This is a genomic window from Thermosynechococcus sp. (assembly GCF_046299635.1).
In the GTDB taxonomy this organism is placed as follows: Bacteria; Cyanobacteriota; Cyanobacteriia; order Thermosynechococcales; family Thermosynechococcaceae; genus Thermosynechococcus.
In genome coordinates, this window is sequence record NZ_JBKBHV010000010.1 from 1 (window position 1) to 56,981 (window position 56,981).

Genomic DNA, 56,981 nt, shown 5'->3' on the forward strand with positions numbered 1-56,981 from the left:
TAGTTGGGAGTTCAACACAGGAGAGTCGCAAGGGCTGAGACCCTTGAGGATAGACTTGACAATCGCTGCAAAAGATGCCATAATAAGCTAACAATTTTTCTATTCTTTAAGGAAAGAATACGATATTTCTTCCCTTTTTTCTACCCCTTCAAACTGTCGTTCAACACTGCTGCATCTATTCCTCTTGACGTTTTAGATTTCGGTGCAATTGCTACTGATCGTGATGTTGACAATGTTGACTACTTTGCAGATCGCTTATATAATCTTATATTATCTCCCAACTGGCATAGGTAAATTCATTAGAAGGAGAGACTGAGTAAATCTATGATGAATAGAATAATTTATTATCTGAATCGTCTCAAGCAAGAAGAATTTAGGTTTTATCTTGCATCAAGAATTTTTCGTTCTCTAGTGCCAAGTTATTATCTTACGTGGCCAGAACTGGAGTGGTTTCATCAAGAGGATATAAAGGAAGTCCTTGAGCGCTTTGAAGAGCTAAAAGATTTCAATGCTCATCGAAGATTTGCCTTACAACAATTACTGCGTTTAACAAAGAATGTTCCAGGTGATACGGCAGAATGTGGTGTTTACAAAGGATTAAGTAGCTATATTATCTTAAAGCAAAACCAGTATTCAAGCTATCAGCGTGTTCATCACATCTTTGATTCATTTGAAGGATTGAGTCAGCCAGCTCAAGTTGATGGAACCCATTGGAAGAAAGGCGATCTAGCGTGCAGTTTAGATATTGTAAAGCAGAATTTGCAAGACTTTTCTTCTGTTGTTTATCACAAAGGCTGGATTCCAGAGAAATTCCATGAAGTAAAAGAGAATACATTTGCCTTTGTTCACATAGATGTTGATTTGTATGAGCCAACCTATTGCAGCATATCCTTTTTTTATGAACGCTTAAATCCGGGCGGGATTTTAGTATGTGATGATTATGGATTCTTAACTTGTCCTGGCGCAACAAAAGCAATAGATGATTATCTTAAAGATAAACAAGAGAAGATGGTTTACTTACCAGGCGGAGGGGGCTTCTTTATCAAAGATGTTCCTACTAACTAATTAATTTTGAATAAGGGAAATTTTTATGAATGAGCCACAGTGTTTCTCTCCTTTCAGCGGAAACTCAAATGTGATTTGCCTAAGAAAAATTTCTACCGAAGTAATAGCCGATAGATGGCTAAAGGAGATGGGTATCTCTTTATCTTCTTCCTTTCGGAAGATTGGTACTATTTATCACTGGCGCTGTCTAGAAACTAGTTTTGAGTGGTATACTCCAAGAACTGCTGCAGGAGATGCTGCTTTCTATGAGCAACTAAGCCAGCGACCCGAAGGCTATTACAGTCAAGAGGATAAGTGGGAGTTTAGAGTTGCCTTGGATTACATCCAAAAAGAGGACAAGGTACTAGAGGTAGGGATAGGTAATGCCAGATTTCTGTCATTGGCTAGAAAGTATTGCATTCAAGTAGAGGGAGTAGAAATTAATCCCTTTGCTGCGAGGAGAGCCCGAGAGCTTGGGTTTGTAGTGTACCAGATAGATGTTAGTAGCCTAGTAGAAAATCTGGCTGAAAAGTATGATGTTGTTTGTTCTTTTCATGTTTTAGAGCACGTGCCAAATCCAGTTGAGCATATCAGTACTCTGTTGAAGCTTCTTAGGCATGGCGGAAAACTCATCCTAAGCGTTCCTAACCGAGATGTTCTGCATTCATTTCTTATTGATCCAAGATATGAGTTATTACTTGATCAGCCGCCTCACCATATGTCTCACTGGAATGAGAAAACATTTAGATGTCTTCCCAACTTGTTCTCTATAAGTATAGAGTCTATTGCTTTTGAGCCTCTTATAGGACATCATATTAATTGGCCTACAGTAACCTATGTTAGGAATCAACTGAAAAAATATCTAGGCATAAGTGAGTCATTATCAATATTCATTGCTAACCGTTATACTCTTGGATTAGTCTCAAAGCTTCTTAAACTCAAATATAAAACCCTCTTTCGCGGTCAGTCCATTCTCGTAGTGCTAAGGAAAACAGAGTTAATCAAATGATACGTTTGGCTTTTTTTATACACTCTATGGCTTTTGGTGGCGCCCAGCGAGCTGTAGCCAACCTCAGCAACTACTGGGCAAAAAAGGGATGGGATATTACGATTATCACTTTAGCTTCTCCAGATGAACCATCGTATGAATTGAATCCGTCTATCAAGTGCATTAATCTAAATCTTGCAGGGAAAAGTCATAATATACTGGCTGGTTTATTGAAAAATTTACATCGCTTAATCTCTCTGAGAAAGATGCTTTATGAAATCAAGCCAGACATAGCAGTAGGAATTATGGACACTGCTAACATTTTACTTTCTTTAGCCAGTTTTGGTATGAATATTGTCCTGATAGGATCTGAGCGTACTCATCCTCCTCAGAATGCTCTCAAGCCGGTATGGCAAAAACTTCGCTGCTACACCTACTATTTGCTAGATTCAGTAGTAGTCTTGACACAGGAAACTAAGTTCTGGGTTAAAGAAAATACAAAGGCTCGACAGGTAATAGTTATTCCTAACCCTGTTCTATTTCCCTTACCACTGCAAAGTCCTATAGTTTCGCCTAAGGATTATTTTGGTGAAGGAAAAGTGGTTTTGGCAGTTGGACGTCTGACACATGAAAAAGGATTTGATCTACTGATAGAAGCATTTTCTTTACTTGCTGATAAGCATTCTGATTGGAATCTTCTAGTTATTGGTGAAGGCTTCCTACGTGATTATTTAGAGCAAAAGATAAGAGCTTTAGATTTATCTGAACGTATTTTTTTAGTTGGTCGTGTAGGTAATATAGGTGAATTTTACACTCAAGCGAATTTGTATGTGATGACTTCACGTTTTGAAGGTTTTCCTAACAGCTTGGTCGAGGCTTTGGCACACGGCTTACCGGCAGTTAGCTTTGACTGTGATACAGGTCCAAGAGATATTATTCGACAGGGGGTAGATGGTCTATTAGTTCCCGAAGGAAATGTAGAAGCTCTTGTAGAGGCTTTAGATCGACTAATGAGTGATTCTGAGTTACGACAAGCTTTTGCTAAGCGTGCTGTAGAAGCTCGGGAACGATTTGGTATAGAAAGGATTGCACTTATGTGGGAACAGTTATTTACCGATATACTAAAGTCTAAAAATAAGGAAATACTTGAATTCTGATTGTAAACATTTACATCACTTATCTGCAATTTACCGAGGAATTTTGCTGAAGGAGTTCAAAGAGGGCAGTATCCAGCTCGTAGCCGAAGATGGTAGCCATGCCTTTGATTTTTTCAGCCGCAGGATACCCCTGTGCCTGCAGCCACTGCCAAAGGACAAATACTTTGGACATCACAAAAATATCAAGGGCTTGGGGATTGAAGATAATGCCCTGCTGGGGATGAAATTCGTGGGGCACCAGCATTGCCCCATACCGTACTAGCTCGCCTGCTGACCAATCCAGTAAGTAGGGGAGCCACGGATAGCAGATATCGGCACGAATAAACCAAAGGCGAACCGACGGTAATTCCGAAAGCTCTAGGTTAGGCTCATCCGCCGGCCGAGGATAGTCAATTGTAAAACGCAGCGCTTGATGGTAATCCAACAGTCGCCGCTCAGTAATCAGGGGTTCTAGGAACTGTTGCAGGGGAGAGAGGTCTAAACGATCGATCTCCTCCGGGGTTAACTTGATCGCGATCGCCACTCTCTATCTCTCCCCGGCAGCCAGCTATATTAAAGAACCTGCTGGACTTCAGCAATTTCGGGAATGGATTCCTTCAATTTGCGCTCAATACCCATGCGCAGCGTCATCGTCGAACTAGGGCAGGAACCACAGGCTCCCTGTAACCGCAGCCGTACCACAGGTCCTTCAATTTCTACAAGTTCGACGTTACCGCCATCAGCCATCAAATAAGGGCGGAGTTCATCAAGGACTTTTTCGACGTTTTCTTGACTCAATTCAAGGGTTGCAGCCATTGTTACTGTCCTTGGCGTAGCGTTGTTCACTTTCATCTTCAGTCTAGCATTTACAGGAGCGATCGCCCTTTGGGAATTCTAGGGGGTGCCAATGGATCCAGCTCTAGGGAAATCTGCTCAACAGTGTTAGGAACGGCAACGCTCAAGGCTACAATAATAGCTTGGTGAACTGCACGGTAGGACATGATTTCCAGTAATGATTTTCGCCCCGGTGTAAGTATTGAGCTGGATGGTGCCGTCTGGCGAGTCGTCGAATTCTTGCACGTCAAACCCGGTAAAGGCTCAGCCTTTGTGCGCACCAAACTTAAAAATGTGCAAACGGGCAACGTGATTGAGCGCACCTTCCGCGCTGGCGAGACCGTCCCCCAAGCTACCCTTGAAAAACGCACCATGCAGCATACCTACAAAGATGGCGAAGACTATGTCTTTATGGACATGGAGAGTTATGAGGAGGCTCGCCTCACAGCTGCACAAATTGGCGATCGCGCCAAGTATCTCAAAGAAGGCATGGAAGTCAATATTGTTAAATGGGGTGAGCAAGTTCTTGAGGTGGAGCTACCCAACTCCGTTGTTTTAGAAGTGGTGCAAACTGATCCAGGCGTTAAAGGGGATACCGCCACGGGTGGATCGAAACCCGCCATTGTCGAAACCGGTGCCCAAGTCATGGTACCGTTATTTATCTCCGTAGGCGAGCGCATTCGCATTGATACTCGCTCAGATACGTATCTTGGCCGCGAATAGGAGTAATGGGTGTGGAGCTTGACCTCAACCAAGTACGCGAACTGCTACTAATGTTCGACCAAACCAGCGTCACCGAACTGAATCTAAAGAGTGGCGAACTGGAACTTCAACTCCGCAAGCGTGAGCAAATCAGTGGCAGCGCCCCCGTGGTTGTGGCTCCAGCTCCTGCATCAACCGTCACACCCATACCTCCTCCGGCCGTTTCCCCCGATCCGGAACCGCCGCCCCCCCCTGCCAACCGTAAAACCGTAGATATTGTGGCACCTATGGTAGGCACTTTTTATCGTGCCCCTGCTCCTGATGAACCCCCTTTTGTAGAGGTGGGAGATACAGTCAGAAAAGGCCAAGTGGTTTGCATCATTGAAGCTATGAAGCTAATGAATGAAATCGAGTCCGAAGTCAACGGCCAAGTGGTGGAAATTTTGGTGCAAAATGCCGAACCAATTGAGTATGGCCAAACCTTAATGCGCATTTTGCCTAACTAAGTAAATATTGTTTTTTTCAGCAAAGAGAGGCAGGTACTAATTGCAAAGATATGTTAAGCATTGAGGAGTTCAAGGTCAATAATTCAATGCTTTCAAGCCTTTGCGCTCTTGCCGAGACCCTAATTGAAAAATTACAATTTAGAAACATCTACCACCACTGCCTGACGAGGTTGGCCTGTGCAAGCAACTGGAGCATACATTCTTATTGATACCCTTTGCCGTCACGGCGTTCAGCATATTTTTGGCTATCCTGGTGGAGCAATTTTACCGATTTACGATGAACTTTACCGTGCTGAGTCCAAGGGGATCATTCAGCACATTCTAGTGCGCCACGAACAGGGGGCAGCCCATGCCGCGGATGGTTATGCTCGTGCCACAGGTCAAGTGGGAGTCTGTTTTGGCACTTCAGGGCCAGGGGCGACGAATTTAGTTACAGGCATTGCCACCGCCCACATGGATTCCATTCCACTGCTGGTGATCACCGGTCAGGTGCCTCGTTCCGCCATTGGTACCGATGCCTTTCAGGAAACAGATATTTTTGGCATTACGCTCCCCATTGTTAAGCACTCCTACGTGGTGCGCGCCGCCAAAGACATGGCACGCATTATTGCCGAGGCAATCTACATTGCCACCACCGGTCGCCCAGGACCTGTGCTTGTAGATATTCCCAAGGATGTGGGGCTGGAGGTCTGTGAGTACGAACCCATCGAACCGGGTCAGGTCAAGCTGCGGGGTTATCGTCCCACGATTCGCGGCAATGCAAGGCAAATTGCCCAAGCGGTTCAACTAATTCGTGAAGCCAAGCGACCCTTGCTCTATGTGGGGGGCGGCGCGATTACGGCAGGAGCCCATGAAGAAGTGCTCAAGTTAGCAGAGTTGTTTCAGATTCCGGTGACAACCACCCTCATGGGTAAGGGAGCATTTCCCGAATCCCATCCTCTCTCCGTGGGAATGTTGGGGATGCATGGCACCGCCTATGCCAACTTTGCCGTTAGTGAATGTGATCTACTGATTGCTGTGGGGGCACGGTTTGACGATCGCGTGACGGGGAAACTGGATGAATTTGCCGCCCGCGCCAAGGTGATCCACATTGACATTGATCCTGCTGAGGTGGGCAAAAACCGAGTACCCGATGTGCCGATTGTGGGCAGTGTCAAACCGGTGCTTCAGCAGCTCCTCAAGCACATTGAAGAGAGTGGTGAAGCCGTTGCACCCGCCACCCAAGCTTGGCTAGAGCGGATCAAAGTCTGGAAAGAGGACTATCCCCTTGTGGTGCCGCAGCCCAGTGGTGAACTCTCGCCCCAAGAGGTGATTGTTGCCTTTGGTCGTCATGCTCCCGATGCCTACTACACGACAGATGTGGGTCAGCACCAAATGTGGGCGGCACAGTTCCTGAAAAATGGCCCTCGGCGTTGGATTTCCAGTGCGGGTCTAGGCACGATGGGCTTTGGCATGCCGGCAGCCATGGGGGTGAAGGTGGCTTTCCCGGATCAACAGGTGATCTGTATTAGCGGCGATGCCAGTTTCCAGATGAATTCCCAAGAGTTGGCCACTTTGGCGCAGTACGGCATTGCCGTCAAGACCGTAATTATTAACAATTTCTGGCAGGGAATGGTGCGGCAGTGGCAGCAGGCCTTTTACGAGGAGCGCTACTCCCACTCCAATATGGCCAAGGGGATGCCCGATTTTGTCAAATTGGCGGAGGCCTACGGGGTGAAGGGATTGCGGGTGAGCGATCGCCACGATTTGGATGCCATTGTCCAAGAGGTTCTAGCCCATGATGGGCCGGTGCTCCTAGATGCCCATGTGACCCGTGATGAGAATTGCTATCCCATGGTTGCGCCGGGCAAGCCCAACTCACAAATGCTCGGTCTGCCGGAACGCAAAGTTCTGGAGAAAGCAGCCGAAGTGATTTATTGTGCCAACTGTGGGGCAAAAACTATCTCTAGCCACCGCTTTTGTCCGGAGTGTGGCAGTAAACTCTAAGCCTTTGGGCAAGCCTGGGCAAACAATCGTCTTGGTAGGGGCTGGCGAAAATGAAAGAGAATCGTATTTTGGCGGCGATCGCGGGGATCCGGTGCCCGTTCCCACAGGGTCTCAAAGGAAAAAAAGGACACGCCTAACCCCGATCGCAGGGCAACTTCTACCTTGGCATCCACCAGTTCAATGGGCACAGGGTTGGTACGTAGCCCCGTGAGGACACCAACAGCGGTGGGAATTTTCGCTTGGGCATGCAGAATTTCCGGTTGGCCTAACTGCTGGACAAAGCTAGGCAGATTGTAGCGATAGACTTGCACAATCACTTCATCGAGGAGGCCAAGGGTCACCCACTGCGGCCAATCTTGAAGAAAGCTCTGATAGGCCGTCGGCAATGTGGTTGGTGCTAAAGAGAAAATGGCCTGCGGAAATTCTTGTTTTACCCGCTGCCGCAACCTTTGCACAAAGGCGGTGAGTTTGTCGGCACGCCAGCGCATCCAGTGCGGATCGCGGGGATTTGGGGGAACGGGCTTTTTCGTTTCCTGCTCGTAGAGGGCACGTGTGTAGTCATCGTAGCCAAACTCCACCGGTAGACTCAGGTGGTCGTCAAACTGCACACCATCTACCGGGTACTGCCGCAGGACTTCAAGGACAATATCGGTAAGAAATTCCTGCACTTGGGGATGAAAGGGATTCATCCACGCCACTTCCCCGGCAGCGGTTAAGCGAGTCGCTTGGCCATTGATCCCATGGGTGAGCCAGTCGGGATGGGCAAGGGCGAGTTCTGAGGTTTGCGGCACCATGAAGCCGAATTCAAACCACGGAATGACCAACAGATTACGGCAGTGCGCTTGCCGGATAAGTTCTGCGAGAATATCGTAGTCTTGGATTCCCCGCAGCACAAAAGGCTGGATGCCTAGATTTCTGGCTGTGGCGCTGGGGAAACTGACATAGCCCGAGTTCCAGACAACGGGGTAGAGGGTGTTAAAGTTCAGCCGTTGTAAATCATTGAGGGTTGCCTCCAGCCGAGGGCGATCGCGCAGGATCGGTAAATCGTTGGTTGTGAGCCAAACGCCGCGAATCAGTGTTGAGTTTTGTGCCTGCACCGGCCAAATTGTCCAGCAAAGACTCCACCAAAAGAGAAGGAAAAACAGCCAAACGCGACGACGCCACATAGGTTACAACGCCAGTGGATGGAGATGTCCTGACTTGAGGCAAAAAGTCTTGCCAGAACCATTTTCACCAATGATGCCAAGGCGATCGCCCCCCTTCACCGTCAGATCAATCCTTTGGAGAAGTGAAGGAGTTGCCCCATACCCAAAATGGAGATCCCTGATTTCCAGCAGGGCAGTCACAGCTTAGAGGGTCAATGCTTGGGGATTGGTTTCAATGAGTTTCGCTAGATCCTGAAGGAAGGCCGCTGCATCGGCGCCATAGATGACGCGGTGATCACAGGTGATATTCACCTTCATCTGCCGCTTCACCCCCAGTAAGCCCTCCTCGGTGGCAACTACCGTTGGACGAGACGCCCCCACCGCCATAATGGCTCCTTGACCAGGCGTGAGAATCGCATCAAAGGCGTCCACCCCAAACATCCCTAGGTTCGAGAGGCTAAAGGTGCCCGTGCTGTACTCTTCGGGTTGTAGTTGCTTGGCACGTGCCCGCTCCACCAAGTCCTTCCAAGTACGTGAGAGGCTGTAGATGTCAATTTGATCGGCGTTCTTCAGCACCGGTGTAATCAGACCACCCCCCGGCATCGCTACAGCAACAGCAATGTGAATGTCGCGGCGGTATTGAATCCCCTGCTCTGTGTAATAGGCATTCATAATGGGGTGTTTTTGCAGCGTTAGGGCGATCGCCTTCGCCAGAAGGGCTGTCATTGTTACCCCTTTCGATTTGATTTGCTGGTACAGCCGATCTAGGGCATCCGTGGTAATTGTGTAGGCCACATGAAAGTCGGGAATGCCAAGGCTGGCTACCATATTCCGCACAACGGCATTTTGTAGCGTTGTCAAGGGCACCAGATCCTCTTTCGCCACAACTGGGGCGGTGGCAGGGGGTGTCGCCCCCGGTGTAACAGGAGTTGCAGGCACACCAATCAAGGCTTCCACATCGGCAGCGGTAATCCGACCATTGGGACCCGTTCCCTTGAGCGTCTTCAAATCAATGTTGTGTTCCTTGGCCAATTTGCGAGCGCGCGGCGAAGCAATCACTCGCCCGGTTGGTACAGCGGGAGCAGCCACTGCAACAGAGGTTGTTCCTGAGCCATTACTCGTGGCCGCAGCGGGGGTGGAGGCCGGCGCCGCAGAAGAACTTGTGGCTGCCCCAAGGGACTTGGCCTTTGCCTCTGCTTCAGCAATTTCTGCTTCTGTTTCTGCCACAAGGCCAATGGTGGAACCGACGGGTGCCACTTCACCCGCAGGTACGGTAATCACCGCCAAGTAGCCGTCGTAGAAGGACTCCACATCCATATCGGCCTTGTCGGATTCCACAATTAGCACAGTTTCCCCTTTGGTCACCTTATCGCCGGGAGATTTCACCCAAGAAACAATTTTCCCTTCGGTCATGGTGGAGCTAAGGGCGGGCATGAACAGTTCACGAATCATACAGGTTGCTATCCTTGGTTGGCAATCGAGAGGGAGTCAAATTCACTAAAAATGAAAGGTAAAAGTTAGAGCGTGCCGCGAATTTCTTCGATGACACCGTTGCGCAGGAGAATCTCCACCTGCATTTTTTGGATCAGGTTGTCTCCTTTAGTGACATAGAAGAAATTATCTACCTGACCTTGATCCACTTCCTGACCCATTTCTAGGCGCTGCACCTGATCCAGTTGCTGAAGAATCAGATTTTTTTGCTGCAAGAGTTGTGCCTTTTGGTTGTTGGCTTGCCCTTGCACCTCTTGAATACGGGCATTGACCACATCCGCTGCTTCACGACTTTTGCGTAGCTCATCAATCACTTGCTGTAACTGAAAATCCAACTGCTGAATCTGGCCATCCACCTGATTCAGTTGAGCCTGAAGCTGCCTTTGGGCATCGTCTTTCCACTCGGGTGTCACGATGGCTTTCACCATAATTTGGCGCCGCAGGAGCAGTTTAGTATCCATAGGGTCTGTCATGGAGATTACTCAAACATGGCGTTAATCATATCGCGGTAGCGATCGCTCACGACATGACGGCGAATTTTTAGGGTTTGGGTCAAAAGACCATTCTCTATCGTAAAGGGTTCGAGGACAAAGCGAAATGTGGCAATGCGATCATCTGGGCGATAGCCGGGGCGATTTTGCACTTCCCGCAGGAGTTCTTGACGGTAGAGATCAATAATCACTTTGCTCTCGAGGGTCACCCGTTCACCAGTGCCCGCCGGTGCCGCTCGGTTCGGCAACTCCAGTCGGTATCCCTTGGCAATGACCCACTGCTCCAGAGCCTCTAAATTGGGCACAATCAGCGCCCCCAGCGCCTTTTGATCCTGTCCTACCAGCATGATTTGGTCAATATAGGCACTGCGGGCACAGGCATCTTCAATGGGTTGCGGTTCAATATTCTCACCGTTGCTGAGCACAATGGTGTCCTTCTGCCGTCCCGTCAGCACGAGGTCGCCATTAGGCGTGAGGTAGCCCAAGTCCCCCGTATCAAACCAGCCCTCAGGATCTAAGACTTTGGCAGTGGCCTCGGCTTTATTGTAGTAGCCGCGCATCACCTGCGGCCCTTTGGCCATTACCAGTCCCTTTTGACCAAACTCAAGCGGCGCTTTTGTTTCCGGATCCACAATCTTAATGGCGGTATCGGGAATGGGACGGCCGGCAGATCCGCGCAGATTGGCCCAAGAGCGGCGAGCAGTCAGCACCACGGCAGTTTCCGTAAGACCATAGCCGACCAGCACTTCTAGGTTGATCACTTCATAGAATGTGTCCAAATGGGGAGCGAGGGCACCGCCACCGCTAATGACTTGTTTAATCTCACCGCCGGTAGCTTCACGAATTTTGCTATAGACGCGCTTTTCCCCCAGTTCGTAGAGGGGCTTGAGGAAGAAGGTTTGCAGGCGGGCAAGAAATTTTTGCCAACCACTGGGATGGGGGTTGGTTAGGCTCAGCCCTGTGAGCAGTCGCCGTTGCAGGACATATTGCTGACCCACACTGAGGAAAAATTGGGCGAGGCGTCGTTTCACCGCTGGGGCATCCCGCAGTTGCTTTTGCACCCCTTCGTAAAAGCCTTCCCAGATCCGGGGGACGGCAATCATGTAGTGGGGCTTGTAGCGTTTCAAGTCATTCTTGAAGTGACGCAGGTTGGTGTAGGTTTGGCTACAGCCACAGGCAAAGAGAAAGTACTCGGCCACCCGTTCGTAGGCATGCCAAATAGGCAAGATACTGAGGACGCGATCGCCCACCTGCGGTTGCACAATTGGCCAAAGGTTGACAATTTGACTCAGTAGCCCCCCATGGGTAACCATCACTCCCTTGGGTTGGCCGGTGGTGCCGGAGGTGTACATCAGGGTGGCCAAATCATCGGGGGTAACGGCCACCGCCCGCACGGTGCTGTACTGTCCTTCGGTAAAGACTTGGCCAAAGTTCAACAGCCGCAGGGGAAAATGTTCAAGTTCTGGGGGTTCGGCACTCAGGAGGACAACGGTTTTCACCTCTGTCTCTGCTAAACCCTCTTGCAGTTTACGCAGGGTAGCCAAGTTTTCAATCAGCAGGAGGGTTGAACCACTGTCGCGCAAAATGTAGAGAAGTTCTTGGGCGTCGGCGGTACCACTGCGCACGACGTTAACGGCTCCGGCCATCATGCTGCCTTGATCGGCAATCAGCCAGCGGGGACTATTGTCGGCAAACAAAGCCACGCGATCGCCCGCAGCCACCCCCAAAGCTTGAAGGCCGGCGGCAAAACGTTGGATGCGCTGATAAAGCTCGCCGTAGGTAATACGAGTGGGCGGGTCTTCGTAGGGGGCATCCAGCGCCACCACCTCCCCATGACGTTGCGCCAATAGCGGCCACATTTCCGGCAGGGATTGGAGCGTTTTGTAGGGCAAAAAGTGAGGGGGCAACGATGCATCTTCGGGCAAGCCACCGGGAGGGGTGTAGGTGTAGGCTGCACTCATGGGTTGTCTGACTCCAGACGCAACACCTAGATAATAAGCCTTCAATGGGATACCCCATGCAGGTTTAATAATTTCAATATGAGTATGAGATGATGGAAACGGCTGACTTCGCAAACGGTGCTATGGTGCCCTTTGTCCTTGCCTCGGCTTCGCCGGCACGACGCCAGTTGCTGCAACAGATTGGCATTGATCCCATTGTTGAACCCAGTCACTTCGATGAGTCGGTAATTCAGGCCACAACGCCAACAGAACTGGTGCGATTGCTGGCGCGGTGTAAAGCAGAAACGGTTGCCCAACGCCACAATCCCCCTGCCTTAGTGTTGGGCTGTGACTCAGTATTGGTGCTAGGAGGAGAAATCTATGGCAAACCGGTCTCGGCGGAGGTGGCGATCGCTCGCTGGCAACAAATGCGCGGTCAAACGGGAGAGCTACTCACCGGCCATGCCTTGATTGATTTGACCCAGGGGTACACCTGTGTTGAGGTGGAGTCCACCCAAGTGGTCTTTGCCGAGATTAGCGATGCTGAAATTGCGGCCTATGTGGCCTCTGGTGAACCGCTTGCCTGTGCGGGTTGTTTTGCCCTCGATGGCCAAGGCGGCGCCTTTGTGGAGAAAATTGTCGGTACCCCCAGCAATGTGGTTGGCTTGAGCTTGCCCCTGCTGCGACGGATGCTCTTGAGCTTGGGATATACCCTTAGCGATGTGCAAGACAAGAAATAAAAAATTGGCCTAGACAAGGCTAAAGGCTTAGGGTATGCTAGGAGATTGCGAGTTAAGGAACTGTCATGAACGCCCAAGACATTATTCGCTCGATTGAAGCGGAGCAAATGAAGACTGACTTGCCCGTGATTCATGTGGGCGATCGCGTTCGGGTCGGAGTCAAAATTCAAGAAGGCGGCAAAGAGCGTGTCCAGCCATACGAAGGGGACGTGATTGCTATGCGCGGTACAGGGATTAACCGCACGATCACGGTGCGTCGTGTCTTTCAAGGGGTGGGCGTTGAGCGCGTCTTTTTGCTACATTCGCCACGAATTGATAGTATAAAAGTAATCCAGCGGGGTAAAGTCCGCCGTGCCAAACTCTACTACCTGCGTAACCTCGTGGGTAAAGCTTCGCGCATCAAAGCACGGTTTGACCGTCCTCTGTAAACAGCCTTGCGTCCTTAGTTCAGTTGGTAGAACGTCGGTCTCCAAAACCGGATGTCGGGGGTTCGAGTCCTCCAGGGCGCGTCGCCAAAACCAAAAGTGTAACCTAGCGGAGCTGAGAAACAAGCGGCACTTCGCGATCGCTTCCTTGAAATTGCAGCACAGTTTTTGCCAGTTCCAACAATTGCAGTTCAGGAGGGTAGTGCTTTTCCTGTTTGAGGCGTTGAATCTCCTGTTTCCCCAGTTGCCAGTGCAACTGTTTAGCCAAGGCCACTAGGACATCGCCACGATCTATAACGCCAGCGACAGCATCCGCAGGGGTTAAAACGGTGACAAAGCGTTGTTGTTGCTCCTCTAGGATGCAAACAGTTTTGGCGAGGGAATCGGCTTCTTTGACGGTGGCGATCGCCCTTAGGGGCACCGCTAACTCTTCTACAGGTCTTACGTCCCAGCGGCTGCGCTCCACATGGTTCAGGGCGTGGGGATCCAAATAGCCGCGGTAGCGACCCTCGCTGGCCACAAAGTAGGCCGTGGGCTGGCGATCGGCCAACAGCAGATAGCGATCGGCAAACTCCCGCAGGGATAGGGTTCCCTCGATGACGCGAAAGTCCCGACTCATGGCATCAGCCGCCGTCAAGGTAACCAATGCTTCTTGAAGTTGACTCAGACGATTGTAGAGCGTGGCATTTTGCAGGGCAAACCACCCCAACAGACCCAACCACAGCCCATTGCCACTGCCAAGGAGCGTGACAAATAGCCCAAAACTAATGGCCAACCAGCCCAACAGTTGTCCCGATCGCGCCGCCCAGCGCATCCCCTGAAAGCGATTGCCGGTCCATTTCCAAACGGCTGCCTTAAGCACTTGGCCACCATCAAGGGGCAGTCCCGGCAAGAGGTTAAAAACCCCCAAGACAAAGTTGATATGGGCCAGATAGCGCAACAGTTCATGGAGGGGATGATCCGCCGGCAGTAGGACAGCTGCTCCTTGCAACAGGGCAAAAAGGGCAAAACTTACCAAAGGACCGGCGATCGCCACCTGAAATGCTTGACCAGGGGTATTAGATTCCCGCTCAATGGCTGCCATGCCACCAAAGAGAAAGAGGGTAATCGAGCGCACTGTAATCCCTTGGGAGCGTGCCACTAGACTATGCCCCAACTCGTGGAGGAGCACCGAGGCAAACAATAGCAGCGAGACTACAAACCCCATCACCCATACTCCCACCCCCCACTGCGGGTACGTGGCCTGCCAGTCACTACCATTGAGAAATGTAAACAGCAGAATCACCAAAAACCACGACCGATCAATATACAGGGGAATGCCAAAGACACGCCCCACCAGCCAACCTTGTCCCATGTTTACCTCAGTGCATCGCGCTCTTTATCTATTATCCCTTTAGATTCTGAACACACATGATTTACAAAAATTTATGTCTCAAGATGTTATCTTCTCACCTCTGCCCTAAAATAAAGGCAAGGCTGCTCGAGGATCTTGTGATGTCCCAAGCTGCCCTACTGCTGTCCGCCAATAGCCATATACTAGACGTGACCTTTGACTCCCTGTGGCAAGGGGTGCAGGAGTTTACGTCCCATTTATTGTGGTCACTGTGTCTCTCGCTGCTCCTGAGTCTTTTCCTCAGTCTGATCAGCTACTGGTTCAGTGGGACCTTTGGAATACCAGTACTGCCCTTCTTTTTGATTGTTGTCTGATGTTGTGAGGAGCTGCACATGTGGGGTTTACTCATTACTTGGATTGTCACCAGTATTAGCTTGTTTATTGTGTCGCGCCTTTCGTTTTTGGGCGTGGAAATTGATAAATTTACAACCGCTCTGTGGTCAGCCATTGTCTTTGGCTTGCTGAATGCCACGTTGGGAGCGGTTTTGAAATTCTTTGCCTTTCCTTTTATTTTTCTCACGTTTGGCTTGGTTGCGCTGATTATCAATGCGGCTATTTTTGCCCTTGCAGCAGCCTTTGTGGATGGATTTAGACTACGCAATGGCTTTTGGAGTGCTTTCTTTGGCTCGATCGCCCTCAGTATTGTCAACTGGGCTTGCTTTAGCTTACTCGCTCAGGCAGGCTTGCTCTAGAGTTACCAAATAGCCGCGAGGGGTAATCAGCCAATCGTGGAAGCGGCGGGTAGCGGCATTGCCGATTAGAACCAAGCTGAACATGTCCACCGCCTCCGGTTCCAATGCCCCAAGGGTGGTTAGGGTGATGTGCTCCTCAGGTCGGTAGGCGGCACGGACGATCGCCACCGCTGTTTGTGGTGAACGATATTCCAGAAAAATAGCCTTGGCCTCCACTAACTGCTGCCGGCGATCGCGCGAACGTGGATTGTAGAGGGCAGTTACAAAATCTGCTTCTGCCGCTGCCCGTAAGCGTTTCTGAATCACCGGCCAAGGGGTCAGGCGATCGCTGAGGCTAATCGCACAAAAATCGTGCATCAGGGGTGCCCCCACCCGCGCCGCAGCAGCATTTACAGCACTCACGCCGGGAAACACCTCCACCGGTAAATCACTGATACCCGCTTCTGCCAATAGCTCTAACACCAAACCCGCCATGCCGTAGATGCCGCAATCCCCCGAAGAGACCACGGCAACCTGCAGTCCCCAGCGGGCCAGATCAATTGCCGCTTGGGCGCGCTGTCGCTCTTGGGTAATCCCATAGGCTGCCACCATCTGTCCGGGACGCCGCAGGGGAGCCAGCAATTGGAGGTAAAGCTCATAGCCCACCAAAATATCGGCCGCCAAGAGAGCAGAGCGGGCTGCTAAAGTGAGCTGGTCCAAAGCCCCCGGACCGGTGCCAATGAGGCTCAGGGAACCTTGGCGGGGAATATACTCCCGCTCGGACTGGGCAATGGCGATCGTGACTGCACCGGCTTCCCCCTTTTGGTGGTAGATCTGCTTAGGGACGATTAAATTGCCCCCATTACTGGCTAGGACTGCGGCGGCTTCTGCCACACTGGGGGTGCCCATTTCTGCGGCCACAACCGCCGAGGGGGTAGGTACGGCAACGCGGGCCAATTCTTGAGCAGCAAACCAACGGGTTGGCCAATCGTGGTGCTTGGCCACTTGGCATAAACCTGCCTCATCGGATTTGCGATCAATACTGGCAAGGCCGGCGATCGCCAGGGGGCTGAGACCCGCTGCGGCAAGGGTTTGATCAATCGCCTGCCGGATCAGGGCTGCCGAGGTTCCCCGTTCACAGCCAATGCCGAGCCACAGTACCCGTGGATGCCAAGCCACAGCGGAGGTTACCCTCAGGGGCAGTACCTTTTCACTAATCCAGACAGCATTTTCCAGCGGTGGAGTAGTGACAAACTCAACGGGTTGATCTGCACTGAGGCCAGTGCGCCACCAAGAACTCCCACAGGTTTGATAGACGTACAGTCGTTTTCCCTGAGCCTGTTGACCGGCGATCGCATTCCAGTTTCCTGCGCCGCGTTGCCACCCCAAGGCCATCCCCCATGTATCCACGGCGAAGTAGCGCTGAGCATGACTTGCCCCCGTCAGCACAGGGGTTGCGCCAATAGCGGCAGCGAGGATTTGACACAGGCGATCGCCCCCCGCCCCATGACCGCCCAGCAAACTCACCAGCCATTGCCCATCCTCAGACAGGACGCAAACCGCCGGATCCTGCCTTTTATGACTCAACAGGGGTGAGATCAGGCGGACAACAGCACCGCAGGCCAAGGCAAAAATCCAAGCCCGGTAGTGGCACCAGTGGTTTTCGAGATGCGCTGCAAGGGGGCGATCGTAGGTTTGGACGCTGCGATGAGCAGATTTTAAATGGGAGGGAACCCAAATCGTTATGGGAATTCCGGTATCAACAAGGCGCTGAAGTTGAGCCAACCCTTGAACCGTGGTGGCGATCGCCCCCAGGGGTTGAAAATCGTCTAACCTTGGCATCCCCTAGACATCAAAGCGATAGCGCACGGCGCCCGTTTCTGGGTCATTAAACACGGTGGCATAGCCCAGCCGCTGAGCCTCAAACAGCAGCTCTTCAACTTGTTTGGCATTAAAACCGGTATAGAGGGCAACCTGTGCCTCAGAGAGAACTCCCCCCTGCTCTTTGGCCGCTTGGAGTAAACGCTGCATGGGTGTGGTAGAGCTTGAGTTAAGCTCGGCTTCCTCCTGTGCCGCCAGATAACGTATCTGTAGATTCGTCAAATAACGTCTCTCCAAGTAGGTGTTGCGCTGCTCCACTAGGCTTGGAATCAAAAAGAGATCAATAAATTGACCAATGCCACAAAAGCCAAATGTAATCAGATACAGCAAGCCCGTTATCGGCTGGCTCACATAAAAGCGCTGTAGGCCACAGAAACCCACTAAGCCGGCACACCAGAGAAGGTAGGCTATCCCCACGTTCAAGAGGCTTTGCTGTGGCTTTCCGCCGAGGTAATGGCTTCGACGGTGAAGTGATTGTCCCATGACTTTAAGACAATGCTGCTATTCCTTATCCTAATCCAAGTTGTTTGAGACGCACTAAGGGGAGCGATCGCCCCCCAAGGATGTCCCTAAAAATTCGGCTGATGGCGAATCAGATTGAGAAACTCCTCACGGGTCTTTTGATCCTCCCGGAAGACTCCCAACATTGAGCTAGTCACCGTCCAAGAGCCGGGTTTTTGGACACCGCGCATCACCATGCACATGTGGCTGGCTTCCATGACCACGGCCACGCCTTTTGGATCAAGAACGGCTTCAATGGCCTCGGCCACCTGACGGGTCAGCCGCTCCTGCACTTGTAGCCGCCGCGCATACATTTCCACAATGCGTGCCAATTTGCTGAGGCCAATCACCCGCTGGTTAGGAATATAGGCCACATGGGCTTTGCCAATAAAGGGCAACATGTGATGCTCGCAGAGGCTAAAGAAGTTAATGTCGCGTACCAAGACCATTTCATCGTGGCCTTCGTCAAAGATTGCCCCGTTGACCAGCGTTTCTAGGGATTGACTATAGCCACTGGTGAGAAATTGCATCGCTTCAGCGACCCGTTTGGGGGTTTTGAGCAATCCCTCGCGATCGGGATCCTCACCCACATTGAGCAAAATCGTGCGCACTGCAGCCATCATTTCTTCCTTGGCGACATCTGGAGGGGGTGGGTGGGGAATCGCTTCTTTGCCTTGATGCGTGTTGCGATCGGGCAGGATTGCCGGTGTGGCCGCTTTACCGTTAATGATCGAATCGGGCATATTGAACGTTGTCATAGAAAGAGTGACAAGTGAAGGACAAAGGGAGGCTAGAGGGTTCCGCCAAGGGGCATGACCACTAGCTCTTCAACAAAGGCCGTTTGCGGCAGTTGAGTCGTGTACAAAATCGTGTTGGCAACTTGTTCGGGGGTGAGCATCCCCCTGCGGTCAAAGTCTCCAGCTACGTCTTCCCAAAGGGGGGTATCAACGGCGCCAGGACAGATGGCAATCACGCGGATACCGTGGGCGCGTTCTTCAGCCGCCATCGTTTTGGTCAAGGCCATGAGGGCAAACTTTGAGACACAGTAGGCGCCCCAGTCGGGAAAAACTTGGCGTCCAGCAATTGAAACAACGTTTACTATCGTACCGCACTGGCGGGATCGCAGCTGCGGCAGTACCGCTTGGGAACAAATAAGGGCACTGGTGAGGTTGACGTTGAGGATCTGCTGCCAGTCCGCCAAGGGTTGATCAATAAGGGGCACGGTTCTGGCTATGCCGGCATTATTCACCAGCACATGGACTTCCCCAACGCTGGCGAGAATCTCATCGAGGCGCGATCGCAGGGGTTCTGGATCGCTAAAGTCCACACTAAAGGTATGGGCCGTAACCCCACAGGCCACCACTTGGGCATGAACGGCGGCCAGTTTAGCCGGCGATCGCCCCAAGAGCACCACATTAAAGCCCGCTTGAGCAAAGGCAAGGGCCGTGGCTGCCCCAATGCCACTACTGGCGCCGGTGATTAGAACTTGTTGGGTCATACCGCTTCACTAAAGACGCCCATACGCCGGAACTTCTGATAGCGCAACTCCCGCCGTTCACTATTGCTGAGAGCCTGCACTTCTGCTAAATTTCGCAGGAGAGCCGCTTTGAGGTTTTCTGCTGCTTCTACGGGGTTGCTATGGGCAGCGCCGACAGGTTCCGGCACAATTTCATCAATAATTCCCAACTTCAGCAGATCGCGGGCAGTGATTTTCAGCGCTTCTGCCGCTTGGGGTGCTTTTTGGGCATCGCGCCAGAGAATGGCAGCACAGGCTTCCGGGGGCGCCACACTATAGACGGCGTGCTCAAACATCAGCAGGCGATCGCCCACCCCAATGGCCAAAGCACCTCCTGAGCCACCTTCGCCGATCACGGTGCAGATGATCGGCACCTCAAAGCGAAACATCTCCCGCAAATTACGCGCAATTGCTTCCCCTTGGCCGAATTTTTCGGCATCTACCCCCGCCCACGCCGCCGGCGTATCAATGAAGGTGAGGATGGGCATCTGAAAGCGATTGGCGTGCTCCATCAGACGCAGGGCTTTGCGATACCCTCCGGGCGATGCCATACCGAAATTGCGCGCCACATTATCTTTGGTGTCGCGACCCTTTTGCTGCCCCAGCATCACCACCGGCTGACCGTTGAGGCGACCGATACCGCCGACAATGGCCGGATCATCACTGCCACAGCGATCGCCATGGAGTTCAATCCACTCTTCACTAATGGCTTGAATGTAATCCAACGTACTGGGACGGCGCGGATGGCGAGCCACTTGGAGGGTTTGCCCCGGCGTCAGCTTACTGAAAATTTCATAGCGCAGTTGCTTGGCGCGCTCCTCCAATTCCCGGATTTGCTCCGAGACATCAACGCCAAACTCCGAGGACTTATCCCGCACCTGCTGAATTTGGGCTTCTAGCTCCACAAGGGGCTTCTCAAACTCCAACAGAAGCGTGCGACGTTCGTTTGCCATAGGCGATTGGGTTCCTTTTGGTTTTACTGAGGGTTTAACAGTAGGGGCTTAAATCCATGTTTGCGGGAGACCTCGCCAATTTGCAGCATCTTTTCGACGGTGATTTGATTGCGCCCCCAAGAAAAATTGGTATGCCAGCCCTCAAAGTCTAGAAGCATGGCCTCGGCAAAACAGGCAAACATCTGTCGCGAGGGCACATCCATATTCACAATTTCCATAATCTTCCAGTCAATATCGAGGGCGTGCTCGACAATGCCACCATTGAGGACATGGATCTGCGGGTGCTGAATTTTAGTGCCCATATTTTTGGGGTAACCGCCATCAATCATCAGCGAGGGGCGTTTTAACTGCTCAACGTTCAGCTCGACTCCCTTGGGCATACTGGCCACCCAAACCACAATATCGGCAAGGGGCAGTGCGTCCATAAGGTCGAGGATTTTCCCGCGTCCTAATTCCGCCTGTAAGTCTAGCAGGCGATCGCGATTTCGTGCCACCAGTAAGAGATCCTGCACGTCCAAGCGACTGTTGAGCCAGCGGCATACGGCACTGCCAATATCCCCCGTAGCCCCACAGACAGCCACAGTTGCCTGACGCAAATCAATCCCCACCTGCGGCGCCGCCTGCTCAATTTGTTGGCAGATGATATAGGCGGTGTGGGTATTCCCCGTAGTAAAGCGGCGAAAGTCCAGCTCAATGTTGCGCACGTGGGACATTTTCTCCAGATCAAAGTTCTCAAAGATGATCGAGGAGAAGCCCCCCAAGGCCGTAATGTCAATATCGTGCTTTTGGGCATGGGCCATGGCGTTAATGATTTTGCGGGTTGCTGCCTTTACCCGCTGGTTGGCCAGCATTTCCGGCAAGAAGCAGGACTCAACGTATTTGCCATAGATGGTTTTGCCCGTGATGCTTGTCACCGTAATTTCATCAACGATCTGTGGCGGTGCCATACACCAAAATTCCAAGCCTTGATCGGCATATTCGGGATAACCCAACTGATGGGCAACGGCTTGGGCGTGCTCCAGATTCGTCAGATGACCAATTAATCCAAACATACAAGCGTGCGGTGACTAAGATGTAGCGATAGATGAAGCCACCATTATGCCGCAGTTAGGCCATACACCGACATCTTCATAATTTCGCGGGTGGTAAAGCCAATATTCTCTAGGGCACCGCTGTACTGAATCATGAAGTCTTCTACGAGGGCATCTTTTTCCATGCCGAGCACTTTGGCATCGGCTTCCACTTGGTTGAGCATTTTCCAGACCAAGGGCAAATTGGCGCGATTGGCTTCTTCGATTTCTGCTTTGACGCTCTCAAAGTTTTCCTTCAGCCAGATTTCGCCAAAGTTAAGGTGGCTGTACTCATCCTTGACCACACCCTCGGTAATTTTGCGGGCAAAAGGATCTGCCATCGGAATGTAGATGTTATAGGCGGCGATCGCGAAGCACTCGATGATCAAAGCTTGAATCAGGAGGCAAGTGGCAATTTTTCCCTCTGCAAGTGCTGCTTGAAAGTTTCCATGCAGTTGAGCAAAGAATTCTTGAGCAAAGGCCATATCTGGCGTCACGTTGAGGTTGCGACCACAGGCTTCAAACCCCTTTTTGTGACGGGCTTCCATTTTAGCTAAGCGGGTGAGTTCCTCTTGGTGTTGCGGCAGCAGCTTGGCAAGATCAATATAGTTATCGTGGGCTTCCTGCTCGCCTTCAATGACAATGGCGTTAATGCGGCTGTAGGCATCCTTGTAGCGATCGCTATGGTAGTCCAACTCAGGGGTAGCGGTAGCCGTTGTCATTGCGAACTCTCCTAAACACAAATTTATTTAGAGATGATGAGGTAGCAGGGCTTCCGTTATCATACCGCAGCAGCGATCCCCTGACGAGGGGCAGCGTGCCAGAGATTTTCGAGTCCCTGAATAGGTGAATCTCTATGCACCGATAGCCCTAAAAGCTCCTCATATTGCTGGGGGGTGGCGTTTCTGGCAACGGTTGAGCTGGAGGAGGTGCCGACTGAATCGAGCCATTGTAGTCAATACGAATTATTGGATTGTTCGGATCGGGGGTGACCATCACAATACTTTCAATGGTTGGCGGTTCGGCAGGAGCACCCCCTCGAAAGCGAAAGGTAAACGTGCCATCACCGTTATCTACAAAAGGGGATTGACTTGCAGATCCGAACATAGAGACTTCAGCGCGATAACGACTCAACCCACCATTGACTCGCTCTGCTGCCTGTCGTGCCCAATTTCGTGCCCGCTGTAGGACGGGATTATCCACCCCACAGGGATTAAAGTTTTCCCGGGGTGATGCGGCTGTCTGAGCCACTACGGGATTCACATCTAATCAAAGTACAGGCTAGAATCAGACCGAATGTAATGTGGCGAGAGAACATCCACTGACACTCCTACTCCTAGTTTTTCCTTGAAAGACTGTATCCCTCAAGGACGAGCAACTACATCTTTCGGTTCCAAGGCCGATAACCTAGCCATTGCATTCTTTCTTTTGGAGGGAAGTCTGTAATAGACGGATGCCTCGCCCCTATTGATAGAATGGAGAAAGTGATAGGCTAAAACGATTGAACGCACAGCAGTGTGCAATCTACAGTCTAAAGGGCATAATCTGAGTCAACCTATGAGTGATGAAACTGTAACCAATCCTGCTGCTGAAGCCCAAGAAGGCCAAGTTACCGTTGAGGGCGTTGAGAATCATGCCGAAGCCACCCCAACGGCGGAGAATCAAGCACCTGAGGCCACCTCTACGACAGACGCTCCTGCGGATGCAGCGGACTTGCAAGAGAAAATTGTTGCCCTTGAAGCTGCCAACGCTAGCCTTTCCCAGGTCGTAGAGGAGCGCAATAGCCAATACATGCGCCTTGCCGCTGACTTTGAGAACTTCCGCAAGCGTACTCAGCGCGAAAAAGAGGAGCTAGAGCTACAGATCAAGTGCAGTGTCATCGCTGATTTGCTGCCTGTGGTGGACAGCTTTGAACTAGCCCGCACCCACATTCAAACGGAAACGGAGGCGGAAGAAAAGATTCACCGCAGCTATCAGGGGGTTTACAAGCAACTGGTAGAGTGCCTCAAGCGCATTGGGGTATCGGCAATGCAGGCCAAGGGCAAACCCTTTGATCCCAATCTCCATGAGGCGGTGCTGCGGGAAGCCACTAATGAGCACCCTGAAGGTACGGTGATTGAAGAACTGAAGCGGGGATATATGCTGGGCGATCGCGTGTTGCGCCATGCCATGGTCAAAGTAGCCGCGCCTGCTGAAGAAGGGGGTGCCGGTGACACCAATCCCACCAACGATGTGATGGACGTATAGGGGCACTTCACGGGAATGCCACGCCGCTACTACATCACCACCTTTGGCTGCCAAATGAATAAAGCAGACTCCGAGCGGATGGCCGGCGTCTTGGAGGCTATGGGCTTAGAACCGGTCACCGAACCGGATGAGGCCGATGTCTTGCTCTACAACACCTGTACGATTCGTGATAATGCCGAGCAAAAGCTCTACTCTTATCTAGGGCGGCAGGCCAAGCGCAAGCATCAAGACCCCAACCTAACGCTGATCGTGGCCGGCTGTGTGGCTCAACAGGAGGGAGAACAACTGCTGCGGCGGGTGCCCGAAGTGGATCTGGTCATGGGGCCACAGTATGCCAATCGCCTAGGCGAGCTGCTGGAGCAAGTGTGGCAAGGGCAGCAAGTGGTGGCAACGGAGCCACTGCACATTGTGGAGGACATTACTAAACCTCGCCGCGATAGCACGGTCACCGCTTGGGTCAACGTAATCTATGGTTGTAATGAACGCTGTACCTACTGCGTGGTGCCGGCCGTACGAGGGCAGGAGCAATCCCGCCGCCCTGAGGCAATCCGCGCTGAAATTGAGGAACTGGCGGCTCAAGGCTACAAAGAAGTGACGCTCTTGGGGCAAAACATTGATGCCTATGGTCGCGATTTGCCTGGCATTACACCAGAGGGGCGGCGCAAGCATACGTTTACGGATCTGCTTTACTACCTCCACGATGTGGAGGGGATCGAGCGGATTCGTTTTGCCACCAGCCATCCTCGCTATTTTACGGAGCGTTTGATCCGCGCCTGTGCTGAACTCCCCAAGGTATGCAAGCATTTCCATATTCCCTTTCAGTCGGGAGATAACGAGATTCTCAAGGCAATGGGGCGGGGCTACACCCGGGAGCGGTATCTGCAAATCATTGAAACCATTCGCCGCTATATGCCCGATGCGGCCATTAGTGCCGATGCCATTGTCGGTTTCCCCGGCGAAACGGAAGAACAATTCCAGTGCACCTTGGATTTGGTGGCGGCGGTGGGGTTTGACCAACTGAATACAGCAGCCTATTCTCCGCGCCCGAATACACCGGCGGCCACGTGGAAAAATCAAGTGCCGGAAGAGATTAAAGAAGATCGCCTGCAACGGCTGAATCGTCTGGTGGCCGCGATCGCCGCCGATCGCTCCCGCCGCTATCTCGGACGGGAAGAGGTGATCCTTGTCGAGGATGTGAATCCCAAGAATCCCGAGCAAGTATATGGCCGCACCGACAGCAACCGCCTTACCTACCTTCCCGGGGATATTGAAACCCTGCGGGGGCAACTGGTGCGTGTCCGCATTACTGAGGCGCGAGCCTTTAGCCTAAGTGGCGTGCCTGTGGTGGACTGATTCCTAAAGGGCGCAAAGAACCTCGCGACGGCAGAGGGTGGGATCGACGTAGGGCAGCATCGGCTGATCGCCGACATAGATCCCCAGTCCTTGGGCGGTACGAATCAAAAAGCTGTTGGGATCCACATGGCGGGGGGATTGAGCAACCACATCGGCAATGGGCACGGTGGCGACTTGTCCTGCTTGCCATACCACCATTCGATCAAACGTCCCTTGGGCTGCCAGATCCACAGCCGTATGACCCATCCCTGCCGCCAGCAGCCGATCCATGGCCATGGGGGCACCTCCCCGTTGAATGTGACCCAAAACCGATACCCGAAGCTCAATCGGGATGGGACTCTGCCGGGCAATTTGATCGGCAATATAGTGGGCCATACTGGAATAAGGGTGCCCGGTGGCCTCCTGCTCAAGCGGTTTAATCCCCTCGGCAACCACAATGAGGGCAAATTTGCGTCCCCAGCGATCGCGCAACTTTTGGAGATGCTGGCAAATGCCTTCAATGGAGTAGGGAATCTCTGGAATCAGAATAATATCAGCACCCCCGGCAATCCCGGAATAGAGCGCCAAATGACCGGCAGTCCGCCCCATCACTTCCACCACAAACACGCGGTCATGGCTGGCGGCGGTGGAGGTAATCCGACTCAGGGCTTCGACAACGGTGTTTACAGCGGTATCAAAGCCGATGGCGCGATCGGTCAGGGCAACATCGTTATCAATGGTCTTCGGAATCGCAAGGAAATTCCAGTTGCCTTTTTGGGCCAATTGATGCAGAATTTTTAGGCTGCCGTCGCCGCAGATGGCAATGAGGGCGTCTAGGCCCAGCTCATTGTACCCGGCAAGGACTTCATCGGTATGGCCAAGGGTATCGCCCTTGTTGATTGCCCCTAGAATCGTGCCCCCCATGTGGAGTAGAACGTCCATTCCCCCCAATCCTTCGGCATTCAGGGGGATTGCCTTACGCTCCATTAGCCCTTGGGTGGCATGGAGAATACCCAGAACCTCCCAACCGTAACTCAAGGTAGCATGGGCAACAATGGCCCGGATGGCCGTATTCAGCCCTGGGCAATCTCCGCCACTGGTGAACACCCCCAATCGTTTGCGCTGGGTACTCATGCCTGCTCCCTGTGGAATGGTTGTTGCGTTAAGACCAACCTCACGAACATCCTAGCGAAGGAAAATCGTCCCTGACTGTTGGCCTTAATAGGTTGCAACATTCCGTGGCTTTGCCGAATTGTGCCCTCGAGGGGGATCGGTTAAGCTGGTGATCTATGGACATTCCTCGTCTACACCCCGATACGATTGAGGCGGTGCGCCAAGCGGTCAACATTGTGGATGTGGTGGCCGAACACGTTGTTCTGCGCAAGCGCGGGCGAGAATACGTCGGCTGTTGTCCGTTTCATGAGGAGAAGACCCCCAGTTTTACGGTCAGCCCCCTCAAGGGTTTTTACTACTGTTTTGGCTGCGGCGCCGGGGGCAATGCCATCACGTTCCTAATGGAGCTGCAAAAGCGCTCCTTTGCCGAGGTGGTGCTCGACCTTGCCCAACGCTATCAGATTCCGGTGCGCACCCTCGATAATGAGCAAAAACAAGTACTGCAAGCGCGGCTTTCCCTACAGGAGCAACTGTACGAGATTCTGGCGATCGCCACCAGTTTCTATGAACACGCCCTGCGGCAGCCCATTGGCCAAGCGGCGCAAGCGTATTTACAGCAACGCTGCCTACAAGAGGAGACTATCCAACAATTTCGTTTGGGCTATGCGCCACCGGGTTGGCAAGTCCTCTACACGTATCTTGTGGAGCAAAAGGGATACCCTGCTGCTTTAGTCGAGCAGGCAGGCTTGATTATGCCTCGACGGACAGGGGACGGCTACTATGACCGCTTTCGCGATCGCCTGATGATCCCGATTATGGATCCCCAAGGACGGGTGGTGGGGTTCGGCGGTCGCACCCTCGGCAATGAAGAGCCGAAGTACCTCAACTCTCCGGAAACCCCCATTTTTAACAAGGGACAGTTAGTTTTTGGCCTTGATAAGGCACGCCAAGCGATTGTCCAAAAAGACCAAGCCATTGTGGTTGAGGGCTACTTTGATGTCATGACGCTGCACCAAGTGGGCTTTACCCAAGCAGTGGCCAGTCTAGGCACGGCCCTCAGTCAAGCCCAAATTAAGCTGCTGCTGCGCTACACCGAGTCGAAACAAATTATTCTCAACTTCGATGCGGATCAAGCGGGACAACGGGCGGCTGATCGCGCCATTGGCGAGGCAGCGGATTTAGCCTATCGCGGTGACCTGCGACTGCGTATTCTCACCCTACCGGCGGGCAAAGATGCGGCGGATTTTTTCACGCATGCGGGGGAATCCCTAGAGGCACGGCGTGATCACTACCAAACCCTCTTAGATCAAGCGCCCCTCTGGATCGATTGGCAAATTCAAACCCTCTTGCAGCAGTACGATCTTGACCAAAGTGATCAATTTCAGCAGGCCAGCCAAGCCCTGAGCCAACTCTTGGGCAAACTCCCCAACGCCACGCTGCGCAGCCACTACATTCACCACTGCGCCGAGCTATTGGGACGCCACGATAGTCGCTATATTCTCCGTCTTGAGGAAGCTCTGCGCCAACAGGTGCGGGGTCAGCGCTGGCAGGGGCGATCGCAAAAATGGCAACGTCCAGCAGACTATAATTTGCGTCAAGCGGCTGAAGAACAATTGCTGCGCCTTTATCTACACCGCGGGGAATATCGCCCCCTGATTCGGCAAACGCTGAAAGTACGAGACATTGAATTTAGCCTCTCCCACCATCGCTGGCTGTGGCGACAAATTCTTGCTATAGAAGAAGAGCAGGGTGCAGCTCCATCGGCGCCCGCCGATCCCTACCCGGCAGAGGGGCTCCAAAGAGAAACGCCGCAAACAGACTTCGACCTTATGACGCCCCTCCTAGATCGGCTCCACGAAAGGGAAGACGCTGCTTTGATCACGCCCCTGTTGTACTTAGATGAGACCACTGCTGTCAGTCTCGATCGCCCCGAACTGGTGATCCAAGCCGCCACCGCCGCCCTTGAACGCATTGCCGTTGAAAAGCGCTGCCGCTACATCCTCCAGACTTGGCAGGAAACCGTCGCCCTGATTTTAAGTGAATCTCCCGCCAGTGAAGCCCTACGCCACTATCTGGATCGCTTACTCGCCGACAGCGACAGTGAGATTGATGATATTCCCGGTGTGGCACCCGAGCAGCTGCAAGTCCTTGAACAACTGCGCCACGACTACTACCAGGATCGCAAATACCTTCAGCAATTGGATCAGCAGCGCTGTCCCCCCTTGGCAGCGATTCGCGGCTATGCCAAGGACTTATTGTCCTAGGTAAGCTCTCAAGACCTCAGGATTGGTTTGAATCTCCCTCGGAGAGCCATCAGCAAGATTTTTTCCCTCTGCCAAGACCCAGATGTGCTGACACAGGGACATCACCACGTCCATATTGTGTTCAATGATTAGAAACGTCACGCCCTCCTGATTCCAGCGCAGGATGTGCTCACAAATCTGGTTGATCAAGGTCGGGTTGACGCCGGCAGCCGGCTCATCGAGGAGCACCATGCGAGGACGGTGCATCATCACCCGTGCCATTTCGAGGAGTTTGCGCTGTCCTCCCGACAGGGCACCCGCATAGTCATTGGCCTTAGCCGCTAACCCCACAGACTCCAAAATTGCCCATGCCCGTTGCCGCAGGTCCTGTTCCTCTTGGCGGATGCGCAGGGGGTGCAGCCAACTATTCCAAAATTTCTCTCCGGTTTGCAGCGGGGCGGCCAGTAGCATATTTTCCAGAACCGATAGGCGCGAGAGCACGCGGGGCACTTGAAAGGTGCGTAAGAGTCCCTGAAGGGCAACTCGGTGGGGCGGCAGATGACTAATGGGAACCCCATCAAAAATCACGCGGCCTTGATCGGGGGTAACGAAATTGCACAACAGGTTGAATAGGGTGGTTTTGCCGGCACCGTTGGGGCCGATTAGACCGGTGATGCTACCACGGGCAACCCGAATGTCTGCATGATCCACGGCGCGAATGCCGCCAAAACTTTTGCACAGCCCCGTGGCCACCAGCAGGTCTAAGGGCAGGACTTGACGGACGCCGCTAGGGGCGGACACCAGAGAAGGTTCATCGACCAAGGCTGAGTTCCTCCTTTTTGCCCAAAATACCTTGGGGTCGCCACATCATCAAGAGAATGAGGACAAGGCCAATGAGCATCATCCGCAAGGCCTCTAAGCGACCGCCATCAAGGGGAATAAAGCGGGTCAGGGCCGTGTAAGCCCAAAAGAGGGCAGCGCCGAGGAGGGTACCCATGTTGTTGCCGGCGCCCCCCAAGACAACAATGGTCCAAGCCTGAAACGTAATCAGGGACACAAAGCCGTCGGGGTTAATAAATGTGAGTTGCCACGCATAAAAAGACCCGGCCACTGCCGCGATCGCCCCCCCCAACAGCAGCGATTGCATTTTGTAGGCAAAGACATTTTTGCCGAGGGCTTTGGCCACCTCTTCATCTTCGCGGATCGCTTTGAGGACTCGCCCCCATGGGGAATGGATGCAACGCTCCAACTGCCACACCACCAAGGCCAGCACCAACACCAATAGCCACAACAGCCCAGCACGGTAACTAAAATCCCACAGACCGAGGGTGAGGGCTTTGACCACCAGACCCACCAGCGCCGCGGCTATGGTATTTAGGGCAATGGGCAGCACTAGCCGTTTTGCTGGATGCCAACAATAGCTCACGAGGGCGATCGCCCCACCCAGCGTCACTAATGTCAACACAAGGGGAAAAATGACCATTCCCCGCCCCAAGCTCAGGGGGAACAACGTTGCCCACAGGCTGAGGGTACCGGCAATCAGTAAAGCTGCATAAGCAGGGAGCAACCAAGGGGGGTGCGATCGGCCATACTGCCGTTCTAACCATTGCCACCACTGCCATGCCGCCGCCCCCACCACCGCCCAAAAGAGGACTATCATCCCCAGCTTGGTCGCCACATTGGGGTTGAACTGAGCAAGGGGCAGCGGAAAGCCGTACACTCCCCGGCCTCCTCGGGTGAGCCAATCCTCATTGAGGGCAATCAGGCGGACAATTTCCGCCATGCCGATCGTTACAATTGCTAGGTAATCTTCCCGCAGGCGCAAGGTGGCAATCCCCATCAAAAAGCCCAGTCCCATGGCCAGCACCACCCCCGCCAATACTGCCAACAGCAGCGGTACCCCCGCAAGGCCAAGCAAAACGGTTGTGTAGGAGCCAATGGCCAAAAAGCCGACATGGCCAAAGTTAATCAGGCCCGTATAGCCCCAGTGCAAGTTCAGCCCCAAACTAAAGAGGGCAAATGTGGCCGTAAAGATACCTAAGGAGATGAGATAGCCAACCATTGAGAGCCTAAGTGGGGGAAGTTACAGGTCACACGGCTGCGCGGCGCCGCCGTGGTTGAAGGGATCAAAATGTGTATATTTTATACACCAATGCTTGCCCCTACAAAACAATTCAGGGTTTTTCTGGCACACTGAGGAGCACCCATTCCCTAAAGGTGGCTGCCTGAAGACGTGACCACCCCCTTTGAGCGACAACTGCAACGTCTGCGCAGTGACTTACTGCGATTGGGAGCCTTGGTGGAAAGCGCCTTGCAACTGGCCTATGACGCCCTGATCGAGCGGAATTTTCGCAGTGCCGAGCAATTGATTCAAAGGGAGCAGGAAATTGACCGCAGTGCCGCAGTCCTAAATCGTGAGGCGATCGCCTTCCTTGCCTCGCAAGCCCCCTTGGCGCAAAATTTCCGATTTTTGGTCATGCTGTCGCACCTCTGCCGCGATTTGGAGCGCATCGGTGATTATGCCCTTGAAATCGGCACAGCAGCTCAAATGCTTCTGCGCTATCCACCGTCCCCCTATCTTGAGGACATCCGCGTAATGTTCCAGCGATCGCAACTGTTGCTCTCCGCAGCCCTATCCGCCCTTGCCGATTTGGATCGGGAGGGGGGACTCGCCCTTGCCACCTGCGATGATGCCGTGGATGCCGACTATCAACGTCTTTACGAGCGACTTTGTGCTTCCCTCCATCCCCAAGAGTCGGTGGAATTGCGCTTGATCCTGCTGCTGGTCATTCGCAACCTTGAGCGCATTGGCGATTATGCCACGGCGATAGGTCGGCGCGTTGCTTTTATCGTTCAAGGAGAGGTTTCCTAGAAGAAATTTCTAGTTTTTGCCCCCTAGCCGCGCTTAATTCCGTCCACAACCTCTGAGAATAGAACTAGTTTCAGTCATTGCAATTGTTGTCGTGCCTGTGCTCGCACCTGAGGATGGGCGTCTTGGGAGGTAAGGCATGAGGTTCAGCCGTCGTTCTTTTTTGTACGGTGCTGCGGCACTAACGTTGATGCCGTGGGTTTGGCAGAGGGCAGACGGCGCCTTGGCAGACTCTCTTCGTCCATGGCGAGCACTCCTGATTGGCATTAACCACTATCCGCAGCTGGCGGGCGTGCCTCCTTTAGCCGGTTGTCTAACGGATATTGAGTTAGTCAAAAACCTGTTGCTAGATGGCTGGGGTCTGGCGGACAGCGACATTATCCTACTGACAGAACAGGCAGCAACACTCGATGCTCTCCAAGAAGCCTTAGGGGTGCTGGAGCACTCTGGTCAGCCCCTGTTGGTTTACTTTAGCGGCTATGGTACCCTCTGGCAGCAACAACCAGCGCTGGTTTTTGCAAATGCCACAGCAGCCGGTGAGGGCATCTTACCTCTTGCTGAATTACGGCGTACCAGAGGGGTACAGGTATGGCTAGATACTCGCTTTAGCCCACCACCCATTGAGGGGGAGATATTACGCTGGCGATTTGTCCCGTTGCAGCCTGTAGAGAACCGCAGTGCAAGCTCAGTTCCCAAAGATCATTTGCTCTGGGCAGATTTGGGGGTAGAAACGCACCTGAACGGCGTTCCTATGGGACTCTTTACGGCCAGTTTTAGCCATTATCTAGCGGCTTTGGGGGGCGATCGCCCCTTGGCAACCAGCCTGATGTACACCGCCGATGAACTGCGCTGGCAAACGGGGGCAGACCTTCATCTCCTTGGCGATGGATTACCGGGGAATGTCACCCGCTCCCACGGCTTTGATGGGGTAGTGCAAAATACAGGGCACGATCGCACTCTGCAAATCTGGTGTGGCGGCCTTAGTCCTTGGCTTCTTGCCTATTGTCATCCCCACAGTCGTTGGAGTACTGCCGATGGCGCCACTGTTGTTGACATAGCTAGTTTTAATGGCCTGATGGCACAAGGAGTCAGTAGTCAGCCTCTGCAAGTGGGCGATCGCCTCTACGAGCAACAGCGGCGTTTTGGCAAAAATCTGCGGTTGCAAGTGGCGCTTGACGCCAAACTCAGCAAAATTGAGCGGGTAGATGCCATCAACGCCCTCACCAACGAGGAGAAAGTTGCCGTCCTCAACAGCGGTGACCCCTTACCCGATGTGGTTCTCACCAAAAGTGAAACCGTAGGCAGCTATGGGCTGGAGTGGCCGGTGGGAACCTTGCTCCAACACAGTTGCAGTGGCACCAATGAAGCGGCCAAAGCGGGCATCCGTCGTCTGAATCCCTTGCTCAATGCGCTACTAGCTCAGAAATGGCTAACCCTAACGCTCAATCCCACCTCTAGTCAAGTGGCCGTGTGTACAACTCTCGAACAAATCTCGCCGACGGCAAAACTCTTGAGCCGCCAATTCCCGCCCCGCAGTCCCCATCCCCTCCCTGACGTGCTGAACACCAAGCTGCCGGCCATGAATTTAGACACGCCCCTCACCCTAGCCAAGGGGGATACCTGCCGCTGGAGCCTCTACAACTATGGCGATCGCCCCCTCAACATTGTTGCCTTTGCTTGGGATAGCAGTCAGGGCATTCTCCTGCTGCCGCTGCAAACGCACTCATGGCAGTTAGCGGTTGCGCCGGGCTTGAATATTCCCCTCTATACGTGGACGCTGAATCGCCCCTGCCAATGGTTGAAGGTCTTTATCATCAGCAGCCCCCGCCCCCTCACCCGTTTTAGCCAGCTCAGTGGCTCCCCCAGCCATTCCGAGCCATTGCCGATTTCGGGGGAAGATGGTCTTGCCTTGGTCTTGGCGCTACTGGCGGATCTCAGCAGTGAACCGGAGGGGACGGCATTTTGCTTAGACGTGCGGGAATGGTGTACTCAGGGCTTCACCCTGCGGGTGGTCTAGGCCAAGCGCCGTCGCAGAAGGGGCTGAATCAGCAGGCTCATCCCGATGGCCACAGCCAAGAGAACCAGCAGGGCATTGCTCAAGCTCAGGGATCCCCAGGGAGCCACCATCACCACATCGCCGAAGTGCCAATCAGAATGCAGATAGACATGGCGAATGGGTTCAATGGCCAAACTGAGGGGGTTGAGGCTAGCAATCCACTGCAACCAGCGGGGCATAAACGACAGGGGCACCAAGGCGGTACTGGCAAAGAGCAGGGGCAGGTTGATCACAAAAATGACGGCCAACAATTCAATGTGCCCCGGCAGGGCAAAGGTGAGACCCAGACTCAAAGCCGTCACCCCGAAGACCAGAGTCAGCACCGTGGCCAAGACAACCCCAATGCCTGCTAGATTCGGCAGCCCTGCTCCCAGCAGGACGCCCAAGCCGGCGATTGCCCCCACCTGAATCAAACTCAGGGTGGTGATAAACAACGCCGAGGCAAGGACAATCGAAAAGCGCGAGGCCAACGGCGCCACCAACAGCCGATTCAAAAAGCCAAACTCCCGGTCAAACATCACCGGCAACCCTGCATTGAGAGCACCGCTAAAGGCCGTAAAGACGATAATACCGGCGCAGAGAAACTGACCATAATTGATGCTCTCGCCAAAGAGACCCTGCGGCACATTCTGGAAAAGCGCCCCAAAGAGCACCAGCCAAATCAAGGGTTGAACCACCCCCGCCACCAAGGTTGAAGGACGCCGTTGCAGTTGGATAAACAGGCGGCGGGTTAAAGCCAGCGTTTCCTGAACAAATTCACGGGAGAAAATACCGGAACCAGCCGTCGTTGCAGCACTCGTCATAGCCCACTCCAAGATCAGATCTGCCTTCTAGGGTAGCAAGGCCGCTAAACCTTGACAGTGCCTTTCTTTTCGCTTTTTTTCGGTTTTGGCGGTGCCACCTGCATTGCCCAGTTGCGCGTCAGGATCATGCGGGGGTGAATTAAACGATGCTGATCCACAAGCCACAATAGGGTGCGATCGCACACCCGCCACACCGCCTCCTGTAAATTTTGCCGTGCCACCCTGCGCAATTCCTCTAGCTCCACCGTTTGGCCTCGCCCCGGCTCTAAGCTATCCGCCAGAAACACCACACAACTTAGGGCATCCATGCCCGGCCGACCCAAGGTATGGTTGGCTACGGCCGCGAGGACTTGCTCATCGGTAACGCCGAATTGCTGCCGGGCTACCAAGGCACTGACATCGGCATGGAGCAGGTGGGGGTCTGCTTTATCCACGTCTGTAAGGGGTAGCCCCGCCTCTTGGGCCATGCTTAACAGGCGCTCTGGGGAAAAATACTTCGCCAAATCATGCAGCAAGCCAGCCCAAGCAGCGCGATCCACATCTAGGCCGTGGTGCAGGGCTAGTTCTGCCGCCATCGTTTCCACCCGCAGGATATGTTGCACTCGTGGTGCAGGGACATTCTCCGTCAGCCACGCCAAAACCTGCTGGCGATCGCACAGGGATTCCTTAGCATTAGTTGTCACAAGCGGGGTCATAGCCAAAGCCACAGCAGGGATGATGAAGTGCTACCCTTGTATCATAACCAAAGCTCTTTTCACAAGGTTGGGGAACCCTCAAGACAGTCAAAACTACTGTAGAGCAGGACAAGCTTTCTCCTTACCTATGCATCCCATATTTTAGGAAAGAGCTATAAGCTTTTTGTCCAACTTCCGTAATTTCACGGATAGGGTGAGGCAAAGAAAAAAGAGTATTGTAAAACTACGGAGTCGTCCTGTGGAAGTTATTCAATCATGCTGGCGGTGGGAGCATCTTCCTTGAGGCTTGGACTTAAAACTATGATTGCAGTTTCCATAAAAGCTCCTCACCCTTCCCTGTCTGTTGAACGTGCTGTTCATTCCCTTGGCTGCCTATGAGTTACTGCCTCAATCCGAACTGTGTCAAGCCAGAGAACCCTGACGGCTTAGACTTTTGCCAAGCTTGTGGCAGCAAACTTTTACTCAATGATCAGTATCGGGCAATTAAAGTACTCGGTCGAGGGGGGTTTGGGACGACTTATCTTGCCATTGACACGAAATTACCCGGCAATCCCACTTGTGTGATTAAACAATTGCGGCCAGCCGCCACTGCACCCCATATCTTGGCCATGGCACGGGAACTCTTTTTGCGGGAAGCAACCACCCTGGGCAAAGTCGGCAACCATCCCCAGCTGCCGCGCCTCCTCGGCTACTTTGAAAATGGAGACGAATTTTATTTAGTCCAAGAATATGTGGGTGGTCTAACCCTCCAACAGGAGGTCAAGCGCTTTGGGCCTAAGAGCGAAGACGAGGTAAAGGAGGTCTTGCAGGAAGTGCTCCCTATCCTCGATTACCTCCACAAAAATGGGGTGATCCACCGCGATATTAAGCCCGCCAACTTGATCCGCCGTGATATTGACAACAAGCTAGTACTCATTGACTTTGGGGCGGTCAAGGACAAGGTGACCCAAGCAATGTTGGACAATGCACCGGAGCTATCTACATTTACCAGCTTTGCCGTGGGCACACCCATGTATGCACCGCCGGAACAAATGGCCATGCGTCCCGTCTATGCCAGCGATATTTACGCCCTTGGCGTCACCTGTGTTTATCTCCTCACCGGTAAATCACCCAAGGAGATTGAACGGGATCCACAGACGGGGGAATGGCATTGGAAGCGGTATGTCAAAAATATCTCCCCTCAGTTTGCTGCGCTCCTTGACAAAATGATGGAGGATGCGGTTAAAAACCGCTACCAAAATGCGATGGATGTCTTGGCAGATTTACAACTCTTGGCATCTGGGCAAACCTCTACTGTAGCTGCCCCTAGCATTTCCGCACAGCCCCCAGAAGATGACGATCTCAGTAACGCCCTTGCCGCACCGCCCAGTCAAGGCAGACCTCGGATGCCAAAGACAACTCAGCGCTCTAGCTATGCTTCCTCTGTAAGCCAAAATGCCCAAGCAGCTCGCGTGCGCCAATCGCGGATGACTAGAACTCAACTGGGTGGACCGCCCGTTGTCGGCACAGGCCCTGGGCAGCATCTGCGTGCTAAAGTCACTCCCCGAATGACGGCAACGCAAGTTCTGACAGCCTACAAACGGGGAGAGCGGGATTTTGCGGATGTAGATCTCTCTAACGTTGTACTCCGCAATGCCGATCTGTCGGGGGCAAATTTTGCCAATGCCAATTTCACCAATGCCGATTTGAAGGGCTGTATCCTTGCCAATGCCGTTTTACGGGAAGCCAATTTTCAAGGTGCCAACCTCAGTGACGCCAATTTTTGCGGCGCCTATTTGGTGCAAGCTAACTTTGCAAAGGCAAATTTAAGGGGAGCCAAATTTTTGGATGCCTCGATCTCAGGCGCTAACTTTAGCGGTGCCGATATTTGTGGGGCAGACTTTAGTATCGTTTCGGGGATGGTTCAAGGTCAGCTTGACAATACGAAAAAGAATTGGTTTACAAAATTACCCAAATAGAGGAGCATTCCCTCAGCCAAGGGATAGCTGCCTGAAGTTCCCATCAGGCATGGAACCTAATCGACCTTTCTACGTTGAGGGTGCAGCAAAGAGGCACGGCAAGAAACGGATTGATCCCACTCAAATCTAACGCTTAAAACTGATGTTATCTCACTTGCGACCCAAGATTTGATTTATAGCCAACCATCCCCCCTTTATTTGCACGACAGCAAAACAGGGAGAGGCGGCTGGAGATGAGCGCAGAGGTGTTCAACCTATCATAGCTGTAGATAATACGACAGTTCTGCCATGATCACGCTTCACCTCCATCCCACCCTCCAGCTCACCGATGAGGTATTCGAGCAACTCTGCCACCAAAACCCCGACCTGCGGCTTGAACGTAGTGCCCAAGGAGAACTAATTGCCATGGCTCCAGCAGGAAGTGAGACTGGATACCGCAATGCTGACCTGCTTGGCCAGCTGTGGCAGTGGAATCGTCAAATGCAGCTTGGCGTGGTCTTCGATTCCTCGGCAGGTTTTACCCTTCCCAACGGTGCCATCCGCTCTCCCGATGCTGCTTGGGTGGCCAAAAGCCGCTGGGAACGTCTCACCCCGGCGCAACGCCGCCAATTTGCTCCCCTTTGTCCCGACTTTGTGCTGGAACTCAAATCTCCTGCCGACGACTTGGCGACTCTCCAAGCCAAGCTGCAGGAGTACATGGACAACGGTGCCCAACTGGGCTGGCTGATCGATCCTGAGGCTCGGCAAGTGTATTGCTACCGACCCGAACAGGCGGTGCAGAGGATAGACCACCCAGCAGTCCTCTCCGCGGATCCTGTCCTTCCCAACTTTGTCATGGACTTGGGGTTAATTTGGGGTTAGAGACGCCGACAGCCCTGCCACAGGTCGGAGCAAAACTCCGACAATTAGGACGTGAAGCACTTCTCGGAATCGCACCCTGCCGGGCCTGCTTCCATGAGGGGTTGGGTATAGCGGGAGAGGGCTTCGTAAAAATCATTGACCCGCCTGCGCCGAGCCACCGCGGCCACTTCCTGCTCGTACCGTTCTTTGCTAATGGGTTCAAAGGGTAAACGGGGGAAGGTTTCATGGGCATCAAAACGGGCCAAAAGGGCAGCGGAGATGTATCCCCGATCCGCTTGAATCGCTTGGTAAATGGCAGTCGCAAGGGGTTCTATTTCATGTTCTCGTAGCTCAATGGTGGCACTGGTGTTGTGGGTGGTGTAGTGCTGCTGCACCTGCATATAGAAGTCAAACTGCGCCAAGGCGGAAAAGCGGCTGATGTCAATCGTATCTGCCCCCGCCAGATCGGCCCAAGAGACGGCCACGGGAATTTCCACCAGCCACTCGGTACAGCGGGGATCGAAGGGGTCATCTAGAAGTTTGCCGGTTTCATCTTTATCGGACTGAGAGGGGATGATGTTGTAGCCAAAGTCATAGCAGGCCATGGCCACCGGATCCCCCTTGCGGAACGTAATCCGCCGGATAAAGCGCTGGGCTTTGGGGGGATGCCAACCGGGGGAGGCACCCGTCAGCAGGGATTTGGTGCCGGAGGGTTGAACCGTGGTACAGCGATTCGGACGTTTTAGGCCGTGGCGATCGCAATACTCCCAGACAGTCTCGTGGACAATTTGCCGCCAGCGTTGCAGGAAAGCGGCTTCTTGGGCTTTGAATTCTCGCCCTTGAGCCGTATCGGGTCGGCCTGCTGCCCACCATTCCAGCCAAGGCACGCCAAAGGCATGAACGCAGAAGTCAAATAGGCCGGTAAAGCTGACGCCGACAATGGGATCGACATCGCGGGAGTATTGGTAGCGCTCCACAACAAAGCGATGGTTCAACAGCGCCGCCACGGAGAGGGCACCGGCTTTGAAGGCCTTTTCCTGCGTTAGTGTATCCGCCGGATCAATGCGATTGAGGTGGATTTCCGCAAGGTTGCAGTGGAAGTCACTGCCGATAATTTCGCCACAGGGATTGAGGCCATACCGACCTAGGCGGTGAGCCAGCTCCCGCCGATCCATGGCCGGGGAGAGTTGCTGCAAAAAGGCCTCCCCCTGTTGATTTTCGTAAGCCCGCAGAAAGGCCTGCTTGAGATCCGCAGTGGTAAGAAGATCCACATTGGCGCGGGCTACCGCCTCCCCGGCCCATTGAATGGCGCCTTCGCCTGAATAGAACTGGCTGCGCACGGCATTGATGCACTCTTCCAGACTAGGCTTGGTGTGAAAAACCCGCGTATGATTGGCCATGCGCAGGGCATCCCGCTTGGGATCAATTCGCCAATTGCCTTGTTCATCCTGCTGCCAGAGATTTTGCTTGGCTTGGGCAAAGGCCTCATCATCGCTGGCTCCCTGACGCATCCCCGCCGATCGCCTGACATTGCCCGCCACAACCACAACGGCGGCCTCATCAATCAGCAGACAGCACTCCACCGAAGTCAGCCGGCGCCCCACTGCCCCGTTTAAGAGGGCGGCACAGCGATGGTAAAGGTCGGGGAGTTTCACCGGATTGGCCACCCCCCCAAAGCCCTTGAGTCGCTCCCCGGTGGGACGGACATCACTAATATCAATTGTCACCTGAACCACACCCCCGAGGTGCGGATTGCTGGCCAGTTCAAGCAGGGTTTGGTACGACTTCACCCAGCCTTGGCGGCTGTCCCCCACTTTGATGCGGCAGGTTTGCCCCCTCAGGGTCACGGTGGTTTGCTCTTGCCGCGCTTCCTTGGGGGTTTGGCCAATGTGACCCACAACCGTCACCTCAAGGCGATTGCAAATCGGCGGCAACTGGGAGATGTATTTCTGCTCAAGAATGGCGCCCGTGCCACAGCCCTGCATGGCCAAGTCCATCATCAGGCCAAAGGAGTCCCAATCCACCACATTGGTGCTGGTGCAGTTGTAGGCGCCGGAATAGTTCTCGGGTCGGCGCACCCAATCGGTTCCTCCCACCCATAGCCACCGGCCGGAGGGCAGAGCCTTCAAGTCCTGCTGCATTTCCCTGAGAAGGGCGACTTCTGCTGCGGTGAGGTGTCCCACTTCCTGCAGCCCTTGGAGGGTGCGATCGCACACCTGTGACCAACTTTCCCGCTCCCCCGCTTCGTTTTGGCGGCTGTAGGTGCGATAGAACACGGGATAGGCGGTGGGGGCACTCTCAGGAAATGTACGCTGGGGGCGGGGCGGATTTTGCACCATAGAAGGCAGACTCAGTGGCGAATACTAGATGTAGTGTACCGAAGCGACTTATAGGGGTCAATAAGCACTACCCCTAGAGGATGCTTGAATTTCCCTGCCACGGTGGGAGGGAGATGCTAAAATAGCAGAAGTTTTTGCTTTGAGTTCAGAGTCAATGGTGGCTGCTCCCCCCACATCCTTCGCTACCGATGCCTTTGACCAAGTGGTGATGACCACCTATAGTCGTTTTCCGATTAGCTTGGTGCGGGGGCAGGGCTGCTGCGTTTGGGATGATCAAGGCCGCAGCTATCTGGACTTTGTGGCGGGAATTGCCACCTGTACCCTTGGCCATGCCCATCCGGCCTTGGTGGAGACGGTGAGCCGCCAGATGCAGCTGCTGCACCATGTCTCGAATCTGTACTACATTCCCCAGCAGGGGGCACTGGCACAGTGGTTGGTGGCGCACTCCTGTGGCGATCGCGTCTTTTTCTGCAATTCTGGTGCTGAAGCCAACGAAGCTGCCATTAAACTGGCACGCAAATATGCCCATACCGTGCGCCACATTGCTCACCCCATTATCATTACGGCACAGGCCAGCTTCCACGGACGCACCCTCGCTACGATTACCGCCACGGGTCAGCCGAAGTACCAGCAGCACTTTGACCCCTTAGTGCCGGGCTTTGCCTATGTGCCCTACAACGATTTTGCTGCCCTAGAAGCTTTGGTGGCCTCGCTAGATCAACCCGAACCCCAAGTGGCAGCGATTCTCTTGGAGCCTTTACAGGGAGAAGGGGGCGTGCGTCCCGGCGATCGCGCCTATTTTGAACAGGTGCGCCGGCTTTGCACCGAAAAAGGGATTCTCCTGATTTTTGATGAAGTTCAAGTGGGCATGGGTCGCACAGGGTCACTGTGGGGCTATGAAACCCTTGGGGTTGAACCCGATATTTTTACCGCCGCTAAAGGCCTTGGCGGGGGGATTCCCATTGGAGCTATGATTGCCAAAGCGTTCTGTGCCGTCTTTCAGCCGGGGGATCATGCCAGTACCTTTGGCGGCAACCCCTTGGCTACGGCAGCGGCGCTCACCGTTTGCGAAACCTTGGAAAAAGAACATCTTCTTGAAAATGTGCGCGATCGCGGGCAGCAACTGCGGACAGGACTGCGGGAACTCCAGGCGGCCTATCCCCACCTCATTGCCGAAGTGCGGGGCTGGGGACTGATCAACGGTCTGGAATTGCAACCCGATACGCCTTTCACCGCGGTGGAGGTGGTCAAAGCTGCCATGGCTGAGGGGCTATTACTGGTGCCGGCAGGATCAAAAGTGGTGCGCTTTGTTCCCCCGCTGATCGTCAGTGCCGCGGAGATTGCGATGGCGTTAGGAGCGCTGAGCCGCGCCTTTGCCCACCTCGCAGCCTAAAGAACATCCTTGCGCTTTTGCAAGACGCCCACCAGCCCTATCATGAGGGCAATGATGCCCCCTAGTCGCAGGTTGTTGGCGGTAACATTGGCGTTAAACGTGTGCCCTTGCAGACTCCAAAAGCGATCAATGAGGGCCTCACCGCTGGCGATCGCCCGCCCCCGCTGCTCTTTCCATTGGGCAAACCGTTCTTGCCAGCGCGCCATGGCTGCCTGATAGGCTTTGACCCGCCGATTGTAGGCTTCGAGGCGATCGCGATAGGCTTGATCAAACTCTAAGACCGACTTGGGCAGGGGTGGCGGCTCGCCGGGTTCAGGGGGACGGGGGGGTTCCAGTTCATCCACAGCGGGGTGGTATTCCTTGCGCACGCCGGGAAAGCGGCAGCGGTGAAAAAGGTTCTCGTCAAAGCAGGGGCAGCGGGCGAGGGCTTCACGACTGAGTTTCGCCCGTGCAGATTGGGATTGCTGCCAGCAGGCATCCCGCGCCACGTCTTGACCAAACCCCAACAGAGACACCACATTGGCGTAGCCCCAGCGGGTCAGGGTTAGATCGCTGAGGAAGTTCCCCACTCTGCCTAAGTCCTGGAGGGGAATAATCGCGCCGGCAAACGTAATTTGGGGCACCAGAAAGAGGATTGTCAGCAGTGGCGCCACCGTTTGGGTAGGGGAGAGGGCAGAGACCAACAACCCCATGCCCATGCCGCCAAAGGTCATCAGGAACAGGGTGAGAAACAGGCCGGCGATCGCCCCCATGCCGAGGCTAAGCTCAATTGCCAAAAACTTCATCCCCAGGAAAATCCCGGCTTGGTAGAGGGCCAACACCACCGCCGCTCCCAGCTTTGAGAAAATATAGGGCCACAGTCCCAGCCCCACCATCCGCTCACGGCGATAGATCTCCCCTTCCTTGACAATCTCGCGCATCATGGCTAGGCTGCCCACCATCACCGCAATCAGGACGGTGACAAAGGCCATCGTAAATGCCTGCCCCGCATCCCCTTGCGCGGCATCGAGAATCGTGGGCTTCCAGAGGACAAAATCCAATGCCCCCAAAATCGGTGCCAAGGAGAGCATCAGAAGGAGCGCCGTTCGATCCTGCCGCAGAATGGCTAAGTTTCGCTGCGTAAGGATCCACCACTGCCGCCACGGGGCCACTTGCGGAATTGCGGTGCTTGGGCGTTGGGGCTGCACCTGCCGGGTTGCCGCCGTATCCACATTGAGGGGACGTTGCCGCTCCACCACATAGGTTTGGTACAGGTGGGATTGGCGATAGCGCTGCTGCCATAGGGCCGGGTTGGGTTCGCTCTCAATCTTGAGGTAAATCTCATCAAAATCTTGGACATCAAAGTAACTCAGGGCCTGATCCGGTGGCCCAAAGTAGGCAAGATGGCCGCCCCGTGCCAGAAATACCACCAAGTCACAAAGCATCACGTTTTTGGTGGCATGGGTAATGAGTAAAATGGTTCGCCCCTGATCCGCCAACTGGCGCAACAGCCGCATCATTTGGGTTTCCGTGCCCGGATCCAAGCCAGAGGTGGCCTCATCCAAGAAAAATAAACTGGGGCGGGTGAGCAATTCCACACCAATGGACACCCGTTTGCGCTGACCGCCGCTGAGGTGTTTGACCAAGACATGGCGGCGCTCCGTCAACTCCAATTCCGCAAGCACCCGGTTCACCTGTTCCTGCCGTTCTCGGTCACTTAAATCGGCCGGTAGGCGCAGGCGTGCCGCATAGTCCAAGGCTTGAGCTACGGTCAGCTCGCTGTGGATAATGTCATCCTGAGGCACATAGCCAATTTGGGTGCGGTAGCTGGCAAAGTAGCGGTACAGATCATAGCCGTTGACCAAGACAGTCCCCTTGGTGGCGGGACGAAAGCCGTTTAGGGCATCGAGGAGGGTAGATTTACCGGCCCCACTGCCGCCCACAATGGCGACAAACTCACGGGGCAAAATTGACAGGGAAATGTCTTGAAGGAGCGGTGCGCCCTTAGCGGTGGTTTTGCTCAGGTGGATGGCATCAAGGCGCAGGTTACCACTGTCGTTGCGGGGAACAATGGTTTCATCGGGGGTAAACAGCGAACTGTAGGGGCCAATACGCACCAAAGCCCCCGGGGCGAGGGGCACAGGTTTACGGGGTTCAAGGCGGCAGTTGTTGATGAAGGTGCCGTTGGCAGACTCGAGATCCACAATGTACCACTGCCCCTCCTGAAGGTAGAGGCGGGCGTGAAACCGCGAGACCACCGGATGATCCAACACCAGATCGTTGCTGGGGTCGCGCCCAATGCAAATCTGCCGGCGATCGCGCAGCTGGAGGGGGCGCGTTTGCTCAACAACCTGCGTAGCGGGCATCAACAAATACGTAAGGCGCAGGGATTCCCCCACGTGGATCACATCCCCCGGCGCCAAGGTATGTTCGCGAATTGTTGTCCCTCGCCAGTGCAGACCGTTTTTGCTGCCAAGGTCAATGATTTTGTAGCGATCGCCCACCCGCACCAGCTTGGCATGGTGAAAGGACACAAAGGGATGGTCAACGGTAATATCTGCCTGCGGATCCCGACCGAGAACCAGTTCCTCCTTCAAGAGCGGAAACTCCTGCAACCATTGGGGGGTTGCCACCTGCAAAATCGGCGTACCGGCAGCCCCCATCACCACCGTGCCCGGCAGTTCCGTTGTTGCCCTGCCCTCGGGATCGAAAATGGCTTGAAAATCCCCGATTTGCAGGCGATCGCCGGCCTTTAGAGCCACTGGCGTCCGGGGGCGGAGCTTCCTGCCGTTCAAAAAGGTGCCGCCGGCACTCCCCAGATCCGCCACTTGGTAACCCCTATCCGTGGGAATAATCAGGGCATGGTGGCGGGAAATCCCCTCACCCACCAGAATCACTTGGCTTTGGGGATCGGTACCGATGAGCAGGCGATCGCGCCCCAGTTGAATTTGTTGTCGTGAGCCGTCAGCCGCCAAAAGCTCAAGAATGGGCACAGCCATAGCGCTTACTTACGAAGTTCCCCTTTATTGTGTCACCGCAGCCCCAATAAGAATTTTCTATTATGGGAACAAGAAAACAACCTAAAGTATTAGCCACTACGAAGGCGTGGGTATTAAATTTGCTAGATTAGCAGTTAACTTCTTCAGGAATTGCCCCGCCGTCGCCCTTTTGCGCCCATTCTTCCAGAGAGGCCGAACAAGTTTGGTAACTTCGCTGTTGTTGTGGGGATGGATCCATGGGAGTGCACGTGGAAATTATTGAAAGTAACCCCCACCTGCGTTCCCTCCTTGGCTGGCACCTCCAGCAAGTGGGGCATGTTGTCCATCTTGCCGGTGGCTCTCAACAGGGGCAGGAAGTGTTTCAACTGCGGCATCCGGATTTAGTGGTTCTCGATCTGGACTTGCAGGAGGGCAATGGCTTGGAGTTGTGTCGCTGGCTCCACCATCAACGCACGGCTTTCATCTTGGCGCTTTCTGCCCAGCAGGAGGAAGCGGCGGTGGTGAGGGCGCTGCGGGCAGGTGCCGATGATTACTTGGCCAAACCCTTTGGAATGCAGGAGTTTCTTGCCCGTGTTGAGGTCTTGGCACGGCGATCGCGCCCCTGTTTACCCAGTGTCTTGAACTTAGGGGAGTTACAGGTGAATTTGGTGCAGCGGCGGGTCGTGGTGCGGGATGTGCCGGTAGATCTAACGCCCCAGGAATTTAGCTTGCTCTACGTTCTCACCCAAATGGGGGGCATTCCCTTAAGTCGTCAGGAGTTACTACGCCGAGCCTGGCCGGAGAGCATAGACAATCCCCGCACCGTGGATACCCATATCTTGTCTTTGCGCAAAAAAATCGAAGTGGATCCCCAGCAGCCGCGCCTGATTCAAACCGTGCGCAATGTGGGTTATCGGCTGCACCTTGAGCCACCCAACGGTCGCTCTCACCAGAATGAGAAACTCTATCCCTCCCCCTCGCGATTGCCTGCGGCACGCTGAAAGCTATTGCCTACGGCACGCTGCGCGATCGCTCCATCACGTCTTGGCCTAGACTCGGTCAAGTCTGCTTAAATGTTTCTGCATGAGCGACCCCTTTGCATGGCTAGAACCCGCCCTTGAAACCCTCCGGCGCGCCCATTGGTATCGCCAGCCCACCCCAAGTGGTGCCCCCGGAGCCATCGTCACCGTTGGCGAACCACCCCGCCCCTTGATTAACTTTTGCAGCAATGATTATCTGGGGCTGGCAAACCATCCCAAGGTGAAAGCAGCGGCCATCCAGGCCATCGAACAGTGGGGCACCGGCGCCACCGGCTCTCGCCTCTTGAGTGGTCAACGGCTGCTGCATCGGCAACTTGAGGGGGCGATCGCCCGCTGGAAAGGCACAGAAGCAGCCTTGGTCTTTAGTTCCGGTACTGCCGCCAATCTCGGCACCATTGCCGCCCTGGTGGATCAGCGGGACTTGGTGCTCGGGGATGCCTACAACCACGCCTGCCTCAAAAAAGCTGCCCGCCTTACCCATGCCACCTTCTATGAGTATCCCCACAACGATGTCGCTGCCCTTGCCCAGCTCCTAGACACCCATCGCTCCCAATATCGCCGCTGTCTGATCCTCACCGATGGGGTCTTCAGTATGGATGGGGATGTCGCCCCCTTAGGGGAGATAGTGGCGCTGGCCGAGACCCATAGCGCAATGGTGCTGATAGACGATGCCCATGGCACAGGCGTGTTGGGAGCCCATGGTGCCGGTACCCTAGCCGCCTTGGGGCAATCCAGCCCAACCGTCATTCAAATGGGAACCCTCAGCAAGGCTCTCGGTAGTTTAGGAGGATACATCGCAGGTTCTCAGGCTCTGATCACCTACTTGCAACACCGTGCCAGCACATGGATCTATAGCACCGGCCTCTCCCCCCCCGACACGGCTGCTGCCCTAGCTGCCCTTGACCAACTCCAAACAGACCCTTCCCTTCGCCTAGCCCTCCAAGAGCGGATTCATCAACTGGAAAAGGGACTCCAGCAATTGGGCTGCCCGCTGTTGCCCCGTCCCCTGCCGACCCCGATCTTTTGTCTGCCTGCTCCCGATCCCGCCACCGTCCTCCAATGGGGGGAGAAACTCCAAGAGGCCGGATGCTGGGTGGCAGCGGTACGGCCCCCGACCGTGCCCTTTAGTCGTCTGCGCATCACCCTCAGAGCCGATCATACCCCTGAGCACATTGATCAATTACTGGCAGCCTTGGCTGCACTCCTAAAGTGCTGTTAAGAAGAGCGGACAACTGCCCTTGGTTTCGCCTAGGCTGTAGATAGTTCCGTGAAATCGGCAAACTGTGCCAAGGAGTGAGCCATGATAACCATCTGGGTAAGTGAGCAACTGGATCCCTCCGGTCTGCTGTATGCCTGTATTGCCTGTCGAGATGAAGCGCAGGCAAGGGAATGCGTGCAGTCCTTTGAAAAAAACTTGACGACAGAACAAAAAGCGGCCGGCTGGCAAGTGCGCCTGCGTACCGTGACCTCTTGGGATGAGGTGCCCAGTACTGCCCTCAAGCTCTGCTAATCTTTTGTCTCAGCCTTGCATAAGAATCTTGTTAGAGCGATTAAGGCAGTAGAGACGTTGCTCTCCCCGCACCTTTGTTATCATGGGTGCGATGTGCTCATCATCTCTTTTCCTTTGGAGGATGCCGCAGAATGGAGTTTGAAGCCCTGTTACTTGGTTTAGAACCACTCACCGTGCTTGCCCTTGGGGTTGGTGCTGTTGCTGTTGCCCCTGTGGTGGGTGCCGTTGACTCAATGACCGGTCACAACTTGGCAGAGCAAGCTCGCAATGCGGCAAAATCAGGCTTGATGTGGGCGTTTGAAGCCTATGAAAAGGCACAGACTGCCGTTGCCGAAGCCAGTGAGTCTTTTCAAGACTTGGTTGCCGAAGCCCGCGCAGAAATGATGGAGCAAAAAGCAGCGAAGGCTGCCGCACCTGAGGAACCCCGCGAAGTAACGATCAGCTAAGTTTTGCTATCGGTGTCTGATTGCAATACCTTTGGGGTAGTTTTGCTGCCCCATCTTTTAGTCAATTAGCGACCAGCGGGTGGAAAATAGATCATAGGAAAGACGCAACGGCGAATGATCTCGCCAGCAAAGCTGGGAATTGATAGCTCCCAAATTTTACCGACAGAACCAGAAGAAACCGCAATCCCATAGATATCGCGATCGTGGGCAGCCAGTTGCACTTCAACAACAGGGCTACCAAAGCGAATCTCCGTTTCAACGTTGAGGCCGTAGCCTGTGAATTCCTGCTTCAGTTCGGCCAGAATTTTTTCAGCCTTTGGACGTTGCTCGGCAACGCCCAGTTCCCCTTTGCCCGCATCGCTGATAATCCAACAAAAGGTCAGGGCAGCAATACCGGTTTGATCGGGCTTTTTCAAGCCTTCTCGCAGTTGTTGGACAAGGTGTTGGGCAGAGGGGCTGTGGTCGTAGGGCACCAGTAAGTGGCGAAAGAGATTTTGACAGCGGAGATTCAATTCTGCGGTTGTCATCACCCACAACATTTGCGGGCGCATGATCATGAGGGGCACTTTAATCCGTTGCAGCACCTCAATGGTTGTACTGCCAAAGAGCTTCTCATCCAATAGATTGCGAATGGGGCGGCTGACCAGCACCAAGTCAATCTGGTGCTTTTCAACGGTGTCTAGAATGGCATCGGCGGGGCGGCGGTTTTCGATGATCACCTCTGCTTTGAGATCGGCAGGAATACTCGCCGGCTCAATTTGGAGTAACTCCCTTGCCTGTTGCAGCTTTTCCTCCCGCAGCCGAGGCTTATCGCCATCCTCGTCAATGGGGCGGGCATGGAAAAAGAGCAATTTACGAGCACCCGCTGTTTTCAGTGCCTCAAGGTAGTGGGTGAGTTTGGGGAGGCCATCATGGAGATCTGTTGGAATCAATATGTTCTTGAACATGCCGGTGCTCCCCAATATTCAGAACCCTAATTGCAGATTAGCCTAGGAAGGGGGACGTGCGCTACTAGAAATTTATTGTACGGCAAGAAGATATTGTTTGAGGTCGAGATCATGATTCTGCCTCTCTCTGGAATTCCAAGGCTACATTTACCAAGCACCTACCAAGGGCTGCGCTGTTTGTGAGGGCAACTTTTCGGAAAACCCCATCGTCAAGTTCAGTGGAAGTCACTAGAATAAGGATGGATACAAGATCATCATTTAATTCAACAATGTATCCACTACTACTAAATCTCTCTGAAGTAAGGAGATAGTCTATCGTGATGCGATTTTCATTGAGATTTCTCTGGGATATCGCGCCTCGCTAAGGGCGATTCAAAGTAAATCAGGATGACTTTTTCCTATAAAATGCAGCGATAAATTTACCCTTCTTAGGATATTGTTTTAACGGATTGAAATTGCCTTCTTAAGTAAGGCGAAGAAGGAGGTTTCTCGCTGCCAACTTCAATCATTGAGTTGAGGTGTTGAGTTGATGACGATTTTTGCGTTGGGGCAACGTCTGCTCCGCACAATTCTGTGGCCGGTTCGGCAATGGCTACAGCATCTGGAAGTGCACGATCGCCAGCTTGCCCATCGTCTATGCCGCTTGATCCCCGCCCAGTGTCCCTTTGAACGTGATATTGTGGTTGCCAAATGGCATATCCACATTCCGCCTCTGTGCCACCTGAATCCCCTTTATGAGGAGCTGATGCTATTGCGCTATCGCGCCCTCTGCTACTTGGTGGATGAGTGCCATGAGGATATTAGTGCCTACTGTTAGGATTTAGGGGGTGCGCTGGTGTGGCGATCGCTCGCCTCCTTGCTCTTTCAACAGCCCTGTCCCTGTTGTGGTCGGAAGACTTCCCAAGTGATCTGTGGGGATTGTCAACGACGTTTAAGGTCATGGGAAGTCCGCCAACGCCAACGCTACTGGCGAGGGAGTCTCCCCCTGTTTCCTTGGGGATACTATCAGCAAGACCTGAAGCGGGCGATCGCCACCATGAAATACAACAACCACCCCGAACTAGGTGATCTCTTTGGCCAATGGCTCGCCCGCAGTTGGTTAGAAGCCAAGATGGCGCAGCACCTCCCTTTGCAGGTTGTGCCCATTCCCCTGCATCGCGAGAAATTAAAACGCCGGGGCTTCAATCAAGCGGCGCGTATTGCCGAGGGGTTTTGTCGTGCTCTTGAAGTGCCCTTTGCTCCTGAGGGATTAATCCGACAACGCCCTACCCAGTCTATGTTTCAGCTTTCACTCACAGAACGTCAAGCCAATCTTGAAAATGCCTTTCGCCTTGGGCAGGGTCTCCAACGACAGCGCTGGCTCCTCCTATGTGATGACATCTATACGACGGGGACAACGGCATGCAGCGCCGCTGGCGTATTACGGGAGGCGGGATACAAGGTGTTGGGGATCATCACCGTGGCCGTGGGCATTCCTGATCAACTTGCCGATTCCGTCGTGAAGGCAACCAGCATCAAGGCTTCCGTCCACTCGACAACTGCTCCGTAGGTATCCCCCGTGTGTCCCCCCAACTGCTGTTGCAACCATGCGGGGATCAAGAGGATCAGGAGCAATCCAAAAAGGAACTGCCCTAGGGAGACAGGTAGCAGGAAAATAAGTAGTAACACCAGCAAACCGCTTGGCCAAAAATCGCGGGGAAAGCAACCACTAGCCTTGTGAATTTGACCCGTCCCTTGGGGTTTCAAATAGGGATAGCGGGCGATCGCCCACACTTGAGCAAGGCGCCCCAGCACCAATACCCACACCAGAGCACTGTTTCTTTCTAGGCCGCTGAGGGCTGTCGCCTTCAAGAGCAAAATTATTATCGCCGCCATGACGCCAAAAGCCCCCACTCGGCTATCCGCCATCACCTCAAGGCGCCGCCGGGGATCTTGGACCGCTAAGCCATCAGCAGTGTCCATGGCACCATCCAAGTGCAATCCCCCCGTTAAGCCTAGCCACAGAGCCACAACTCCAACACCGGCCACGAGGGGTGGAACGCGCAAAAATTGCAGCACCCCCTGTGCTCCCCAGAGCATTCCCCCCAACAACAGCCCTACCCAAGGACACCACTTGGCTGCTCCCGCCAACTGCATCGGCCAACGAGGGGGAAGGGGCAAGCAGGTATAGAAGGCGATCGCCCCCAGCCATTCCTGCCACAGGGTCTTCATGGGCGAGTTTGAATTTGCGCCACCGTGCGCTGTTGGGGTTGCAGCAAGCGAGCCACCCGCTGGATATCGCTAGGAGTCATGTCGTCAATTGCTTCCAAACGGGCAAAGAGTTGCTGCCAGCCGCCCCCTTTGACGGCATACTCTGCCAACAGTTTGGCCATGCCCTCATTAGACATCAGGTTTTGCAGCAACTCCATCCGCAGTTGAGTTTTCACCCGCTCTAGTTCTGCTGCGGTTACAGGCGTGGTTTGCAGTGCCTTGAGTTCTTGGGCAATGCCGGCGGCAAGGGCAGCCGTTGTTTGACCCGGTGCCGGCGCCCCATAGATGAGAAAGCGATTGGGGTATTTATTGCCGGGGAAGCCGACGGAAGCTTGAACATTGAGGGCAACTTTTTGCTCAAGAACAAGAGAACGGTAGAGACGGGAGGTGCGACCGCCACTGAGGATACGTGCCAAAATTTCATAGGTGAGATAGGTGGGATCCTTGAGAGGGGGGCAGGCATAGGCCTCGATATAAAGGGGTTGGCTGGCCAATTTGAGGGTAATCTGCCGAGGTTCCGTTTGGGGCCGCTCCGCGGGAATGACCGTACTCTTGCCCGCCCCCTTGGAATAGCGACCAAAATAAACCCTGGCTAATTTCTTAACCTGTTGGGGATCGATGTCCCCCACCAGCACCATTGTCATTTTGTCGGGGGTGTAATACTCGCGAAAGAAGCGTTCCACATCGGCGCGGCGCGGGTTTTGAATATCCTCACGGTAGCCAATCACAGGTCGGCGGTAGGGATGCTGGCGAAAGGTGGTGGCCAAAAAGGCCTCAAAAAGTTGACCCGTGGGAGAATTTTCCGTGCGCAGTCGTCGCTCCTCAAGGATCACTTCTTTTTCTTGATAGAAATCGCGAAAGACGGGTTCCAAAAAGCGTTCCGACTCTAGGGACATCCACAGTTCCAATTTGTTCGCAGGAAAACTGTAAAAGTAACGGGTGGCATCGGCAGAGGTGGTTGCATTGAGACCCACGCCCCCGGCTTGTTGGACAATTTGGCCATATTGATTGCGAATCACGTAGCGATCGGCGGCCTGCTGCACAGCGGCAAATTCGGTGATCAATGCCTGACGTTGCCGCTCATCGGTGGTGGCTTGCAGTTGCTCAAAAAGGCGATCCAGTTGGGCAAGTTTCTCTTTTTCAGCGGCATAATCCGTCGTCCCAATGCGGCGGGTACCCTTAAAGGCCAAGTGTTCCAGATAGTGGGCCACCCCCGTTTGGCCTTCGGGTTCATCCACGCCCCCCACATCCACATAGGTGAGAAATGACACAATCGGCGCTTGGTGTTGCTCCATCACAATAAAGTGCATCCCATTGTCAAGATAAAATTCACTAATTTGATCCATGGCACGGTCAATGTAGGGGCGAATCGTTTCGGCATCCGCCGGCCAGCAGAGGACGATCGCCCCCCAAAAAAGGCAGAGGAGGATTTGCCAGAAATGAACTTGCCAGTGGCGTTGCTGCATCAAACCGCTAGTTGGCCTCCAGCCAGTTGGCAGCAGCATAAATGTCCACCGCAAGGGGCACACTCAAGGGCACGGCTGTACTCATCGCTTCGGGAATGGTGGTTTGCAGTTGTTCCCATGCCTCAGGGGTCATTTCCAAGACCAATTCATCGTGAACTTGCAACAGCAGATGAACCTGATTTTGCGGCAACAGGGGAGCCAGTTTGACCATGGCACACTTGATAATATCGGCACTGGAGCCTTGAATGGGCGCATTGGCTGCCGCCCGCAAGAGGCCGCGCTCATAATTGCTCATCTTTAGTTTACTGGGATCCACATCGGCTAGGGCTTCCAAAGGCTTGCCCCGCAGGGCTTGCAGTTCGGGACTCTCAAAGGCAAAGTAGCGCCGCCGCCCCAAAATGGTTTCCACATAGCCTTGGCTGAGGGCAAGCCGCTCCATTTGGCGCAGATAGTCAAAGACCCGCGGATAGCGATTGTAAAACCGTTGAATAAACCCTTTGGCATCGGCCACACTCACCCCCGCCTCGCGGGCAAACCGCTGCGCTCCCATGCCGTAAATGACGCCAAAGTTAATAATCTTCCCCAGGCGCCGCTCAGTAGGACTAATATCTGTTTTTTCCAAGAGAAACTGCGCCGTGAGACGATGCACATCTTCCCCTTTGTGATAGGCCTCTAGGAGGGCAGGTTCTTGACTTAAATGGGCAAGGATGCGCAGCTCAATTTGCGAGTAATCGGCTGCCACCATCAACCAACCTGCCTCCGGAATAAAGGCGCGGCGGATTTGGCGGCTAAATTCGGTGCGAATGGGGATATTTTGCAGATTGGGATTGGAGGAGGAAAGACGCCCGGTGGCCGTCACGGCTTGGTTAAAGTCGGTGTGGATCCGACCGGTGTCCGCCCGAACCAGTGTCGGTAGCACGTCCACATAGGTGGATTTCAGCTTGGCAAGGGTGCGATGGCTCAAAATGAGATCAATCACCGGATGATCGCCCCGCAGTTTTTCGAGGGTGGCAGCGTCGGTAGAATAGCCCAGTTTCGTTTTATGGGTCTTTTTGGTATCCAGTCCCAGCTTGCCGAAGAGCAGTTCACTCAGCTGCTTGGGGGAGGCCAAGTTAAAGGGTTGCCCCACCACGTCCCATGCCTGTTGTTGTAATTGAGCCAATTGCCGGTTCAGCGCTTGGGAGAGTTGTTGCAGATAGTCCCTGTCAATGCGGATGCCGGTGGCTTCCATTTCCGCCAGAATCGGTTCGAGGGGCAGTTCCACCTCTCGGAGCAGTTGCCGCAGGCGGGGGGTCAGCTCGGCTTCTAGTTTCTCCTTGAGCAGATAGGTGGTGTGGACATCAAGGCCACAGTATTGAGCCACCGTGGCGGGCGGTAAATCGGCCAGGGTTTGGTTTTTGCCGACCAGACGATCGTAACTTTGCGCTTGCAGGGGCAAATAGCGCCGGCACAGATCCGGGAGGTTGTGGCCGGCTTCGGGGTTAATGACATAGCTGGCCAGCATTGTGTCAAACACCACGCCCCGCAATTGGATTCCCTGAAAGCGCAACACCAAGCGGTCGAATTTGGCATTCTGGAACACTTTGGGGTAGCGATCGCCCTCCAGAATCGGTCGCAAAGCGGCGAGGGTCTCTTTTAGGGGCAGGTTCTGACCCCCTTTGTGCCCCAAGGGCAGATAGGCCACCTGATCGGGCGCTGTGCCCCAACAACAGCCCAAGCCCACCAAGGCGGCATCGCGGGGGTTCAAGGCCGTGGTTTCCGTGTCCCATGCCACCGGATGATTGACATCCGTACAGGTTTCTAACTGCCCGATCAGCCATTGCAGTTGCGCTGGGGTTTCAATGAGGTGCACATTCAAAGGATCAGGCGTCTCCGTCGGTGCAAAAAACCAAGTGTCGTCTGCATCCGTCTCCAAAGCGGGTAGCCTCCCCCCCAAGCGCAGGTGCCAGTCCCGGAGGGGTTGCCTGAGGGCACGAAACTCCAACCGATCCAAGAGCTGATCCAACGTCGGCCAGTCAAAGGGACGCAGATGCAGTTCTTCTAGGGAGAGTTCCAAGGGCACATCGAGAACAATTTGAGCCAGCGTGCGGGAATGGCGGGCGTCAGTCTCCCCTTGGATCAGCTTTGTTCTCAGGCTGGGGGGCGTAATCTCGTTGATGTGGGCGTAAATGTCCTCCAAGGTGGGATATTGACGCAGTAACTGCACAGCGGTCTTGGGGCCAATGCCCTTGATCCCCGGAATACGATCGCTGGCATCGCCACAGAGGGCTTTATAGTCCACGAGTTGCTCTGGCCACACCCCCATTTTTTCCTTGACCTTGAGGGCATCAAAGGCCTCCAGACCCTGCTTGCGCTGGCCAAGTGTATTCCCCAGATACAAGACCTGGCCTTGACCTTGGCGATCAATCAACTGAAAAAGGTCGCGATCGCCGGTCACAATCGAAACCCGCCATCCTTGGGAACGCAGGCGATGGCTCACGGTACCGATCACATCATCCGCTTCATAGCCGGCCTGACTCAGCAAGGGCAGACGTAGTGCCCGCAGTACCGCCTGCAGATTGGCAATATCGGTAATAAAGTCCTCTGGGGTTTCCGCCCGCCCCGCCTTGTAGTTTTCATCAGCGGTGTGGCGAAATGTCGGCTCCCCCAAATCAAAGGCGATCGCTACATGATCCGCCTGCTGCTGATCCAAAATTTCCAGCAGCGTTTTGAGAAAGCCAAAACACACGCTGGTGGGAATCCCCGTGGAGGTGCGCAAGCCCCCCTCCCGTCCTTTACTAAAGGCGTAGTAGGCCCGAAAGGCTAAGGAATGGCCATCTATGAGCAAAAGATGAGGAGACGGCATGGGCGCAGACAGAGGAAACGGCAAGAGATAACTTTTCCATTATTCAAAAAATTCGGTCTAAAACCCCACCCCGGAAAATGGCGCTATGTCAGCGGCCAAAATCACGGCGTTTTTGGCAGAAGGGCAAAGCCACTAGCATGGCCAAGATAAGAACGCTTTGATCACGCCAATGGCGTTGTACATCCACAGTAAACATATAGCCTTGATCTCGCTGGAAGCGGCTGATAGTGCCTTGGGCTTCATTGATGGCACGACTGCGCTGGCGATTCCACTCGGAGTATTTCACTTGCCACTCATCCATAGCCTCCTGATAGGCTTGCAGCCGTTGGAGATAGTCTTGGAGCGCTGCGGGATCGTTGGGAGGATCGCCCGGAGATTCTGGTCGTGGCGGGGCGGGTTCATCCACTGCCGGGACATACTTGGAGCGGATACCAGGGAAGTTGCAGGTCTTGAATAAACCTGGCCCATAGCAGAGACAAAAATCCCGCTGCATCTCCTCGGTCATTTTTTCCCGTTCTGCCTCTGGCTCCCGCCAACAGGGGTCATTGGCAATGTCATCCCCCATGCCCGTGAGCTTCACCATCGCCTCAAAGGGCCACTTTATCACCGTCAAATGGTTAATTATCTGCCCCGGCAACCCAAAGGAGGACACAGGCTGAATACCACCACTAAAGATAATTTGCGGCACTAAAAACATCAGCACCAGCAGGGGCACAATGTTTTGGCTAGGGGCAAAGGCAGACACTAAAAGTCCCATCGCCATACCGCCAAAAATGGCAAGGGCAAGGGTGATGTACATGGCAAACGTGACACCCCAATCCCCCGGTAAATTGACCGCTAACTTGGTGACTGCGAGGTAGGTGGCCGCTTGGTAAAGGGCAAGCCCAAGGGCGATCGCCACCTTGGAGCCGAGATAGGGCAACAGCCGCAGGCCAATCATCCGCTCCCGCCGATACACCTCCACCTCCTTGACCAATTCCCGCATGGTGGTCATGGCGCCAATCATCACCGCAATCAGACTGGTGACAAACAGCATCGTTAGGGCTTGACCGGCATTCCCCGTTTCTGGATCAAAGAGGTGCCGCTGCCAAGAGACAAAACTCAGACTCCCCAAGAGGGGGGCAATTAAAAGAGTCAACAGCAGGTTACTGCGATCTTGGCCAAGAATCGTGAGATTGCGGCGGGTGAGAATGAGAAATTGCTGCCAAGGGGAGATTTTAGATTTGGGTTCGCTGCTGCGACGGGATTTACCTTGGACGCGACGTTGACTTTCATCAGGCATGTGAGCCAACACCTGCTGTCGCCCGACCACGTATTCTTGATAGAGGCGCGATCGCCGGTAGGCCTCCTCTAGTTCTGCCGGGGTGGGGGCATTAGGATTCTTTTCTTTATCCAAGGCACGGTAGATGCCAGAAAAATCCTCGAGTTTGATGCCACTAAAGCGATCGCCAAACGTGGCGCGGAAATAGGGCAACAGTTGATTCGGCGGACCAAAGTAGGCGAGTCGGCCGCCCTCCGCTAGATAGATCACCAGATCACACTCACGGATATTTTGGGTGGCGTGGGTAATGATGAGAATGGTTCGCCCCTGATCCGCCAACTGCCGCAGCAAAAACATCATGTCGGCTTCGGTGCCCGGATCCAAGCCGGAGGTAGCCTCATCCAGAAAGAAAAGACTCGGCTGGGTGAGCAATTCGGCACCGATACACACTCGCCGCTGCTGACCCCCACTCAGACGGCAAATTGGTACATCACGCCGATGGTTGAGTCCCAATTCTGTCAACACCTCTGTCACCCGCCGTTGGCGTTCTGCGGGGGTTGTATCGGGGGGCATGCGGAGTTTGGCAGCGTAGTCTAAGGCTTGGGCAACCGTCAGCTCCTCATGGATGATGTTTTTCTGGGGCACATAGCCGAGTTGGGCTTGAAAGGCCTGATAGTTGCGGTAGAAATTTGTGCCGTTCACCAATACGGTGCCCGTTGTGGCCGGTCGCAGTCCATTGAGGGCATCAAGGAGTGTTGATTTGCCACTGCCACTAGGCCCTAGGATGGCCACAAACTCCTTGGGCAGGATGGATAGGGAAATGTTGTGGAGAATTTGGGTTCCCTTGCCCACCACCTTGTTGAGGTTGATGGCATCAAGGCGCATGTGACCCGATTCGGCATATTGGGTCAGTGTTTCATCTACATTCAGGACAAGGCGATCGCTACAAATGCGGATC

Annotated in this window: 52 protein-coding genes, 1 tRNA gene and 1 pseudogene (1 of these 54 running past the window's edge); 25 read left to right on the plus strand and 29 right to left on the minus strand. The window is 53.9% G+C overall.

What is annotated here, in order from left to right:
- Window positions 1-324: 324 nt before the first annotated feature.
- From ACK4IR_RS05865 to ACK4IR_RS05875, 3 genes are read left to right on the plus strand one after another with little or no spacing between them, the layout of a single operon-like run.
- Window positions 325-1,065 (plus strand): TylF/MycF/NovP-related O-methyltransferase, encoded by a 741-nt coding sequence (locus ACK4IR_RS05865; RefSeq protein ID WP_409873323.1) that lies wholly within the window; start codon window positions 325-327, stop codon window positions 1,063-1,065.
- A 25-nt stretch (window positions 1,066-1,090) separates the two neighbouring features.
- A complete protein-coding gene (locus ACK4IR_RS05870) occupies window positions 1,091-2,053 on the plus strand; it encodes a class I SAM-dependent methyltransferase (protein WP_409873324.1) in 963 nt (320 codons plus the stop codon).
- Window positions 2,050-3,189, plus strand: coding sequence for a glycosyltransferase family 4 protein (locus ACK4IR_RS05875; protein WP_409873326.1), 1,140 nt, complete (start codon window positions 2,050-2,052; stop codon window positions 3,187-3,189). The genes ACK4IR_RS05870 and ACK4IR_RS05875 overlap by 4 nt, the downstream gene beginning before the upstream one ends.
- A 19-nt stretch (window positions 3,190-3,208) precedes the next feature.
- On the opposite strand, the gene ACK4IR_RS05880 is transcribed toward ACK4IR_RS05875, so the two are convergent.
- The 3 genes from ACK4IR_RS05880 to ACK4IR_RS05890 are packed head-to-tail and all read right to left on the minus strand — an operon-like array spanning window position 3,209 to window position 4,169.
- Window positions 3,209-3,712 carry a CRR6 family NdhI maturation factor gene (locus ACK4IR_RS05880; RefSeq protein ID WP_409873328.1) on the minus strand — a complete coding sequence of 168 codons (504 nt, stop codon included), beginning with the start codon at window positions 3,710-3,712 and terminating at the stop codon, window positions 3,209-3,211.
- A 29-nt stretch (window positions 3,713-3,741) separates the two neighbouring features.
- Window positions 3,742-3,984 carry a NifU family protein gene (locus ACK4IR_RS05885; RefSeq protein ID WP_297049579.1) on the minus strand — a complete coding sequence of 81 codons (243 nt, stop codon included), beginning with the start codon at window positions 3,982-3,984 and terminating at the stop codon, window positions 3,742-3,744.
- Window positions 3,985-4,034: 50 nt separating this feature from the next.
- Window positions 4,035-4,169 (minus strand): hypothetical protein, encoded by a 135-nt coding sequence (locus ACK4IR_RS05890; protein ID WP_409873331.1) that lies wholly within the window; start codon window positions 4,167-4,169, stop codon window positions 4,035-4,037.
- On the opposite strand from ACK4IR_RS05890, the gene efp reads away from it, so the two are divergent.
- The 3 genes from efp to ilvB all read left to right on the plus strand — a co-directional run bounded on the left by efp (window position 4,168) and on the right by ilvB (window position 7,196).
- Entirely contained in the window at window positions 4,168-4,725 is a 558-nt protein-coding gene (efp, locus tag ACK4IR_RS05895) for an elongation factor P (protein WP_300874240.1), read from the plus strand. The genes ACK4IR_RS05890 and efp overlap by 2 nt on opposite strands.
- Before the next feature lie 11 nt (window positions 4,726-4,736).
- Window positions 4,737-5,210, plus strand: a complete 474-nt coding sequence (gene accB, locus ACK4IR_RS05900) for an acetyl-CoA carboxylase biotin carboxyl carrier protein (protein ID WP_409873439.1) — start codon at window positions 4,737-4,739, stop codon at window positions 5,208-5,210.
- A gap of 177 nt (window positions 5,211-5,387) precedes the next feature.
- A complete protein-coding gene (gene ilvB / locus ACK4IR_RS05905) occupies window positions 5,388-7,196 on the plus strand; it encodes a biosynthetic-type acetolactate synthase large subunit (RefSeq protein WP_409873333.1) in 1,809 nt (602 codons plus the stop codon).
- Here ilvB and ACK4IR_RS05910 read toward each other — a convergent pair.
- The 5 genes from ACK4IR_RS05910 to ACK4IR_RS05930 all read right to left on the minus strand — a co-directional run bounded on the left by ACK4IR_RS05910 (window position 7,193) and on the right by ACK4IR_RS05930 (window position 12,284).
- A complete protein-coding gene (locus tag ACK4IR_RS05910) occupies window positions 7,193-8,362 on the minus strand; it encodes a glycoside hydrolase family 10 protein (RefSeq protein ID WP_409873334.1) in 1,170 nt (389 codons plus the stop codon). The genes ilvB and ACK4IR_RS05910 overlap by 4 nt on opposite strands.
- A gap of 3 nt (window positions 8,363-8,365) precedes the next feature.
- On the minus strand, window positions 8,366-8,542 hold the full coding sequence (locus ACK4IR_RS05915; protein WP_409873335.1) for an ATP-binding cassette domain-containing protein: 177 nt from the start codon (window positions 8,540-8,542) through the stop codon (window positions 8,366-8,368).
- 3 nt (window positions 8,543-8,545) lie between these two features.
- Window positions 8,546-9,793, minus strand: a complete 1,248-nt coding sequence (locus tag ACK4IR_RS05920) for a dihydrolipoamide acetyltransferase family protein (RefSeq protein ID WP_409873337.1) — start codon at window positions 9,791-9,793, stop codon at window positions 8,546-8,548.
- Between the two features lie 65 nt (window positions 9,794-9,858).
- On the minus strand, window positions 9,859-10,305 hold the full coding sequence (locus ACK4IR_RS05925; protein ID WP_409873339.1) for a YlqD family protein: 447 nt from the start codon (window positions 10,303-10,305) through the stop codon (window positions 9,859-9,861).
- A gap of 5 nt (window positions 10,306-10,310) precedes the next feature.
- On the minus strand, window positions 10,311-12,284 hold the full coding sequence (locus ACK4IR_RS05930; protein ID WP_409873340.1) for a long-chain fatty acid--CoA ligase: 1,974 nt from the start codon (window positions 12,282-12,284) through the stop codon (window positions 10,311-10,313).
- A 122-nt stretch (window positions 12,285-12,406) separates the two neighbouring features.
- Between ACK4IR_RS05930 and ACK4IR_RS05935 the strand changes: the two genes are divergently transcribed.
- The 3 genes from ACK4IR_RS05935 (at window position 12,407) to ACK4IR_RS05945 (ending at window position 13,512) form a co-directional block, all read left to right on the plus strand.
- A complete protein-coding gene (locus ACK4IR_RS05935) occupies window positions 12,407-13,003 on the plus strand; it encodes a nucleoside triphosphate pyrophosphatase (RefSeq protein ID WP_409873440.1) in 597 nt (198 codons plus the stop codon).
- A gap of 65 nt (window positions 13,004-13,068) precedes the next feature.
- Window positions 13,069-13,431, plus strand: a complete 363-nt coding sequence (gene rplS / locus ACK4IR_RS05940; protein WP_181495230.1) for a 50S ribosomal protein L19 — start codon at window positions 13,069-13,071, stop codon at window positions 13,429-13,431.
- Between the two features lie 8 nt (window positions 13,432-13,439).
- Window positions 13,440-13,512 (plus strand) — tRNA-Trp (locus ACK4IR_RS05945).
- Between the two features lie 22 nt (window positions 13,513-13,534).
- On the opposite strand, the gene ACK4IR_RS05950 is transcribed toward ACK4IR_RS05945, so the two are convergent.
- Entirely contained in the window at window positions 13,535-14,782 is a 1,248-nt protein-coding gene (locus ACK4IR_RS05950) for a site-2 protease family protein (protein WP_409873342.1), read from the minus strand.
- 140 nt (window positions 14,783-14,922) lie between these two features.
- On the opposite strand from ACK4IR_RS05950, the gene ACK4IR_RS05955 reads away from it, so the two are divergent.
- Window positions 14,923-15,135 (plus strand): hypothetical protein, encoded by a 213-nt coding sequence (locus tag ACK4IR_RS05955; RefSeq protein WP_409873344.1) that lies wholly within the window; start codon window positions 14,923-14,925, stop codon window positions 15,133-15,135.
- Window positions 15,136-15,153: 18 nt separating this feature from the next.
- Window positions 15,154-15,513, plus strand: coding sequence for a phage holin family protein (locus ACK4IR_RS05960; protein ID WP_409873345.1), 360 nt, complete (start codon window positions 15,154-15,156; stop codon window positions 15,511-15,513).
- Here the strand turns inward: ACK4IR_RS05960 and cobJ are convergent.
- From cobJ to ACK4IR_RS06000, 8 genes and pseudogenes are all read right to left on the minus strand, one after another.
- Window positions 15,487-17,334, minus strand: coding sequence for a precorrin-3B C(17)-methyltransferase (gene cobJ / locus ACK4IR_RS05965; protein WP_409873346.1), 1,848 nt, complete (start codon window positions 17,332-17,334; stop codon window positions 15,487-15,489). The genes ACK4IR_RS05960 and cobJ overlap by 27 nt on opposite strands.
- Before the next feature lie 3 nt (window positions 17,335-17,337).
- A complete protein-coding gene (locus ACK4IR_RS05970) occupies window positions 17,338-17,856 on the minus strand; it encodes a TM2 domain-containing protein (RefSeq protein WP_409873348.1) in 519 nt (172 codons plus the stop codon).
- An 86-nt stretch (window positions 17,857-17,942) separates the two neighbouring features.
- Window positions 17,943-18,572: pseudogene (gene folE / locus ACK4IR_RS05975) on the minus strand (GTP cyclohydrolase I FolE); the annotation flags it as partial.
- Between the two features lie 92 nt (window positions 18,573-18,664).
- Window positions 18,665-19,372, minus strand: a complete 708-nt coding sequence (locus tag ACK4IR_RS05980) for an SDR family oxidoreductase (RefSeq protein ID WP_409873349.1) — start codon at window positions 19,370-19,372, stop codon at window positions 18,665-18,667.
- A complete protein-coding gene (locus ACK4IR_RS05985; protein WP_409873351.1) occupies window positions 19,369-20,343 on the minus strand; it encodes an acetyl-CoA carboxylase carboxyltransferase subunit alpha in 975 nt (324 codons plus the stop codon). The genes ACK4IR_RS05980 and ACK4IR_RS05985 overlap by 4 nt, the downstream gene beginning before the upstream one ends.
- Before the next feature lie 23 nt (window positions 20,344-20,366).
- Window positions 20,367-21,395, minus strand: coding sequence for a long-chain acyl-[acyl-carrier-protein] reductase (locus ACK4IR_RS05990; protein WP_409873353.1), 1,029 nt, complete (start codon window positions 21,393-21,395; stop codon window positions 20,367-20,369).
- A gap of 44 nt (window positions 21,396-21,439) precedes the next feature.
- Window positions 21,440-22,135, minus strand: a complete 696-nt coding sequence (locus ACK4IR_RS05995; RefSeq protein WP_409873355.1) for an aldehyde oxygenase (deformylating) — start codon at window positions 22,133-22,135, stop codon at window positions 21,440-21,442.
- 148 nt (window positions 22,136-22,283) lie between these two features.
- The gene (locus ACK4IR_RS06000; protein ID WP_409873356.1) at window positions 22,284-22,664 is read right to left on the minus strand and encodes a hypothetical protein; all 381 of its coding nucleotides are present in this window, start codon (window positions 22,662-22,664) and stop codon (window positions 22,284-22,286) included.
- Window positions 22,665-22,970: 306 nt separating this feature from the next.
- Here ACK4IR_RS06000 and grpE point away from each other — a divergent pair, with 306 nt between their 5' ends.
- On the plus strand, window positions 22,971-23,660 hold the full coding sequence (grpE, locus tag ACK4IR_RS06005; protein ID WP_409873357.1) for a nucleotide exchange factor GrpE: 690 nt from the start codon (window positions 22,971-22,973) through the stop codon (window positions 23,658-23,660).
- 15 nt (window positions 23,661-23,675) lie between these two features.
- Window positions 23,676-25,013, plus strand: coding sequence for a tRNA (N6-isopentenyl adenosine(37)-C2)-methylthiotransferase MiaB (gene miaB / locus ACK4IR_RS06010; RefSeq protein ID WP_409873358.1), 1,338 nt, complete (start codon window positions 23,676-23,678; stop codon window positions 25,011-25,013).
- Window positions 25,014-25,016: 3 nt separating this feature from the next.
- Here miaB and ACK4IR_RS06015 read toward each other — a convergent pair whose 3' ends face one another.
- Complete coding sequence (locus tag ACK4IR_RS06015; RefSeq protein WP_409873360.1) at window positions 25,017-26,126, minus strand: ATP-dependent 6-phosphofructokinase; 1,110 nt, start codon at window positions 26,124-26,126, stop codon at window positions 25,017-25,019.
- 155 nt (window positions 26,127-26,281) lie between these two features.
- On the opposite strand from ACK4IR_RS06015, the gene dnaG reads away from it, so the two are divergent.
- Window positions 26,282-28,369 (plus strand): DNA primase, encoded by a 2,088-nt coding sequence (dnaG, locus tag ACK4IR_RS06020; RefSeq protein WP_409873361.1) that lies wholly within the window; start codon window positions 26,282-26,284, stop codon window positions 28,367-28,369.
- On the opposite strand, the gene ACK4IR_RS06025 is transcribed toward dnaG, so the two are convergent.
- Both ACK4IR_RS06025 and ACK4IR_RS06030 read right to left on the minus strand, forming a co-directional pair.
- Window positions 28,358-29,170 (minus strand): ABC transporter ATP-binding protein, encoded by an 813-nt coding sequence (locus ACK4IR_RS06025; protein ID WP_409873363.1) that lies wholly within the window; start codon window positions 29,168-29,170, stop codon window positions 28,358-28,360. The genes dnaG and ACK4IR_RS06025 overlap by 12 nt on opposite strands.
- Entirely contained in the window at window positions 29,160-30,410 is a 1,251-nt protein-coding gene (locus tag ACK4IR_RS06030) for a branched-chain amino acid ABC transporter permease (RefSeq protein ID WP_409873365.1), read from the minus strand. The genes ACK4IR_RS06025 and ACK4IR_RS06030 overlap by 11 nt, the downstream gene beginning before the upstream one ends.
- A gap of 171 nt (window positions 30,411-30,581) precedes the next feature.
- Between ACK4IR_RS06030 and phoU the strand changes: the two genes are divergently transcribed.
- Both phoU and ACK4IR_RS06040 read left to right on the plus strand, forming a co-directional pair.
- Window positions 30,582-31,220 carry a phosphate signaling complex protein PhoU gene (phoU, locus tag ACK4IR_RS06035; protein ID WP_409873367.1) on the plus strand — a complete coding sequence of 213 codons (639 nt, stop codon included), beginning with the start codon at window positions 30,582-30,584 and terminating at the stop codon, window positions 31,218-31,220.
- 136 nt (window positions 31,221-31,356) lie between these two features.
- The gene (locus ACK4IR_RS06040; protein ID WP_409873368.1) at window positions 31,357-33,234 is read left to right on the plus strand and encodes a caspase family protein; all 1,878 of its coding nucleotides are present in this window, start codon (window positions 31,357-31,359) and stop codon (window positions 33,232-33,234) included.
- Here ACK4IR_RS06040 and ACK4IR_RS06045 read toward each other — a convergent pair.
- Entirely contained in the window at window positions 33,231-34,076 is an 846-nt protein-coding gene (locus ACK4IR_RS06045; RefSeq protein WP_409873370.1) for an ABC transporter permease, read from the minus strand. The two genes, ACK4IR_RS06040 and ACK4IR_RS06045, sit on opposite strands and share 4 nt — an antisense overlap.
- A 44-nt stretch (window positions 34,077-34,120) precedes the next feature.
- Entirely contained in the window at window positions 34,121-34,771 is a 651-nt protein-coding gene (gene yqeK / locus ACK4IR_RS06050; protein ID WP_409873372.1) for a bis(5'-nucleosyl)-tetraphosphatase (symmetrical) YqeK, read from the minus strand.
- A gap of 374 nt (window positions 34,772-35,145) precedes the next feature.
- Between yqeK and ACK4IR_RS06055 the strand changes: the two genes are divergently transcribed.
- Together ACK4IR_RS06055 and ACK4IR_RS06060 are read left to right on the plus strand one after the other, a co-directional pair.
- On the plus strand, window positions 35,146-36,729 hold the full coding sequence (locus ACK4IR_RS06055) for a protein kinase domain-containing protein (RefSeq protein ID WP_409873373.1): 1,584 nt from the start codon (window positions 35,146-35,148) through the stop codon (window positions 36,727-36,729).
- Window positions 36,730-37,017: 288 nt separating this feature from the next.
- The gene (locus tag ACK4IR_RS06060) at window positions 37,018-37,590 is read left to right on the plus strand and encodes a Uma2 family endonuclease (RefSeq protein WP_409873375.1); all 573 of its coding nucleotides are present in this window, start codon (window positions 37,018-37,020) and stop codon (window positions 37,588-37,590) included.
- Window positions 37,591-37,634: 44 nt separating this feature from the next.
- On the opposite strand, the gene nrdJ is transcribed toward ACK4IR_RS06060, so the two are convergent.
- Entirely contained in the window at window positions 37,635-39,908 is a 2,274-nt protein-coding gene (gene nrdJ, locus ACK4IR_RS06065) for a ribonucleoside-triphosphate reductase, adenosylcobalamin-dependent (RefSeq protein WP_409873377.1), read from the minus strand.
- A 154-nt stretch (window positions 39,909-40,062) separates the two neighbouring features.
- Between nrdJ and ACK4IR_RS06070 the strand changes: the two genes are divergently transcribed.
- Window positions 40,063-41,301: an aspartate aminotransferase family protein gene (locus ACK4IR_RS06070; protein WP_409873378.1), complete on the plus strand. Its 1,239-nt coding sequence runs from the start codon at window positions 40,063-40,065 to the stop codon at window positions 41,299-41,301.
- Here the strand turns inward: ACK4IR_RS06070 and ACK4IR_RS06075 are convergent.
- Window positions 41,298-44,279: an FHA domain-containing protein gene (locus ACK4IR_RS06075; protein WP_409873380.1), complete on the minus strand. Its 2,982-nt coding sequence runs from the start codon at window positions 44,277-44,279 to the stop codon at window positions 41,298-41,300. The genes ACK4IR_RS06070 and ACK4IR_RS06075 overlap by 4 nt on opposite strands.
- A 236-nt stretch (window positions 44,280-44,515) precedes the next feature.
- Between ACK4IR_RS06075 and ACK4IR_RS06080 the strand changes: the two genes are divergently transcribed.
- From ACK4IR_RS06080 to ACK4IR_RS06095, 4 genes are all read left to right on the plus strand, one after another.
- The gene (locus ACK4IR_RS06080) at window positions 44,516-45,259 is read left to right on the plus strand and encodes a response regulator transcription factor (protein WP_409873382.1); all 744 of its coding nucleotides are present in this window, start codon (window positions 44,516-44,518) and stop codon (window positions 45,257-45,259) included.
- Between the two features lie 82 nt (window positions 45,260-45,341).
- Complete coding sequence (bioF, locus tag ACK4IR_RS06085) at window positions 45,342-46,517, plus strand: 8-amino-7-oxononanoate synthase (RefSeq protein ID WP_409873384.1); 1,176 nt, start codon at window positions 45,342-45,344, stop codon at window positions 46,515-46,517.
- An 84-nt stretch (window positions 46,518-46,601) separates the two neighbouring features.
- On the plus strand, window positions 46,602-46,808 hold the full coding sequence (locus tag ACK4IR_RS06090) for a glycogen debranching protein (protein WP_409873441.1): 207 nt from the start codon (window positions 46,602-46,604) through the stop codon (window positions 46,806-46,808).
- 131 nt (window positions 46,809-46,939) lie between these two features.
- The gene (locus ACK4IR_RS06095) at window positions 46,940-47,254 is read left to right on the plus strand and encodes a DUF5132 domain-containing protein (RefSeq protein WP_409873386.1); all 315 of its coding nucleotides are present in this window, start codon (window positions 46,940-46,942) and stop codon (window positions 47,252-47,254) included.
- A 65-nt stretch (window positions 47,255-47,319) separates the two neighbouring features.
- Here ACK4IR_RS06095 and ACK4IR_RS06100 read toward each other — a convergent pair whose 3' ends face one another.
- Window positions 47,320-48,201 carry a universal stress protein gene (locus tag ACK4IR_RS06100; RefSeq protein ID WP_409873387.1) on the minus strand — a complete coding sequence of 294 codons (882 nt, stop codon included), beginning with the start codon at window positions 48,199-48,201 and terminating at the stop codon, window positions 47,320-47,322.
- 529 nt (window positions 48,202-48,730) lie between these two features.
- On the opposite strand from ACK4IR_RS06100, the gene ACK4IR_RS06105 reads away from it, so the two are divergent.
- Together ACK4IR_RS06105 and ACK4IR_RS06110 are read left to right on the plus strand one after the other, a co-directional pair.
- Window positions 48,731-49,018, plus strand: coding sequence for a Mo-dependent nitrogenase C-terminal domain-containing protein (locus tag ACK4IR_RS06105; RefSeq protein WP_409873389.1), 288 nt, complete (start codon window positions 48,731-48,733; stop codon window positions 49,016-49,018).
- A gap of 18 nt (window positions 49,019-49,036) precedes the next feature.
- Window positions 49,037-49,750, plus strand: a complete 714-nt coding sequence (locus tag ACK4IR_RS06110) for a ComF family protein (protein WP_409873390.1) — start codon at window positions 49,037-49,039, stop codon at window positions 49,748-49,750.
- Here the strand turns inward: ACK4IR_RS06110 and cobS are convergent.
- The 4 genes from cobS to ACK4IR_RS06130 all read right to left on the minus strand — a co-directional run.
- Window positions 49,681-50,412, minus strand: coding sequence for an adenosylcobinamide-GDP ribazoletransferase (gene cobS / locus ACK4IR_RS06115; RefSeq protein ID WP_409873392.1), 732 nt, complete (start codon window positions 50,410-50,412; stop codon window positions 49,681-49,683). The genes ACK4IR_RS06110 and cobS overlap by 70 nt on opposite strands.
- Window positions 50,409-51,956: a M16 family metallopeptidase gene (locus ACK4IR_RS06120; RefSeq protein WP_409873394.1), complete on the minus strand. Its 1,548-nt coding sequence runs from the start codon at window positions 51,954-51,956 to the stop codon at window positions 50,409-50,411. Before ACK4IR_RS06120 ends, cobS begins: the two co-directional genes overlap by 4 nt.
- Entirely contained in the window at window positions 51,925-54,762 is a 2,838-nt protein-coding gene (gene polA / locus ACK4IR_RS06125) for a DNA polymerase I (RefSeq protein ID WP_409873396.1), read from the minus strand. The genes ACK4IR_RS06120 and polA overlap by 32 nt, the downstream gene beginning before the upstream one ends.
- An 88-nt stretch (window positions 54,763-54,850) precedes the next feature.
- Window positions 54,851-56,981, minus strand: partial view of an FHA domain-containing protein gene (locus ACK4IR_RS06130; RefSeq protein ID WP_409873398.1) — the 3' portion only. Its footprint extends 959 nt past the window's final position; only the last 2,131 of its 3,090 coding nucleotides appear in the window; its start codon lies beyond the right edge, outside the window; it ends in the stop codon at window positions 54,851-54,853.

Coding starts and splice junctions, on each gene's coding strand:
- ACK4IR_RS05865 (WP_409873323.1), top strand. CDS start 325: ATGATGAATAGAATAATTTATTATCTGAATCGTCTCAAGCAAGAAGAA.
- ACK4IR_RS05870 (WP_409873324.1), top strand. CDS start 1,091: ATGAATGAGCCACAGTGTTTCTCTCCTTTCAGCGGAAACTCAAATGTG.
- ACK4IR_RS05875 (WP_409873326.1), top strand. CDS start 2,050: ATGATACGTTTGGCTTTTTTTATACACTCTATGGCTTTTGGTGGCGCC.
- ACK4IR_RS05885 (WP_297049579.1), bottom strand. CDS start 3,984: ATGGCTGCAACCCTTGAATTGAGTCAAGAAAACGTCGAAAAAGTCCTT.
- efp (WP_300874240.1), top strand. CDS start 4,168: ATGATTTCCAGTAATGATTTTCGCCCCGGTGTAAGTATTGAGCTGGAT.
- ACK4IR_RS05890 (WP_409873331.1), bottom strand. CDS start 4,169: ATGTCCTACCGTGCAGTTCACCAAGCTATTATTGTAGCCTTGAGCGTT.
- ACK4IR_RS05910 (WP_409873334.1), bottom strand. CDS start 8,362: ATGTGGCGTCGTCGCGTTTGGCTGTTTTTCCTTCTCTTTTGGTGGAGT.
- ACK4IR_RS05920 (WP_409873337.1), bottom strand. CDS start 9,793: ATGATTCGTGAACTGTTCATGCCCGCCCTTAGCTCCACCATGACCGAA.
- ACK4IR_RS05925 (WP_409873339.1), bottom strand. CDS start 10,305: ATGACAGACCCTATGGATACTAAACTGCTCCTGCGGCGCCAAATTATG.
- ACK4IR_RS05930 (WP_409873340.1), bottom strand. CDS start 12,284: ATGAGTGCAGCCTACACCTACACCCCTCCCGGTGGCTTGCCCGAAGAT.
- ACK4IR_RS05935 (WP_409873440.1), top strand. CDS start 12,407: ATGGTGCCCTTTGTCCTTGCCTCGGCTTCGCCGGCACGACGCCAGTTG.
- rplS (WP_181495230.1), top strand. CDS start 13,069: ATGAACGCCCAAGACATTATTCGCTCGATTGAAGCGGAGCAAATGAAG.
- ACK4IR_RS05950 (WP_409873342.1), bottom strand. CDS start 14,782: ATGGGACAAGGTTGGCTGGTGGGGCGTGTCTTTGGCATTCCCCTGTAT.
- ACK4IR_RS05955 (WP_409873344.1), top strand. CDS start 14,923: ATGTCCCAAGCTGCCCTACTGCTGTCCGCCAATAGCCATATACTAGAC.
- ACK4IR_RS05960 (WP_409873345.1), top strand. CDS start 15,154: ATGTGGGGTTTACTCATTACTTGGATTGTCACCAGTATTAGCTTGTTT.
- cobJ (WP_409873346.1), bottom strand. CDS start 17,334: ATGCCAAGGTTAGACGATTTTCAACCCCTGGGGGCGATCGCCACCACG.
- ACK4IR_RS05970 (WP_409873348.1), bottom strand. CDS start 17,856: ATGGGACAATCACTTCACCGTCGAAGCCATTACCTCGGCGGAAAGCCA.
- ACK4IR_RS05980 (WP_409873349.1), bottom strand. CDS start 19,372: ATGACCCAACAAGTTCTAATCACCGGCGCCAGTAGTGGCATTGGGGCA.
- ACK4IR_RS05985 (WP_409873351.1), bottom strand. CDS start 20,343: ATGGCAAACGAACGTCGCACGCTTCTGTTGGAGTTTGAGAAGCCCCTT.
- ACK4IR_RS05990 (WP_409873353.1), bottom strand. CDS start 21,395: ATGTTTGGATTAATTGGTCATCTGACGAATCTGGAGCACGCCCAAGCC.
- ACK4IR_RS05995 (WP_409873355.1), bottom strand. CDS start 22,135: ATGACAACGGCTACCGCTACCCCTGAGTTGGACTACCATAGCGATCGC.
- grpE (WP_409873357.1), top strand. CDS start 22,971: ATGAGTGATGAAACTGTAACCAATCCTGCTGCTGAAGCCCAAGAAGGC.
- miaB (WP_409873358.1), top strand. CDS start 23,676: ATGCCACGCCGCTACTACATCACCACCTTTGGCTGCCAAATGAATAAA.
- ACK4IR_RS06015 (WP_409873360.1), bottom strand. CDS start 26,126: ATGAGTACCCAGCGCAAACGATTGGGGGTGTTCACCAGTGGCGGAGAT.
- dnaG (WP_409873361.1), top strand. CDS start 26,282: ATGGACATTCCTCGTCTACACCCCGATACGATTGAGGCGGTGCGCCAA.
- ACK4IR_RS06030 (WP_409873365.1), bottom strand. CDS start 30,410: ATGGTTGGCTATCTCATCTCCTTAGGTATCTTTACGGCCACATTTGCC.
- ACK4IR_RS06040 (WP_409873368.1), top strand. CDS start 31,357: ATGAGGTTCAGCCGTCGTTCTTTTTTGTACGGTGCTGCGGCACTAACG.
- ACK4IR_RS06045 (WP_409873370.1), bottom strand. CDS start 34,076: ATGACGAGTGCTGCAACGACGGCTGGTTCCGGTATTTTCTCCCGTGAA.
- yqeK (WP_409873372.1), bottom strand. CDS start 34,771: ATGACCCCGCTTGTGACAACTAATGCTAAGGAATCCCTGTGCGATCGC.
- ACK4IR_RS06055 (WP_409873373.1), top strand. CDS start 35,146: ATGAGTTACTGCCTCAATCCGAACTGTGTCAAGCCAGAGAACCCTGAC.
- ACK4IR_RS06060 (WP_409873375.1), top strand. CDS start 37,018: ATGATCACGCTTCACCTCCATCCCACCCTCCAGCTCACCGATGAGGTA.
- nrdJ (WP_409873377.1), bottom strand. CDS start 39,908: ATGGTGCAAAATCCGCCCCGCCCCCAGCGTACATTTCCTGAGAGTGCC.
- ACK4IR_RS06070 (WP_409873378.1), top strand. CDS start 40,063: ATGGTGGCTGCTCCCCCCACATCCTTCGCTACCGATGCCTTTGACCAA.
- ACK4IR_RS06075 (WP_409873380.1), bottom strand. CDS start 44,279: ATGGCTGTGCCCATTCTTGAGCTTTTGGCGGCTGACGGCTCACGACAA.
- ACK4IR_RS06080 (WP_409873382.1), top strand. CDS start 44,516: ATGGGAGTGCACGTGGAAATTATTGAAAGTAACCCCCACCTGCGTTCC.
- bioF (WP_409873384.1), top strand. CDS start 45,342: ATGAGCGACCCCTTTGCATGGCTAGAACCCGCCCTTGAAACCCTCCGG.
- ACK4IR_RS06095 (WP_409873386.1), top strand. CDS start 46,940: ATGGAGTTTGAAGCCCTGTTACTTGGTTTAGAACCACTCACCGTGCTT.
- ACK4IR_RS06100 (WP_409873387.1), bottom strand. CDS start 48,201: ATGTTCAAGAACATATTGATTCCAACAGATCTCCATGATGGCCTCCCC.
- ACK4IR_RS06105 (WP_409873389.1), top strand. CDS start 48,731: ATGACGATTTTTGCGTTGGGGCAACGTCTGCTCCGCACAATTCTGTGG.
- cobS (WP_409873392.1), bottom strand. CDS start 50,412: ATGAAGACCCTGTGGCAGGAATGGCTGGGGGCGATCGCCTTCTATACC.
- ACK4IR_RS06120 (WP_409873394.1), bottom strand. CDS start 51,956: ATGCTGCTGCCAACTGGCTGGAGGCCAACTAGCGGTTTGATGCAGCAA.
- polA (WP_409873396.1), bottom strand. CDS start 54,762: ATGCCGTCTCCTCATCTTTTGCTCATAGATGGCCATTCCTTAGCCTTT.